General features: G+C 66.3%; 41 protein-coding genes and 1 tRNA gene (2 of these 42 running past the window's edge). 29 read left to right on the top strand and 13 right to left on the bottom strand.

Annotation, left to right across the window (positions count from 1 at the left end; all coding sequences use genetic code 11):
• Together KA712_23505 and KA712_23500 are read left to right on the top strand one after the other, a co-directional pair.
• Positions 1–1,318 carry the 3' portion of a valine--tRNA ligase gene (locus KA712_23505; protein MCG5055935.1) on the top strand. Its footprint begins 1,388 nt before the window's first position, so 1,318 of the gene's 2,706 nt are visible here — the last part of the coding sequence; the start codon falls outside the window, past its left edge; the stop codon is at positions 1,316–1,318.
• A gap of 96 nt (positions 1,319–1,414) precedes the next feature.
• Positions 1,415–3,805 (top strand): hypothetical protein, encoded by a 2,391-nt coding sequence (locus tag KA712_23500; protein MCG5055934.1) that lies wholly within the window; start codon positions 1,415–1,417, stop codon positions 3,803–3,805.
• A 10-nt stretch (positions 3,806–3,815) separates the two neighbouring features.
• Here the strand turns inward: KA712_23500 and mazG are convergent, their stop codons facing one another.
• A complete protein-coding gene (gene mazG, locus KA712_23495; GenBank protein MCG5055933.1) occupies positions 3,816–4,649 on the bottom strand; it encodes a nucleoside triphosphate pyrophosphohydrolase in 834 nt (277 codons plus the stop codon).
• A 146-nt stretch (positions 4,650–4,795) separates the two neighbouring features.
• Here mazG and KA712_23490 point away from each other — a divergent pair, with 146 nt between their 5' ends.
• Together KA712_23490 and ybeY are read left to right on the top strand one after the other, a co-directional pair.
• Entirely contained in the window at positions 4,796–5,920 is a 1,125-nt protein-coding gene (locus KA712_23490; protein MCG5055932.1) for a PhoH family protein, read from the top strand.
• 40 nt (positions 5,921–5,960) lie between these two features.
• On the top strand, positions 5,961–6,428 hold the full coding sequence (gene ybeY / locus KA712_23485) for an rRNA maturation RNase YbeY (protein MCG5055931.1): 468 nt from the start codon (positions 5,961–5,963) through the stop codon (positions 6,426–6,428).
• A gap of 25 nt (positions 6,429–6,453) precedes the next feature.
• Here the strand turns inward: ybeY and KA712_23480 are convergent, their stop codons facing one another.
• The 4 genes from KA712_23480 to KA712_23465 form a co-directional block, all read right to left on the bottom strand.
• The gene (locus KA712_23480; GenBank protein ID MCG5055930.1) at positions 6,454–7,611 is read right to left on the bottom strand and encodes an ArsA family ATPase; all 1,158 of its coding nucleotides are present in this window, start codon (positions 7,609–7,611) and stop codon (positions 6,454–6,456) included.
• On the bottom strand, positions 7,611–8,402 hold the full coding sequence (locus tag KA712_23475; GenBank protein MCG5055929.1) for a protein phosphatase 2C domain-containing protein: 792 nt from the start codon (positions 8,400–8,402) through the stop codon (positions 7,611–7,613). The genes KA712_23480 and KA712_23475 overlap by 1 nt, the downstream gene beginning before the upstream one ends.
• Positions 8,399–9,913: a glycerol kinase GlpK gene (gene glpK / locus KA712_23470; GenBank protein MCG5055928.1), complete on the bottom strand. Its 1,515-nt coding sequence runs from the start codon at positions 9,911–9,913 to the stop codon at positions 8,399–8,401. The genes KA712_23475 and glpK overlap by 4 nt, the downstream gene beginning before the upstream one ends.
• A gap of 72 nt (positions 9,914–9,985) precedes the next feature.
• Entirely contained in the window at positions 9,986–10,858 is an 873-nt protein-coding gene (locus KA712_23465) for an alpha/beta fold hydrolase (protein ID MCG5055927.1), read from the bottom strand.
• A 259-nt stretch (positions 10,859–11,117) separates the two neighbouring features.
• Here KA712_23465 and KA712_23460 point away from each other — a divergent pair, with 259 nt between their 5' ends.
• From KA712_23460 to KA712_23375, 18 genes are all read left to right on the top strand, one after another.
• Positions 11,118–12,605, top strand: coding sequence for a sigma-54 dependent transcriptional regulator (locus KA712_23460; protein MCG5055926.1), 1,488 nt, complete (start codon positions 11,118–11,120; stop codon positions 12,603–12,605).
• Between the two features lie 136 nt (positions 12,606–12,741).
• Positions 12,742–13,797 carry a pilus assembly protein PilM gene (locus KA712_23455; GenBank protein MCG5055925.1) on the top strand — a complete coding sequence of 352 codons (1,056 nt, stop codon included), beginning with the start codon at positions 12,742–12,744 and terminating at the stop codon, positions 13,795–13,797.
• Positions 13,794–14,432, top strand: coding sequence for a PilN domain-containing protein (locus tag KA712_23450; protein MCG5055924.1), 639 nt, complete (start codon positions 13,794–13,796; stop codon positions 14,430–14,432). The genes KA712_23455 and KA712_23450 overlap by 4 nt, the downstream gene beginning before the upstream one ends.
• A 1-nt stretch (position 14,433) precedes the next feature.
• Positions 14,434–15,027 (top strand): type 4a pilus biogenesis protein PilO, encoded by a 594-nt coding sequence (locus KA712_23445; protein ID MCG5055923.1) that lies wholly within the window; start codon positions 14,434–14,436, stop codon positions 15,025–15,027.
• A 1-nt stretch (position 15,028) separates the two neighbouring features.
• Positions 15,029–15,568 (top strand): pilus assembly protein PilP, encoded by a 540-nt coding sequence (locus KA712_23440; GenBank protein ID MCG5055922.1) that lies wholly within the window; start codon positions 15,029–15,031, stop codon positions 15,566–15,568.
• On the top strand, positions 15,565–19,926 hold the full coding sequence (gene pilQ, locus KA712_23435; protein MCG5055921.1) for a type IV pilus secretin PilQ: 4,362 nt from the start codon (positions 15,565–15,567) through the stop codon (positions 19,924–19,926). Before KA712_23440 ends, pilQ begins: the two co-directional genes overlap by 4 nt.
• Before the next feature lie 47 nt (positions 19,927–19,973).
• Positions 19,974–20,501, top strand: coding sequence for a shikimate kinase (locus tag KA712_23430; GenBank protein ID MCG5055920.1), 528 nt, complete (start codon positions 19,974–19,976; stop codon positions 20,499–20,501).
• Between the two features lie 17 nt (positions 20,502–20,518).
• Positions 20,519–21,373, top strand: coding sequence for a hypothetical protein (locus KA712_23425; GenBank protein ID MCG5055919.1), 855 nt, complete (start codon positions 20,519–20,521; stop codon positions 21,371–21,373).
• Between the two features lie 71 nt (positions 21,374–21,444).
• Positions 21,445–21,801, top strand: coding sequence for a hypothetical protein (locus KA712_23420; GenBank protein MCG5055918.1), 357 nt, complete (start codon positions 21,445–21,447; stop codon positions 21,799–21,801).
• On the top strand, positions 21,801–22,391 hold the full coding sequence (gene aroQ, locus KA712_23415; protein MCG5055917.1) for a type II 3-dehydroquinate dehydratase: 591 nt from the start codon (positions 21,801–21,803) through the stop codon (positions 22,389–22,391). The genes KA712_23420 and aroQ overlap by 1 nt, the downstream gene beginning before the upstream one ends.
• On the top strand, positions 22,388–22,969 hold the full coding sequence (accB, locus tag KA712_23410) for an acetyl-CoA carboxylase biotin carboxyl carrier protein (GenBank protein ID MCG5055916.1): 582 nt from the start codon (positions 22,388–22,390) through the stop codon (positions 22,967–22,969). Before aroQ ends, accB begins: the two co-directional genes overlap by 4 nt.
• Positions 22,970–23,004: 35 nt before the next feature.
• Positions 23,005–24,327 carry an acetyl-CoA carboxylase biotin carboxylase subunit gene (gene accC, locus KA712_23405; protein MCG5055915.1) on the top strand — a complete coding sequence of 441 codons (1,323 nt, stop codon included), beginning with the start codon at positions 23,005–23,007 and terminating at the stop codon, positions 24,325–24,327.
• Positions 24,328–24,515: 188 nt separating this feature from the next.
• Positions 24,516–26,906, top strand: a complete 2,391-nt coding sequence (locus KA712_23400; GenBank protein MCG5055914.1) for a tetratricopeptide repeat protein — start codon at positions 24,516–24,518, stop codon at positions 26,904–26,906.
• A 40-nt stretch (positions 26,907–26,946) separates the two neighbouring features.
• On the top strand, positions 26,947–27,891 hold the full coding sequence (gene hemF / locus KA712_23395) for an oxygen-dependent coproporphyrinogen oxidase (GenBank protein MCG5055913.1): 945 nt from the start codon (positions 26,947–26,949) through the stop codon (positions 27,889–27,891).
• A gap of 85 nt (positions 27,892–27,976) precedes the next feature.
• Positions 27,977–29,470: a hypothetical protein gene (locus KA712_23390; protein MCG5055912.1), complete on the top strand. Its 1,494-nt coding sequence runs from the start codon at positions 27,977–27,979 to the stop codon at positions 29,468–29,470.
• A 194-nt stretch (positions 29,471–29,664) separates the two neighbouring features.
• On the top strand, positions 29,665–37,683 hold the full coding sequence (locus KA712_23385) for a tetratricopeptide repeat protein (protein ID MCG5055911.1): 8,019 nt from the start codon (positions 29,665–29,667) through the stop codon (positions 37,681–37,683).
• Positions 37,684–38,798: 1,115 nt separating this feature from the next.
• Entirely contained in the window at positions 38,799–40,094 is a 1,296-nt protein-coding gene (locus tag KA712_23380) for a hypothetical protein (GenBank protein MCG5055910.1), read from the top strand.
• A gap of 63 nt (positions 40,095–40,157) precedes the next feature.
• Positions 40,158–41,864 carry an HAD family hydrolase gene (locus KA712_23375; GenBank protein MCG5055909.1) on the top strand — a complete coding sequence of 569 codons (1,707 nt, stop codon included), beginning with the start codon at positions 40,158–40,160 and terminating at the stop codon, positions 41,862–41,864.
• An 81-nt stretch (positions 41,865–41,945) separates the two neighbouring features.
• Here KA712_23375 and KA712_23370 read toward each other — a convergent pair.
• Positions 41,946–42,031: transfer RNA gene (locus tag KA712_23370), tRNA-Leu, on the bottom strand.
• A 219-nt stretch (positions 42,032–42,250) separates the two neighbouring features.
• Between KA712_23370 and KA712_23365 the strand changes: the two genes are divergently transcribed.
• The 5 genes from KA712_23365 (at position 42,251) to KA712_23345 (ending at position 46,469) form a co-directional block, all read left to right on the top strand.
• Entirely contained in the window at positions 42,251–42,580 is a 330-nt protein-coding gene (locus KA712_23365; protein MCG5055908.1) for a hypothetical protein, read from the top strand.
• Between the two features lie 111 nt (positions 42,581–42,691).
• The gene (locus KA712_23360) at positions 42,692–43,822 is read left to right on the top strand and encodes a DGQHR domain-containing protein (protein ID MCG5055907.1); all 1,131 of its coding nucleotides are present in this window, start codon (positions 42,692–42,694) and stop codon (positions 43,820–43,822) included.
• A gap of 495 nt (positions 43,823–44,317) precedes the next feature.
• Positions 44,318–45,190 carry a hypothetical protein gene (locus tag KA712_23355; GenBank protein ID MCG5055906.1) on the top strand — a complete coding sequence of 291 codons (873 nt, stop codon included), beginning with the start codon at positions 44,318–44,320 and terminating at the stop codon, positions 45,188–45,190.
• A 65-nt stretch (positions 45,191–45,255) separates the two neighbouring features.
• The gene (locus tag KA712_23350) at positions 45,256–45,825 is read left to right on the top strand and encodes a hypothetical protein (GenBank protein MCG5055905.1); all 570 of its coding nucleotides are present in this window, start codon (positions 45,256–45,258) and stop codon (positions 45,823–45,825) included.
• An 83-nt stretch (positions 45,826–45,908) separates the two neighbouring features.
• Positions 45,909–46,469 (top strand): CPBP family intramembrane metalloprotease, encoded by a 561-nt coding sequence (locus KA712_23345; GenBank protein MCG5055904.1) that lies wholly within the window; start codon positions 45,909–45,911, stop codon positions 46,467–46,469.
• Positions 46,470–46,471: 2 nt separating this feature from the next.
• Here the strand turns inward: KA712_23345 and KA712_23340 are convergent, their stop codons facing one another.
• A complete protein-coding gene (locus tag KA712_23340; GenBank protein ID MCG5055903.1) occupies positions 46,472–48,448 on the bottom strand; it encodes an energy transducer TonB in 1,977 nt (658 codons plus the stop codon).
• A gap of 275 nt (positions 48,449–48,723) precedes the next feature.
• Here KA712_23340 and KA712_23335 point away from each other — a divergent pair, with 275 nt between their 5' ends.
• Positions 48,724–50,079: a protein kinase gene (locus KA712_23335; protein MCG5055902.1), complete on the top strand. Its 1,356-nt coding sequence runs from the start codon at positions 48,724–48,726 to the stop codon at positions 50,077–50,079.
• A gap of 57 nt (positions 50,080–50,136) precedes the next feature.
• Here the strand turns inward: KA712_23335 and KA712_23330 are convergent, their stop codons facing one another.
• The 6 genes from KA712_23330 to KA712_23305 all read right to left on the bottom strand — a co-directional run bounded on the left by KA712_23330 (position 50,137) and on the right by KA712_23305 (position 56,780).
• Positions 50,137–50,397 (bottom strand): hypothetical protein, encoded by a 261-nt coding sequence (locus KA712_23330; protein MCG5055901.1) that lies wholly within the window; start codon positions 50,395–50,397, stop codon positions 50,137–50,139.
• Positions 50,398–50,445: 48 nt separating this feature from the next.
• Positions 50,446–51,849 (bottom strand): dihydrolipoyl dehydrogenase, encoded by a 1,404-nt coding sequence (gene lpdA, locus KA712_23325; protein MCG5055900.1) that lies wholly within the window; start codon positions 51,847–51,849, stop codon positions 50,446–50,448.
• 29 nt (positions 51,850–51,878) lie between these two features.
• Positions 51,879–53,279 carry a pyruvate dehydrogenase complex dihydrolipoamide acetyltransferase gene (locus KA712_23320; protein MCG5055899.1) on the bottom strand — a complete coding sequence of 467 codons (1,401 nt, stop codon included), beginning with the start codon at positions 53,277–53,279 and terminating at the stop codon, positions 51,879–51,881.
• Between the two features lie 134 nt (positions 53,280–53,413).
• Positions 53,414–54,394, bottom strand: coding sequence for a pyruvate dehydrogenase complex E1 component subunit beta (locus tag KA712_23315; GenBank protein MCG5055898.1), 981 nt, complete (start codon positions 54,392–54,394; stop codon positions 53,414–53,416).
• 51 nt (positions 54,395–54,445) lie between these two features.
• A complete protein-coding gene (gene pdhA / locus KA712_23310; GenBank protein ID MCG5055897.1) occupies positions 54,446–55,432 on the bottom strand; it encodes a pyruvate dehydrogenase (acetyl-transferring) E1 component subunit alpha in 987 nt (328 codons plus the stop codon).
• A 124-nt stretch (positions 55,433–55,556) separates the two neighbouring features.
• Positions 55,557–56,780: an MFS transporter gene (locus KA712_23305; protein MCG5055896.1), complete on the bottom strand. Its 1,224-nt coding sequence runs from the start codon at positions 56,778–56,780 to the stop codon at positions 55,557–55,559.
• Positions 56,781–56,914: 134 nt separating this feature from the next.
• On the opposite strand from KA712_23305, the gene KA712_23300 reads away from it, so the two are divergent.
• Positions 56,915–57,671 carry the 5' portion of a metallophosphoesterase gene (locus KA712_23300; GenBank protein ID MCG5055895.1) on the top strand. Its footprint extends 167 nt past the window's final position, so only the first 757 of its 924 coding nucleotides appear in the window; its start codon is at positions 56,915–56,917; its stop codon lies beyond the right edge, outside the window.

The raw sequence follows: 57,671 nt of genomic DNA, 5'->3' as shown, positions 1-57,671 counted from the left end.
GCCGTTCGCCACGCTGGGCTGGCCGAACGAGACGCGCGAGCTCAAGACCTTCTACCCCACCACCGTGCTCGACACGGGCTACGACATTCTCTTCTTCTGGGTGGCCCGCATGATCATGGCGGGGCTTCACTTCATGGGGAAAGTTCCTTTCCGCACGGTGTACCTGCATACGCTCGTCACCGACGAAAAGGGCGAGAAGATGTCGAAGGTCAAGGGCAACGTGATCGATCCCTTGGACGTGATCGAAAAGCACGGCGCCGACTCGCTGCGCTTCGCGCTGGCCTGGCTCACGACGAACGCGTCTCAGGGCAAGAACATCAAGTTCTCCCTGTCGAACGTCGACGATGCCCGTCGCTTCGCCAACAAGATTTGGAACGCCACCCGCTTCGCGCTTCTGAACCTGGGTGACTATGATCCGAACCGCTTCGCGGATCGCACGGCCGACGGCCCTGACGGCGCCGACTTCGAGCTTCCCGAGCGGTGGATCCTCTCGCGGGCCCAGCGGGTGGCGGACGATGTGCACAAGGCGCTCGAGGAGTACCGCATCGCCGACGCGGCTCAGATCATCTACCACTACATCTGGAACGAAGTCTGCGACTGGTACATCGAGCTGGCGAAGGCCCGTCTGGGCAAGGACGGCACGCCCGCCGCCCAGGAGAACCGCTGGAAGGTGCAAGGAGCGCTGGTCACGGCGCTCGACGTGGCGATGCGCCTTCTGCACCCCTTCATGCCCTTCATCACGGAAGAGATCTGGCAAAAGCTCCCCAAGCCCGATACGGCGCCCCAGAGCATCGTCATCACGCTTTACCCGATTCCCGACGTGCGCTTCCAGGACGAGGCGTCCGAACAATCGATGGACCTGGTGCAGCGGGTGGTCACGGCCATTCGCTCGGTTCGTGCGGAGCGCAACATCCCCTCGATCTCACGCAACGCCGTCATTTTGACCGTGGCGGACGACTACAAAAAGACGATTCTCGAGGGCTACAAGGCCATCGTGGCCGAACAGGCCAAGTGCCGCGAGGTCACCGTGCGTCGCCTGGGCGAGCCCCCGGGCCAACCCGTCGCGCTGGCCATGGCGGGAGACGTGGAGGTGATGGTTCTCCTCGAGTCGGAGGCGGATGCGGGGGCCGAAAAGGCAAAGCTCGACAAGGAGCGCGGTAAGTTGCAAAAGGACGTGGAGTTTTACAAAAAGCGCCTGTCGAACCCGACCTTCGTCGACAAAGCCCCCCCGGAGGTGATCGAGAAAGACAAAGCGCGCCTGGCCGACGCCGAGGCGGCGCTGGCAAAGCTGGAGGAGACCCTGTCGCGCCTTGGCTAGAGGCACGGGGACGCTCGGGCTGTGCGGCAGCGCAAAGCGCAGGCCTCGAGGCCCTTTCTTCCCCGGGCAGCCTTGGGGGCGCCCTGATATCGTCCCATGGTGTCCGCTCTCCCCATGTACATCTCCCGCTCTGGCTTCCCGAGACGCTGGGCCCTGCGCGTTTCCTGGTGCCTGGCGGTCGGGGCTTGGTTGTTCACCAGCGGGGCTCTTTGGGCGCAAGAGCGGATCGTGCAGCTTCCCGAAGGGGGCGTGCCGACCCGCGTGCTTGCCCGGGGCTTCATCTGCGGGCCCATCCCGCCCGGATGGGCGCTCGAGAGTGATGGCAAGACCGTAACCCCGCCCCGCCAGGTTCCAGAGGGAACGACCCGGCACTTTGGGACGCGGGTGGCCGAAAGCCCCGGAAAGTGCGCCGACAGTCAGGACACGCTCACGTTGGTGGTGACGGGCCGTTGGCCCTACATCGACCCGAGTGGCGTCCAGTTCTACCCAGGCGAAGGGCGGGTCGAGCTACAAGGGCTCGGGCTCGAGGGGGTACAGGTGGTATCCCCGGATCCCGAAGCGCGTGCCGAGGGGGGCGAAGGACGCGCCAAAGATCGGGTGGAGGCGTGCCTCGAGCCCACCGAGACGGAGAAGAACAAAAAGAAGCAGCAGCTCTGCGCGGTCCCGGTGTCGCGTCAGTTGCCCGCGGATGTGCGGCTACAGTGGCTGCCCGCCTTTGCTCACCCCGCGCCCGACGCCGTGCTCTACGACGCCGCCGGGAATCGCGCCGAGCGCGAGACCTTTTTGCTCAAGCCCGCGCGCGTGGTGTTGCCGTCTCGTTTGGTGACCCGCGACGGCATCGACGTGGCGCAGGGACCGGGAACCGTGCCGCTGGCTTACCCTGAGGCGGTGGCTTCGATTGAATGTGGTTCGTCTCGTTGTGAGATCGTCGACCGCAACGTGGTCCTGCGGGGCATCGGCGGGCCCGACGCGCACGTGACGATGCGCTTGCGTCTCGGGCCACGCATGTTCGTGCGAGGCAACAACGGCCTCGAGCAGGAGCTCACGCTCAAGCTGCCGTTGCTGTCCTGTCCCGTGGAGGTGGTCTCGGGGCCCTTGCTCCGTGATGTATCGTCTCCCCGGATCGTCGTGCGGATGGATCCAGGCTGCGGCAGCGACGCGGGGGAGCTGCACTGGTCGGTGGCGGGGGCCGATGCTGATGTCGAACAGGTGCTCAAGAAAAAAGACGGCGTGTATCTGGTTCTGCATGCCGAGCGCATCACCCGCGAGCGGGTCACCCTCACGGCAACGCGCCGGGGGCTCGATACCGTGGTGGTGGGTTCGGCGAACCACACTTCCGTGCCGGCGCCACGCCCCCGGGCGGCCGTGGAGTTGCCCGGTCATGGCCGCATCGATTTCATCCCGACCAACCGTGACGCCGCCGTGGCCGTGAACGCCATCCGGGGGCCCGCGCGCTTCGTCCTGTTGCCCATCGAGGGGGCCTATGACATCAGGCGCGTGGGCGACAAAGTGTTCGTGCGAGGCGACGACACGGCCGGAGGGTTCGCTTCGCTGCAGTTTGCTTACCGGGTTGCCGGCTTGCCACCCGAGCTGGTGGATACGAATCTGGCCATCTTGCCCGAGGCCGTGCAGCGACAGGTCCGTCAGGCCTCCGTGCCCGCGCCCTTTGCCGCCCAACGAAAGGACGCGCCGCCTCTCGTGGAGTTCGTGTGCGTGGGCAAACACGGACAAGCGGTGAAGCTCATTCCGGGCAAGCCGTTTCGGATCCCCTTCGAGGCGCGCGAGAGCTGTCGTGTGATCATTCACCGGGAAAACCTGAATCCGGAAGACGGCATGCAAGAGGTCGTCCTGGACGTCGATGTGACGAGCGCCGAGGGAGCGCCCCGCCCCCAGGCCCGCATCTCCGAGCGCATGGTGCTGCGGCCCGCGCCTGAACCCAAGGTGTTCTGGGTGCGCGGAGGTGTAGAGCAGTTCGACCGGATCGTGGTGCGCGTGGCCCACGTGGTGGACGAAGAGCGCTACGTCATCAGCCCCACGTTGCGGGCAGGTTTGCCCTCCATGCAGTGGTCCGCCATCGTGGAGGGTGGGCGCTTTCGGCTGTACGCCACGGCGGCCATCCCGGCGGGGTTGTTTCGTGTGACCGAGCCGAGCGGACAATTGCGCCTCAACTTCGGGGTGTTGTCGCGCTTGACGATGCTCGACGAGCTCGGCAGGGAGAGCTTGTTCGGTCTCGAGCTGGGCGTGATGGGCGTGGGCCTCATCTCCGACAGCCAGTCGATCTCGGGGTTTCCCCCAACGCTTGCGGCCGTCGCAGGACTGGGCGTGCGTGTCCCTCTCGGGCAGGGCGCCGCGGTGGGCGTGCACGCATGGCTATCTTACGAGTTTCGCGACGACATCATCGACGACATGGGCAACACCGTCGGCAGCCACTGGGCGTTCATCTTCGGGCCCAGCATTTCGGTGGGCAACGCAGGAAAGAACCTCTGACGGAAGGGCTTCAGCCCCCGTGAAGCGCCGCTTTGGCGGCCTCCCAGTAGCGTTCGAGCTCGTGGGTCTCGGTGCCGCGCACGTTGCGGCCCTCCGCGCCCAGCGCGCTTTCCATGTGCTCGAACCTTTGCGTGAACCGGTCGGCGGTGCCCCGCAAGGCGTTCTCGGGATCCACGCCCAGCTTGCGGGCGAGGTTCACGAGAGAAAACAACACATCGCCCAGCTCGTGCTCGATATGGGCCCGATCTCGCGCGGCGATCGCCTCGTCGAGCTCGGCGAGCTCTTCGTCGACTTTGAGGCGCGGCCCCTCGCTCGTGGGCCAATCGAAGCCCACGGCCGAGGCCTTTTCGCCCAGGCGGCTGGCGCGCAGCAGAGCCGGTGCGGACTTCGGGACCCCGTCGAGCGCGCCGTGCTTTCCCTTTTCGGCCTTCTCCGCGGCTTTGAGCTGGGACCAATTCGCCAGCACGGCTTCGCTGTTTTTGGCCTCGCTGTCCCCGAACACGTGGGGGTGCCGCCTGACGAGCTTGGTCACGATCCCTGCGGCAACGTCGTCGATCCCGAAGGCTCCCTCTGCGTGTCGCAGCTCGCTATGGAACACGATCTGCAGCAGCAAATCACCCAGCTCTTCTTGGTGGTCAGCCACGACGTTGGCATTGACCGCGTCCACCACTTCGTAGGTCTCCTCGACCAAGTAGGGCAGCAAGGTGCCGAGGGTCTGCTCTCGATCCCACGGGCAGCCGTTCGGGGCCAGTAGCCTCTGCATCAATCCCACGAGGCGGGTCACGGCGTGGCCGGTCTGTTTGCCGGGCAGCGGCGACAAGTCGATGTCCTCGGCTTCGGGCATTCGCCCTTTGGCCCGAGGCGCTTCGGGGGCGGAGCTTTCCGATTCGGGGGTGTTGGGCATGGGCAGCCAGTATAGCCAACCGGCTCTTGCTGTCCGGGCGCTTGCGATGGGCGTTGCGCACGTCGCTTGGGGGGACCATGCTTTCCATGGCCTTGAGCACTTCTCAAACGGACGCAGGAGGCGACGAGCTGGCCGTGAATGTCACGGATCGATTCGTCATAGACGACAACGGCGTTCTGCTGGCCTTGGTGGGCGAGCGCAACGGCAACCTCAAGCGCCTGGAACGCGAGACGGGCGCCCGGGTTCACAGCCGCGGCAACGAGATCACGCTCGTGGGGTCCGGCCCTCAGGTGGGCATGGCCCGGCGGGTGCTCGACGGCCTCTTCCCCTTGGCGCGTTCAGGTCGCTTTTTGACCACGGACGACGTGGGGCGGGCGGCAGGCGTGGCGCGGGGCGATGGGGGCGCGGATGTGCAGGAGGTGCTCTCCGAGGTCATCTTGGTGGCCAACCGGGCGCGCCCGATCGCGCCCAAGGGGCTCGCGCAAAAACACTACGTCGACGCCATTCGAGAGCACGACATCGTCTTTGGTGTCGGTCCGGCGGGCACCGGAAAGACCTACCTGGCCATGGCACTTGCCGTGCGTGCGCTCATGGAAAAGCGGGTCAAGCGCATCATCCTCACCCGTCCCGCCGTGGAAGCAGGTGAAAAGCTGGGGTTTTTGCCAGGAAGTCTCGAGGAGAAAGTCTCGCCTTACTTGCGTCCGCTCTACGACGCGCTCTTCGACATGATGGACGGCGAAAAGGCCGAGCAGCTCATCGCCCGTGGGCTCATCGAGATTGCCCCCATCGCCTTCATGCGCGGCCGCACGCTCAACGATGCCTTCGTGATCCTGGACGAAGCCCAGAACACCACCAGTGAACAAATGCAGATGTTCCTGACCCGCCTCGGCTTCGAGTCGCAGGCGGTCGTGACGGGCGACGTGACCCAGGTGGATCTGCCTTACGGCCGGCCGAGCGGCCTGGCGGAAGCGATTCACATTCTGAGGAACGTGCCAGGCATCGCGTTTCGGTACTTCACGGACGCCGACGTGGTCCGGCACCCTCTGGTGCAGCAGGTGATCCGCGCGTACGAACGCCACCGCATGCGGGAGAACGGCCGGGCCAACGGCCCTCGTGACCCGATGCCACGGGAAGGGACGGGGCGGGCCCCCACCGAGGATGCGCCCCCGAACGAGGGTGGGCCGGATGACAATCCTTCGGCTGCACTTTGAGCGGGCTTGGGGTATCCTGCACCCACGGTGCTCTGAACATATGCCTGTCGATTCGCTGGTTCGAGGCCGCGCGCGCGGGGTGGTGCCGCCCGCCGAGAGAGCCAGGGTGGAAAAGCGCCTGCGGGCGGCCCTTGCGGCGCTTGGCCGTCGGCGCAGCTCGTGCACGTTGGTCTTGACCGATGACGACGAGATCCGGGCGCTCAACCGGGATTTTCGCTCCATGGACAGGGCGACCGACGTGCTCAGCTTTCATCTGCAAGAGCTGGGTGGCGAAGCCGATCCGGCGGGCAACGGCGTGAACCTGGGCGATATCGTGATCTCGATCGAGACAGCGCGCCGTCGTGCCCCGGGCAAGAAGCTGGTGTCCGAGCTCGAGCGGCTGGCCATTCACGGGCTTTGCCATCTGTTTGGTCACGATCACAAACGACAGCATCAAGCCGCAGTCATGTACGCGCTCGAGCGCAAGCTGCGTCGCCTGCCGCTTCTGGCCACGCGAACGCGCGTCTGACGCCCCCCGCGGGGACGCTGCGGACTCAGCTGCTGCGGCCACCGGGCGCAAGCCCAGACTGACTGAGACTGGCCGCCGTGGCTGCGAGCAGCGACAGGGGGCTGTCCCCGGCAGCCAAGAGGGGCACCTTGACCACCCGCCGTCCTGGAAACGTGGTCGACAGTCTATGGGCCTGTCGCTCTTGATGGGCGGCCACCCGGGCCACCGTGTCTGCGGCGTCGGCAACGGCGCGCACGGCGGTGGCACGCGCGGCGGCCGTGCTCCAGGGCACGACGGGCACACGGTCGAGGGCCCGCGCGATGGCGTCCGGATCGGTCAGCTTGGGTGTGGGCATCGTTCGGTTGACCACGAACGCCTGCGGCCCCATACCGAGCCCCTCGAGCGTCTTCGAAAACCCGATCATTTCGTCCATCGCCTGGGGCTCGGCGATGCAGACGCCAACCACCACGGTGTTCGGCCCCTGAAGGACGGACAGGGCCGTTTGGGTGCGGCTCGAAAGCCCGCCCAACACCGGCTGGAAGTCCTCCAAAAAGGCGCCGAGGTCTGCCAAAAAGTGGCTTCCGACCAGACGCGAGAGCGCCCGCAGAACCACGCCTCCCCCGGAGCCGATGCGCGCCACGTGCAGGAGCTTGCGTGAGGGGTGTGGCAACAGCCAACGAATGAGCGGGCTTTCGATGGCAGCCTTCAAGCGCCCCGGTGCATCGAAAAATTCGAGGGCGTTTGCAGCGGGTGGCGTGTCCAGGATCACGAGGTCGAAGCGCGGGTCTTGGGAGAGCTTCGTGACGGAAAGCGCTGCGGCGTACTCCTGCGCGCCCGTGAGCGTGGTGGTGATCTGCTGGTAAAGGGTGTTCGCGAGAATGCGCTCCCGCCGCGCGGGATCACCTGCAAAGTCGCTTACGAGCTCGGCGAAAGCTTGGCGGGTGTCGATGCGCGAGGCAAAGAGATGGTTGGGGGGCACGTTGAGTCGTTCCGCGGTTGCGGCAGGCAGAGGCCGAAGCTCGGCATCGAGTGATGGCAGCGACAGCGCATCCACGAGGCGGGGCGCAGGATCGATCGTGGCCACCGCGGTCCGTAGCCCCGCGCGCGCAGCGGCCACGCCGAAGGCCGCCGCGGTGGTGGTCTTTCCCACACCGCCCGGCCCTGCGCAGATCACCACCCGCTTTTTATCGAGAGGGTTCGTCATCAGTTCACGCGCAAGAGCACCACGGTGATGTTGTCCCGGCCCCCGTTGCGGTTGGCGGCGTCCACGAGCGCCTGGCAGGCGGCGCCCAGATCTGTCGCGGCTTCGAGCAGGTCCTCGATGCGAACGTCCGGGACCTCGCCCCAAAGCCCGTCCGAGCACAAAAGATAAAGGTCGCCCCGCGAGAAGCTGTTCTGGTACACGGTGGGCTCGACCTCGTCTTTTGTTCCCAGGGCCCGTGTGACCACGTTCTTCGGGGCCATCGCCGCCAGCGCCTCGTCGCCGAGGTCGGCGCGCGCGGCCCGCATCTCCTCGATGAGCGAATGATCGCGGGTGAGGCGTGTCAGCTTGTGCGCGCGAAAGCGATAGGCGCGCGCGTCCCCCACGTGGGCCACACACAGCTGCGTTTGGCCGATCGCGAGCGCCACGGCCGTGGCCGCCATCCGGTGCAGCTCGATGTCCCTTGCCGCAGCCGCGCGGATCGAAGCGTTGGCCACCTTCAGACCCACGTTCAGGATGTTGGCACCGAGCGAGGCCTGTTTGGACATGGCGAAGGGCCACGGCGCCCGCGTGTTGTAGACCCGGTGCAGGAAGAAGGTCGAAAGCTCTTGTACGGTGATCCGTGCCGCCACGTCACCGGCAGCGCGTCCTCCCATGCCGTCGGCCACCACGAAGAGACCCAAGTCCGGATGGGCGCCGAAGGCGTCTTCGTTGTTCTCGCGCACGAGCCCACGATGGGTGAGCGCTGCAACGTGCAGGGAACGGGGCGGGACGGTTTCGTTGGGGCGGGTCATGGGGTTGCGCGGGGCGCCCTCTCGGTCGTGGTGCGGCTCACGGCGTCTTGCCAGCGTTCGTAAACGGAAAGGCGATCTCGCTCCGAAAGGCGAGGCGAAAACCGGGTGAGTCCGCCCGTGATCTTGTCTTCGGGGACGCCCGGCCAGGGACGGAGGCCGGCGCCCACGGCGGCCAGGCGGCCCGCCCCCAGCGCCGTGCTTTCGAGCATCGCCGGGCGCTCGATGGGCACACCCAGGAGGTCAGCTTGGATCTGCATGAGCAAGTCGTTCGAGGAGGCGCCCCCGTCGACCCGCAGCACCGTGAGCTTGCGGCCGGCGTCGGCCTCCATGGCGCGCACGATGTCCACGTTCTGCAAAGCCATGGCTTCGAGCGCGGCGCGCGCCAGGTGGCCGCGGTGGGTGCCCCGCGTGAGACCCCCGATGGTGCCCCGCGCCTCGGGCTTCCAGTGGGGCGCACCAAGACCGGTGAACGCCGGCACGATGGTGACCCCGGCGCTGTCGGGCACCGACGCCGCCAGCGCCTCGACCTCGGCGGCTCTGTCGATGAGGCCGAGCCCGTCGCGCAGCCACTGCACCAGCGCCCCGCATACGAAGGCGCCGCCCTCCATCGCGTACTGGGTGTGGCCTGCGGCCGACCACGCCACCGTGGTCAGCAGGCGCTGCTGCGACACCACGGGGCTGTCGCCCACGTTCATGAGCAGGAACGATCCGGTTCCAAAGGTGCACTTCGCATCCCCAGGGTTTACGCACCCCTGGCCGAAGAGGGCCGCCTGCTGATCGCCCGCCATGCCCGTAATGGCGATGCCATCGTCCAGGCCCTCGACGCCCTCGAGGTGCGCCAGCCAACCCGCAGAGGGGCCGCTGCGGGGCAGGAGGGTGAGCGGAACGCCGAACAGCTGGCAGAGCTCTTCGCTCCACGCGAGCCGATGGATGTCGAAAAGCTGCGTGCGGGCCGCGTTCGACATGTCGGTGACGTGTGAGCGCCCGCCCGAGAGCTTCCAGACGAGGTAGCTGTCGATCGTGCCGAACGCCAGCTCGCCGGCTTCGGCGCGGGCCCGGAGCCCGGGCGTCTCGTCGAGCAGCCACGCCACCTTGGTTGCGGAGAAGTAAGGGTCGATGAGCAGCCCCGTCAGGGCCTGCAAGCGCCCCTCGTAACCCGCATCACGGAGGCGCCCACAAGCGTCACTCGTGCGCCGATCCTGCCAGACGATCGCAGGCGCCACCGGCGCGCCGGTGTGCCGATCCCAGAGCACCACGGTTTCGCGCTGGTTCGTAAGGCCCACGGCGGCCACGGCAGCGGGGTGGGGAAGCGCGGCCAGCGCCTCCCGCAGGGTCAGGGTGACGGAGCGCCACAGGGCCTCGGGATCGTGCTCCACCCAGCCCGGGGCGGGATAGCTCTGCGCAAGTTCCCGGTACGCACGGGCCACCACGTTTTCCTGCGGGTCGAGCAGCAACACGGTCGTGCCTGTGGTGCCTTGATCGATTGCGGCCACGAGCGCGGGGGCAGACATGAAAGCGAGTCTACGTCAGGGCACAGCAGACGTGAGGAGAGATCGTCACGCTTCCCCGCGTGGCCGGGTCGCTCAACCGCCTCCGGGGTTCGGCACTGCGGCGCCACCCATGGGCGCGAGATGGCGGTCGAAGAACTTGACCAGAGCTTGTGCCAGCACGTGCTTTTCGACGTCGATGCCCACCAAGTGACCCGAGCGGGGAAGCCAGAGGCGTTCGATGTCGATAGACCCGAGGCTACCTGCGATCTCGAGGGAGTCCTCGATGGGAATGGTCTGGTCTTTTTTTCCGTGCGCCACCAGCGTGGGTTGTGAGATCGACGCCAAATCCAAACGCACCACCTGCATGAGATCGAGCAGGCTGTCGAGGGCTGGCAAGGGCATGACGGGAAGCCCCGGATTGCGACCCTTCATCGCAGCATCTTGCACGTCGGGCCCTCCCCATTTGGGAACGTACCCCAGAGGGCTTTCGCAGACGCGCTTTGGCAAGCGGTTGAGCCAGCGGATCGCCCGCACCTGCGAGGCCTTCATGCGCAAGGGTGTGGAGATCACGGACAGCGCGCCGACCGCGGAGGGACGTAGCCTGGCCAGGCGCAGCGCGAGCAGTCCGCCTGTCGAAAACCCGACCAGGGCCACGGGCGCCCCGCCGGTCTCCTCCAGCACGTGGTCGAGCGAAGCCTCTGCGGACGCCAGCCAGTCAGGCCACTTCGTGCGCACCAGGTCCTGGGGGGTGCGGGCGTGGCCGGCGAGCAAGGGCCCCGCCACCGCGTGACCTTCGCGGGCAAGCGCCTCTGCCAAAGGCCGCACCTCGAAGGGCGTGCCCGTCAAGCCGTGCAGGCACACGATGCCTGCGCGCCCCGGCCGGCCCGGAATGTAAAAGGGGCGGGCGTCGCCGTCGCCCTGCGGGGGCACCCGCGTCACCTTCGCCCAGGCGTCCGCGAAGCTCATGGCTGCTGCCCTCGGTTGGGGCGGAGGCGTCGAAACCTGATGTGCTGTACGTGATTGTGTGGTTCCACGGATTTCCACATTTTAGAGCGTAAGCGGAGTGACAGGAAGGCCACGCGGCGGGAAAAAGTTGCCGAGTTCAGCAAAGTTAGGATGAAAACGGATTAAACCGCAGCGTCTCGCCGGCCGAAGAGAGAGAGCTGAGGCGGTGGGTGACTTGCACCTGCCGTTCAGTTTGAACGAACGGAGGGCCAGTTCCATGATGCTTTCGGCGGTCTCGGAGAAAGCCGTGCACGAGGTGGGGGCGACACGCGTCGCCGGCCTCGAGCGCCGCCTCCGGACGGCCGGCCCAGGGCGCAAGGTTCTGGTCGTCGACGACGAGGAGAGCGTGCGGCACATGCTGCAGCTCATGTTGCGCAAGGAGGGTTACGATACCACGTGCGCGGCGGACGTGGACGCGGCCTTGGTGGCGCTCGCGGATCAGTCGTTCGACGTCGTGATTACCGATCTCCGCATGCCTCGCCGCAGCGGGATGGAGTTGGTCGACGAAGTGCGGGCCCGGGGTCTGGACACCACCTTGGTGGTGATGACTGCCTACGGGAGCCGCGACGTGGCGATCGAGGCCATGAAGCGAGGCGCGTACGATTATCTGTCGAAACCTTTCGAGGGTGACGAGCTCGTGCTGTTGCTGAGAAAGGCCGAGGAACGAGAGCGCCTGGCCCGAGAAAACCGTGACCTGCGGCAGCGTCTCGCCGAAGCGCCGGGGTCCGATGCGCTGCCGGGTATGGTGGGCACGAGCCCCGCCATGAAGACGCTCGCCCGAACCGTTCGCAAGATCGCGACCTTCAAGACCACCGTGCTGGTCCAGGGGGAATCCGGTACCGGCAAGGAACTGGTGGCGCGCGCGCTGCATGCACTATCGCCCCGGGCCTCGGCGCCCTTCGTCGCGCTCAACTGTGGGGCCATTCCTCCCTCGCTCCTGGAGTCGGAACTCTTTGGCCATCGCAAGGGCGCCTTCACGGATGCGGCGAGGGATCATCGCGGGCTCTTCGAGGAGGCTCATGGCGGCACGATCTTCCTCGACGAAATCGCCGATCTACCTCTCGGTGTGCAGGTCAAACTCCTGCGGGTTCTTCAAGAAGGTGAGGTCCGGCGCCTGGGCGACGAGAAGGCCGTGCCGGTGGACGTGCGCGTGGTCGCCGCGTCCGCGCGCGAACTCGCCGAGGCCGTGGGGGCTGGCCAGTTTCGCGAGGACCTCTTCTACCGGCTCAACGTGGTGTCGGTAAAGGTGCCCGCTCTGCGCGAGCGTCCGCAGGACATCCCTGCCCTGGTGGCTTACTTGGTCCGGCGCTTGAACGAGCGGCTCGGGCTTGCGATCCAGGGCGTGACACCGTCTGCCCTTGCGGGACTGGCCGCGGCCCCGTGGGCGGGCAACGTGCGCGAACTCGAGAACGCTCTCGAAAGAGCGATGGTGCTGGCTGAGGGGGACTGCCTGGGACCTGAAGCCTTCGAGGCGTTGCCCCCCCCCGTCGAACAGGACGCGACGTCATGGGCCCTCAAGGACGCGGTGCGGGGGGCTGAGGTCGCGGCGATCCGGCGTGCGCTGGCCGAGGCGGGCGGAAACCGCACCCGGGCGGCCGGCCTCCTGGGGGTGTCCCACCGCGCTTTGCTCTACAAAATCAAGGACTACGGGCTGGCCGACGAAGCCAAGGGGGGCTCACGTCCGAGCGCGGAGGAGCCAGATGCCTGAAGGTCACCGATACGCGCCCACCAGCGTCGATGGATCCGAACGCGTACCTCGTGTTTCCGGGTCGAATGATTTGCTTCTTCGCGAAGCGAACGTGCAGCGCCTCGCGCAGGGGCGCCTACGAGGGGAGGACTGACGCATGGCTCGCAATTGCGTGGGTCTCGACATCGGCTCGAGCTCGATAAAGATGGTTCAGCTCAAGGAGGCCTCCGACGGCATCCACCTGGTGAACTTTGGGATAGAGCTCTTGCCGTCCGAGACGATCGTCGATGGCGCGATCATGAACCAAGCCGCCGTCGTGGAGGCCATCCGTCGCCTCCGAGACAACCTTCGCATCCGGCAGAAGGACGTGGCCACCGCCATCTCAGGGCACTCGGTGATCATCAAGAAGATCCAGGTGCCCGAGATGACCCCCGACGAGCTGGAAGAGCAGATTCCCTGGGAGGCCGAGCACCACATCCCGTTCTCGAAAGACGACGTGCACCTGGATCACGAGATCCTGAACAAGAGCAACGGCCAGGGCCAGATGGACCTGATGCTGGTGGCCGCCAAAAAGGAAGTGGTGGAGGACTACTCCCTGGTGGTGCGTGAGGCGAAGCTTCAGCCCTCCGTGATGGAGGTGGCGGCATTCTCGGTACAGAACGCCTTCGAGGTGGCCTACTCTTTGCCGCAAGACGAGGCGGTGGTGCTGGTCAACGTCGGGGCGGCCCTGTCGAACATCAACATCGTGGCGGGAGGAACGAGCGCCTTCACGCGCGACGTGACCATGGGCGGTGACGCCTTCACCGAAGAGATTCAAAAGCGCCTCAACGTGAGCCGCGAAGAGGCGGAGGCGTGGAAAATCGGTTCCATAGGCGATGCGGCCCACGAGGTCATTCCCCACGAGGTGGAAGCCGTACTGGCCGAAGTGGCGGAAAGCATGGCCGGGAAGTTCCAGCGCTCCTTGGACTTCTTCCTGGCGACTGCCGGTGACGTCTCCGTGACGAAGATCTACCTCTGTGGAGGGGCCTGTAAGGTGCCGTCGCTACAGAGGGCGCTCGAGTCCCGAGCCAAGGTGCCTGTCGAGGTGATGGATCCCTTTCGACGGTTCATCGTCGACGAGAAGAAGTTCGACATGGGCTTCCTTCACGAGCACGCCCCCGAGGCCACGGTGGCGGTGGGCTTGGGCCTGCGTCGGGTGGGAGATCGGGCATGATCCGCATAAACCTCCTTCCCCAAAAAAAGCAAAGGAAGGCCGACGCCGGGCAGAAGCAGCTCGTCTACATGGCCTTCTCCGTCTTGGTGGCGGTGGGGGGCATCGTCGTGTTTCACATGACGGTGCAGGGAGAGCTCGACGCCGTCAACCGCGACAATCAGGTGATTCAGGCCGAGATCGATCGGTACAAGGCGGAACTGGGCGATTACGACAAGGTGAGGGCCCAGCGCGAGGAGCTGCTTCGCCAGCAGGAGACGATCAAGAAGCTCGAAGAGAGGCGCACAGGTCCCGTGTTCCTGCTGCGCGAGATCTCCGAGATCCTGACGCCTGGCAAGGGGCCCTCATTTGATCGTCTCACCTACGAAGAGACCATCCGTAGAGACCCGAACTCAGGCTTCAATGCGGCGTGGGATACCCGTCGGGTCTGGCTGACGAGTTTCGAAGAGCAGGAGCGTATGGTCAAGATCACGGGCGCGGCCAAGTCGAACGAAGACGTGGCCGAGTTCCTCAAGCGCCTGCAGGCCTCTGTGTTCTTTCAGAACGTCGTTCTCGAATCCACCTCGCAGGTCACCACGAACCGGGAGGGAGACGTCAAGCACATGACCTTCAACCTCAGCACGGGAGTGATCTACTGACATGGACGAGCTGGTATCGAAGATCCTGAAGCTGAAGACCAGCGGCAAGGTTGGCTTGACCTTGGGCGTGGCCGTCGTGTTCGGCCTGCTCTACTACACGATGTTCTATTCGGACATGGGGGACGAAATCGCGCGGGCCCAGGGGGCGCAAGACGCTCTCAAGCAAGAACGTGAATCCTATGAGCGGCGCAAGACCGAGTACCTCGCATACCGCAACGAACTGACGGTCCTGCAAGAGAAGCAACGCGAGATCCTGCGCGCTCTGCCGAGGGAGCAGGAGATCCCATCTTTCATCAGCAGCATCCAGGAGCAAGCCGAGCTTGCGGGGCTCGAGGTGCTCAACCTCAACATCGACGAGGAGCTCCCCGAGCAACTCTACGTGAAGATTCCCGTCAAAATGGAAGTGCGCGGCAACTACCATGCCGTCACGCGCTTCTTCAAGAGTGTTTCGGAGCTGCGTCGTATCGTGAACGTCGAAGAGCTGTCTTTGGCCCCCGAGCGCACCGTTCAGGACAAGCAGACGGAAGGGCCCGTCAAGTTGAGGGCTAGGTTCATCGCGGCGACCTTCCGTTATCGGGAACAGGGAAAGGGCTGACATGGACAAGACATCGAGACTGCCGGTTCGGCCGGTGCTTCTGCTGGTGCTCTTGTCGAGCGATCTGTTCGCGGCCGGCGGCGCCCCGCCCCCCGCGCCCGCACCCGTGGCGCCGGCCGATCCCGCGGCTCACTCCGCGGAGCAGCGCTTGGCCGTGCTGAGGCGCAAGGTGCTTCGCGACGAAGACTTCGTCGAATCGGACGGCAACCGAGATCCCTTCCGGTCGTACCTGTCGCTCTTCATCGAGAAGACGCCCGTGGCCCGTCGTACCGTCCCCGCCATCTTCGACAAGTTCGCCCTGGAGGAGATCTCCCTCATCGCGGTGGTCTCGGGCACGGACAAGCCGCTCGCCATGTTCCGCGACCCCGGGGGGCTCGGCCAGGTGGTCAAGCGTGGCGATTACCTATCCAAGTCGGGGGCCCGGGTCACGAAGATCCTGGGGGACCGCGTGATACTCGAGCTCAACGAGGTCGTGGGAACGGGCGAGGCCCGCGCGATCGAGAAAGCCATTCTCGTCAATCCGGAGGCAGCTCAACAATGAGCCGATCGAAGCCGAACAAGCGAAGGGTGACCATGCGGGCGCGTCTGGCATTGATGGTGGTCCTGGGCCTTTCCGGGCCCATGGCAGGGACGGCTGCCGGGGCCGATCGCGTGGGGCACCTCCGCGGCATCAAGGCCGAGGAGCAAGACGGCGGACGCACACGCGTGGTCATCGCGGCCTCCGTACGCCCCAGCTTCACGACCTGGAAGTTGGAGCATCCTTCCCGCGTGGTGGTCGATGTCTCCGGGGTGGCGTTGTCGGGTTCCGAGGTTCCCTTCGACGCGGGGACCTTCGCGGTGGGCAACGTCAGCGCCAGCGCGAGCGGTCCCCACAAGGCGCGGGTGATCCTGACGCTGAGGCAGGGGGCCGACTACGATGTCAAAGCGCAGGGCAATGACATCGTGGTCGAGGTGACGCCGTGGGAGGCGCCGCCCAAGTCCACGCCCGAGGCCACGCCTTCCGCGTTGGCGGCGGCCCGCAAGGCGGCGGACGAGGCGGTGAGGGCTCGTGCAGAGGCCGAGGCACGCGCCAAGCAAGCGGAGGCCCAGGCGCTCACGCTCTCGTCCGACCGCAATGAAGCTCACCAAAGAGCACGTCAGCTCGCCGAAGAGGCGGCGAGGGCGCGCGCGGAGGCCCACGCGCGCGCCGCAGACGCCGAGGCCCACCTTGCGAAACTCGTGGCTGAACGCCAGGCCACGGCGGTGGCGCGGCAGGAGGCAGACGAGGCTGCACGGGCCCGCGCGGAAGCGGAGACGCGGGCGGCGAAGGCTGCCGCGCAAGCCGACAAATCCCGAGCGGACGCCGAGCTGCAGACGGCACGGGCGAGGGCGGCCGTGGAAAAGGCCCGAGCGGAGGCCGAGGCGCGGGCAGAGCGGGCTGAACGAGACGCGCGGCTCGCGCAGGCAGAGGCGGAGGCTCGGGCCGCGCGCGCCGAGGCTGAGGCGCGCCGTCTGGCCGAGGAGAAGCAGCAGATGGAGCGTGCCCGCCGTGAGGCGGCCGAGCACGCACGGCAGGCGGCCGAGCGCGCCACACAGAGCCTGGCTGAACAGCAAGTCGCGCTCGAGGACAGCCGTGCCCGCGCCGAGAGCGTCCAGCGGGAGGCCGCGCGTCTGGCCAAGGCGTTGGCCGACGAGCGGGCCGCGCTCGAGCGGGCGCGCCAGGGCGCGGAGGCGGCGCAGCAAGCGGCTGACTCTGCCCGGCGTCAAGCGACCGAAGGCAAGCGCCGCGACGAGCAGCGGGCGGCCGAGCTGGCCGCTGCGCGTGCCGCCCGGGAGCAGACGGTGCTCGAGCAAAAGCGCCAGCAGGCCGAGGCGGCAGAGAAGGCGGCGTCGCTTGCGCTCGCAGAACTCGCTACGCAGAAGCAGGACGTGGAAGCGCGGCAACAACGGGCCGAGCTGGCCCGCCTGGGTGCCGTGGACGCCGCCAAGCGCCTCGAGGCCGATCGCCAAAGGGCGGCCGAAGCCCGCGCGGAGGCCGAGCGGCTGAGAACCACGGCGGAGGCCACATCGCGCCAGGCGCGTGCGTTGTTGGCGGCGGCCGAAGCGGCGCAAAAATCCGCCGAAGCTCGGCAACGCGAGGCCGAACGTCGGGGACAGTCACATGACGCGGAAGCTGCGCGCCTCGTGCGCGAGGCCCGCACGCACACGGAAGAGGCCCGCGCGGCCGCTGAGCGCGCCCGGCAGGAGTTGGCGCGTCTCGACGACGAGCGCAAGCAGCTCGCCGAAGAAAGGGAGAGCCTGTCTCGCCAGCAGACGGCTCTCGCGGAAGCCGAGCGCCTGGCGCGCGTCACCGATCAACGGGCCGCCGCCGTCACCGCCAAGGCCGCGGAGGTCGCATCGGCCATGGCGCGTCTACAGGAGGAAACGCTGGCGCTCGCCTCGCAAAAACAGCGTCTGGCCGCCCGCGAAGCCGCCCTGGCGGAGGCCGCCCGCGAAGCCGCGGTCCAGCAGGCCGCGCTGGCGGCCAAGGCCGCCGCTCAAAAAGCCGAAGAACGCCGCCTCGGCGCCTTCGAGAGCGCGGTGAAGCAGCAGCAGGACGCCCTCACCAAGGCGCGTGACGAGCAGGCTGCGCAGCAGGCCCGCCTACGCCAGGCCGAGGAGGCGCTGGCTGCCGCGCAGCGGGAGATCGAGCGCCGCCAAGCGGCCCTGGTCGCTGCGCGCAAGGCACGGGAAGCGGAAGTGCAGAGCGCCCGCGCCGGTGACGAACGGGCCCGCCACGCGCGCGAGCAGGCCGAGCGAGACAAGCTGGCGCAGGCACAAGCGGACTTGGAGAGGGCACGGGCAGCGCATGCCGAAGCAGAGGCCCATCGGGGCGTGCAGGAGCAGAAACTCGGCCGCCTGGTGGCCGAAAGGGAAGCGCTCGAGGCGAGCCGCAACAAGCTCGAGGCGGAACTTGCCAGCCTCAAGGGAGAGCTGGCCTCGGCGCGGGCCGAAGTGGCCCGTCTCAAGGCCATGCCCGCCAAGGCGGCGCCTGTCCCCACCCCGACGCCCGATAAACGAAGCGCCTCCGACGTGCCGGCGCAAGACAACCGGGTGGTGGCCGCCGCGAGCCCCCGCCCCCGCAGCGTGACCCTTCGCGTTCCGAGCCGCGTCAGCCGCATCGATTTTGTCGACGAGCCGGCGCGCTCCTCGGTCATCATCGACCTCGAGGAGCCGATCGACTTCTCGATTGAGCGCAGCACGGGGCGTCGGGTGACGCTGCGGCTTCATCACGCCGACCTGCCGCACGGTCTCGAGCGCAGCTTGGACGCCACGCAGTACTTCGGCCCCGTGCGGCTCATCAACTCGTTCCGCGCACCCGGGCATCACGCCACGGTGCTCGTCGAGGTGGAGCTGGCCGAGATGGTTCCGAACCGCATCCGCACCGATGGAGCCCGCCTGTACTGGGACTTCGACAAGCACCGGCCTGGCAGCGCGGCGCACCCCCGTCTTCACGTGCTGACGCCCACGCGGGTGGCGGGCTTCTCCACTCTCGTTTTGCCGCTGCTCGTGGCCCAGGATGCCCCCCTGTCTTCGTCTCGCCGCCCGCAAACAAGCAAAAAGCGCTTCACCGGTCGCCGCATCGACCTGGACTTCAAGGGGGCCGACATCCACAACATCCTCCGCTTGTTGGCCGAGGTCGGGGGCGTCAACATCGTGACCTCGGACGACGTCAAGGGCGAGGTTACGATCAAAATGCGGGACGTGCCCTGGGACCAGGCGCTCGACGTGGTGCTGCGGGCCAAGTCCTTGGGGCAGGTGAGGGAGGGTAACCTGATCCGGGTCGCCCCCATCCAGGTCCTGGAGAAGGAGCTCGAGCAGGAGATCGCCAAGCAGAAGCAGATGACCGAAGTGATGCCCACCGAGACCCGCCTCATCGGCGTCTCGTACGCCGACGCAAAAGACCTCGAGGCCCGCGCCAAAGACCTGCTCTCTGGCCGCGGCAAGGTGTCCGTGGATGACCGCACGAACAACCTCATCGTGTCCGACGTCGCCAAGAACCTCTCCTTGGTCGAGGAGCTGGTTCGCAACCTGGACACGCAGACATCGCAGGTGGTCATCGAGGCCCGCATCGTGGAGGCGCGCTCGACCTTCGTACGTCAGCTGGGTGTGCAGTGGGGTGGCGCGGGCTACATGGATCCCGAACACGGCAACCCCACGGGCCTCGTGTTTCCGAACGCCATCGGCGTCGGAGGCGGAGCGACGGACCGGCTGGCCTCCGCCGAAGGCCTCGTCCCCACACCTCGCACGGGCGTGGCGGGCCTGCAAAGCCCGAACTACGCGGTGAATCTGCCTGCGGCGGTGGGCACGGGAAGCGGTGGCGCACTCGGCCTGACCTTGGGCTCGGTCGCCGGGGCGCTGAACCTGAACGTACGGCTGTCGGCTCTCGAGCAGTCGGGGCAGGTACGCATCCTGTCGTCCCCGCGCATCTCGACCATGGACAACGTGGAGGCGTCCATCGAGCAAGGTGTGGCGATCCCCATCTCGGTCGTGAGCGCCCAGGGCGTTCAGACCGTGTTCGTGGACGCCAAGCTGAACCTGACGGTCAAGCCGCACGTGACCAACGAGGGCACCGTCATCATGAACGTACACGTCACCCGGAACGAGCCCGACTTCGTCAACACCGGCGCGCGCGGCGACCCCACCATCCTGAAGAAGGAAGCCAAAACCGTGATGCTGGTGCGCGACGGCGACACGGCGGTCATCGGCGGCATTTACCAACGCAACTCGGGCCTGAACTACAGCAAGGTCCCCTTCTTCGCCGACATTCCCATCGTGGGCTTCTTCTTTCGGAGCCGCCGAGAAAACGACGATCGCACGGAGTTCTTGGTATTCATCACGCCGCGGATCTCCAACCGATCGCGCGCCCTGGCTAAATGACCCAAGACTCGAACACCTTCACTCAAACTGGAACGAGACCCCCCATCGTGCTGATTGGATTCATGGCGACGGGAAAGAGCACCGTGGGAAGGCTGCTGGCCGCCCGTACGGGACGCACCTTCGTGGACCTCGACGCGGCCGTAGAGGCCGCGGCCGGGACCACCGTCGCCGAGATCTTTCGGGAGCGAGGCGAAGCCGGCTTTCGCGAGCTGGAGTCGGCGGCGCTCACCCGGGCGTTGGCCCAGCCGAACACCGTCATTGCCACGGGGGGGGGCGCGGCGTGCCGAGACGACAACCTGAAAGCCATGCTGGCCGCCGGGTTCGTCGTGGCGCTGTCGGCCAGCCCCGAGGAGGTGCTCAAGCGGGTGGGGCCTGTCTCGGGGCGGCCCCTGCTCGATGGGGCGGCCGACCCTGCTGCCGTGGCCTTGCGCCTGCTGGCGGCCCGCGAGCCCTTCTACGCCCGGGCGCACGCCCGCCTCGACACGGTGGGCCGGTCCCCCGAGTCTGTCGCCGAGGCCGTGCTTGGGGCCCTGGCGGCCCACGACCGAGACCTTCCTGAGCCGACGAGACCGTGAACAAGGAGAGCTGAGCGATGATCCGCACAGAGCGAAAACGAGGCGCTGCAACGAGGGGCCGGGCGACCGGCGTCCTGGCCCGAGTCCTGGCCTTGGCCGCCGGGGGGCTGCCAGCGCTCGCGAGCTGCTCCGCCGACGTGAACAGCTCGCTGGTGATCGTGCAGAACCAGGTACCGGAGACCGAAGACGGCGCTTGCATCATCCCCAGCAAGAGGGACAACCTGCGCCGCTTCAGCGGGGTCTACGACGTCGATCTGGATCAGGACTACCCATTTTTCATGTTCCCGCTGGTCAGGAACAACCTGCCCGCGATCAGCGAGGACAACGCCGTCGAGCTCAACCGCATCGAGTACACGGGCGTGGAAGTGCAGATCGAGCCGCCCCCCGGCATCACGTTTCCGTCGACCGAAGCGTGTCCGAGCGCGTTCGCCGAGAGCGAGCGGGTGAGCTTGGCCCCCGACGAGGAAAGGAGCTCCATGGTGCGGGTGTTCCAGCCCTGCCACTCCGCCACGCTTCGCGCGATGTTCAACCAGGGCACCTTGCCAGATGACCCCGCAGCCCTCGTGCAGTTTCGGGCCGTGGTGAGGGCCATTGGGCGCCACGCGGGCAAGACCGTCGAGTCGGACCCCTTCGAGTACGCGGTGCGCGTGTGCAAGGGCTGTCTGCAACGCGGCTACCAAGAGGCTTTCGCCGTGTTCGACTATCCGAAAGTCCCAAAATGCACGGCGCTGAGCGCAAATCCTTACAGCGGCAACGCCTGCAACCCCGCGCAGGATTCGCTGATCTTGTGTTGCGAACGTCAACTGGCGGACAACTCCACCAAGCTCGAATGCCCCGGCCGCCCCCAGCCGCCGCCCGCCACCTCCCCGTAATTCGGGCGCGGCCTCGACGAGGGGCCGCTTGACACCGGGTGAAGCGGGGGATTAGAAGGCCACGAGCGGCCATGTTTCGCGAAACAATTCAAAAGGTTGTGGATCGGGTGGACGGGGGCCTCGCAGGCATCCTGATGGGCTTCGACGGGATCTCCGTCGAAGCGTACACGCGTCCGCCGGCGACCACCGACATCAACACGGTGGGCATGGAGTTCGCGCACGTGCTCACCCAGGTGCGCAGGGCGGCTGAGTTGCTCGAGGTCGGAGGCCTGCAGGAGGTCACCCTGAAGACCGACGAGCTCGCTGTGTTGGTCCGCGTGCTGGACGACGAATATTTTCTCGCGTGCGCCATGAAACCGGAAGGAAACCTGGGAAAAGCGCGCTATTTGCTCAGAATCTCGGCCCCCGTCATCCAGGCGGAGCTCTAATGGCCGGCTCTAAAGCGGGCAAAACAAGCGCGACGGGCAAAGCGGGCAAGCGAGGGGCGTCAGCCAGCCCGGAACGCTCGCGCCAGGGGCCGGCGCTGGCCTCTCTGGATGTTCCGCGCCACCGGGTGGTCGTGCTCCACGGCCCGAACCTGAACCTTCTCGGGACCCGCGAGCCGCACATCTACGGGCACGCCACCCTCGACGACATCAATGCGGAGCTGGTAGCCCTGGGGGAAGAGGCGGGTGTCGAGGTGGTTCCGTTCCAGTCGAACCACGAGGGGGTCCTCATCGACCTCGTCCAGCAGGCGCGCCAGACCGCGTCGGCCATCGTCATCAATGCCGGTGGCTACACCCATACCTCGGTGGCGCTCCGGGATGCGCTGGCCGCCTCCGAGCTGCCGGTGGTGGAAGTTCATCTTTCGAATCTGGCCAAGCGCGAAGATTTCAGGCATCGTTCGCTGCTCGGCGCGGTCGTGGTGGGGCAAATCGCGGGGTTCGGGGCCCTTGGCTACCGATTGGGCGTGCAGGCCGCCATCGAGCTCTCGAAGCAGCTCTCCATGATGTCTCAGAAAGGATCCGAATCGCGATGACGAAGCGCAAAGGGACCGCCAGCAAGCGGTCCGTTTCCACCGCCACCGCCCGTGCGGCCACGGCGCCCCAGGCTCAGAAAGGCTCAGCCGGGGCAAGTGGGCCTCCCCATGGTTTCGACTTGAAGCTCTTGCGGGATCTCGCCCGCATCGCGAACGAGTACGACCTCGAATCGATCGAGCTCAACCCCGACGGTGGCGTGTGCATCACCCGCGTGCCGGCGAGCAGCGCTCGGGTGGCCTCCGCCCCCGTGGTGGCCGCCGCCCCTCTCAGCCTGGTTGCCGCTCCGAGCCCGAGCGCCCAAGACCTTGCCAAGGCGACGGAAAAGGCCGTCGAAGACGGGGTGCTCATCGCATCACCCTTCGTGGGCACGTTCTACCGTGCTGCAAACCCGGAGTCGGCGCCTTTCGTCGAGGTAGGCCAGACCGTCCGCAAGGGCCAGGTGGTGTGCATCGTCGAGGCCATGAAGCTCATGAACGAGATCGAAGCCGAGGCTGACGGCAAGCTCATCGAGGTTCTGGTCAAGAACGGCGAGCACGTCGAATACGGCCAGCCGCTCTTCCGGCTGGAAAAGATTTAACCCCTCAAGGCCGCAACGGTTCCTGGACGTTCTCCGTGTTCAAGAAGGTTCTGATCGCGAACCGAGGGGAAATTGCCCTTCGAGTCATTCGTGCATGCAAAGAAATGGGTATTCGCACCGTGGCGGTTCACTCCACGGCGGATGCCGATGCGTTGCACGTGCGGCGCGCTGACGAAAAGGTGTGTATCGGGCCTCCTCCCGCCCGGCAAAGTTACAACTCGATTCCGGCGCTCATCAGCGCTGCCGAGGTGACCCACGCCGATGCGATTCACCCGGGCTACGGGTTCATGTCGGAGAACGCCGAGTTTGCCGAGGTCGTACAGAAATGCGGCCTCGCGTGGATCGGGCCGCAGCCTTCGGTCATCCGCATGATGGGCGACAAGGTCCAAGCCCGGAACACCATGACGGCAGCAGGTGTTCCCGTGCTTCCAGGAACCGGCGTGGTGCAATCCGACGACGAAGCCGAAGACGCCGTGGACCGGATCGGTCTCCCGGTGATCATCAAGGCCGTCGGCGGCGGCGGTGGGCGGGGGATGAAGATCGTGAACGACCGCAAGCAGCTGCCGTCGCAGCTCGCCGCGGCTCGTTCGGAAGCCCAAGCGGGGTTCTCCAACCCGGCGGTGTACATCGAGCGTTACGTGGGGCGGCCGCGGCACATCGAGGTCCAAGTGCTCGGCGACGGCGAGAACGCCGTGGCGCTAGGAGAGCGCGAGTGTTCGATTCAGCGCCGGCACCAGAAGCTGGTGGAAGAGGCTCCCTCGGTGGCGCTCGACGACAAAACGCGCGCCGAGCTCATGAAGGTGGCCAAGCAGGCCACGCAGGCCCTGAAGTACAAGACTGTCGGTACCCTCGAGTTCCTCCTCGATGAGAAGGGCCGCTTCTACTTCATGGAAATGAACACCCGCATCCAGGTTGAACACACGGTGACCGAAGAGGTCTTCGGCGTTGATCTGGTGCGCACCCAGATCGAACTGGCAGCGGGGCAACCGCTGCGCCTCAAGGACGATCTTCGCCCGAAGGGCCACTCGATCGAGCTGCGGATCAACGCCGAGGATCCGAACACCTTTGCGCCCTCGCCAGGCCTCATCACGGGGCTCCGCATGCCGGGTGGCTTGGGCGTGCGGATCGACACGCACATCTATCAAGGCTATCGCGTGCCTCCGTTCTACGACTCGCTTTTGGCGAAGCTGATCGTGCGCGCCGATACACGGCCCTTGGCGATCGATCGCCTGCGCCGCTGCCTCGACGAGTTCGAGGTGGAGGGCTGCAAGACGAACGTGGACTTCTACAAGCGCTTGCTGGCACACCCCGAGTTTCGCGCGGGTCGCATCGACACACACTTCCTCGAACGCATGTAGGCCCGGGCTCTAACCAAGGCGCACAGTGTAAGAATCGACACTGCGGCGCGCATGGGATGGTCAAGTGGCGTGGCTTATCGGACGAAAGGGAGAGGGGGGATGGGTGCGTCCCGGATTCGTGTTTGCTTTACAGCGCCTAAGTTCCCGGTAAGACTGTCAAACTCGTCCCGCGCAGGCCGGTTTTCGTCGTGAGCAAAAAGGACAAATTCCTTGCTTCGGCCCAGAAGCACCTCGAACGAGGAAGCCTTGAAAAGGCTTTGTCCGATTACCAAAAGGCGGCGGAGGAAGATCCGAAGGACACCCGCGTTTGGCTAAAAATCGCCGAGATCCAGATCAAGCGGAATCGCAAGGAGGAGGCGCGAGACGTCTACCTCAAAACCGCTGAAATCTACACGGACCAAGGCTTCTTTCAGCGCGCCGTGGCCGTCTACAAGAACTTGCTGAAGCTGACGCCCGGCTTCGTCGATGCGCACTTCAAGTTGGCCGATCTGTTCCGGCAGCTGGGGTTGCTATCAGACGCAATGCAGCAGTACGAGCTGGCCGCAGGCGTCTACCAAAAGCTGGGCAAGGTATCCGAGGCGATGGGCGCGATGCGTCGCATCGTTGATCTCAACCCCGAGCACGTGCTGGCACGCATCAAGCTCGCCGAGGCGGCGTCCCAAGCGGGCCTCAAGGACGAGGCGGTGAAGTCGTTTCGGCTGGCGGCCGAGCAACTGAAAGCGCAGGGGCGCACAGACGAGTTCTTGCGCGTGGCCGAACGCCTCTTAACGCACGCGCCCACGGACCTGGCGTTCGCGAAAGAGGCTGCGGCAGCCTACATCGAACGCGGCAACGCACGGTTTGCGCTGTCCAAGCTCCAGCCTTGCTTCAACGCCAATCCCAAGGACCTGGACACGTTGCAGCTCCTGGCGCGTGCCTTCGAGCAATTGGGTCAGGTCGCAAAGACTCTCTCGGTCACCAAAGAGCTGGGGCGTCTACACAAAGAGGCCGGGCGCCACGCCGAGAGCTTGGCCGCGTTCAAGCGTGTGCTGGCGTTGGATCCCTCCGACGACGAGGCCCGCCTCGAGACCTCGCGGGCCCAGCCTGCGCTCTCTGTTCGGCAGGTTGCCGAGTCTGCCGTGAGCCCCGCGATCACCTTCAGTGAGATGGCCGTCCCGCAGTTTCTGATCCCGCGAGAGTCGAGCTCGACCGTGGCGGCCGTGGGCGCGTCCTCGTCGGAGATCTCCACGGGCCAGGGGCGTTCGCCGTTGGCCCCGAACTCCACGGACGAGGTGGAGCGCCTGCTTTCAGAGGCGGATCTTTTCATCAAGTACAACCTGCTCGATCGCGCCGTCGATCACGTGCGCAAGGTGTTCGACCTCATGCCTGATCACGTGGGCGCGCGCGAACGCCTGGCCTACACGCTCGTTCAGCTCGGGAGGAACAACGAGGCGGCAACCCAGTACGCGCTCCTCGGCGAGCAATTCCGCTACGCGGATCCCGCACGGGCCGAGCTCTACACGAAGCAGGCCGCTGCCACGAGGTTAGGCGCCGAGGACGCGACCGACGCCACGGCCGAGTCGGGTGCGTCTCCCGAATTCGGCATGCCCGTGACCGACACCTCGAGTGAGATCCTCGAGGTCGACGCGCTCGACGCCGAGATCCTTGAAGACGAAACGTCGGCGTACGCGGTGGACGCGCCCAGGAGCTATGTGCCGCTGACGGACTTGGCGACGCAATCCGGGTTGCGTGCGGAAAAGCCACCCGCCTCCGCAGGGTGGCCGCCCCCCTCCGAACCCGATCCCGACGACTGGTCGCCTCCCACCACGGAGGTGACTTTACCCACCTTCGAGGAGTTCGATCGTGTCGAACATACGTCGGCCGAAGGCTTTTCGGAGGCGGCTTTGACGGCAGACCTCGAGCAGGTGGACTTCTTCCTGGCCGAAGGCCTGAGCGAAGAGGCGCAGAGTCTGCTTCAGGACCTCGTGGCGCGTTATCCCCGGCATCCCGCGCTGGCGGAGCGGCTCGCGAGGCTGCGGGGGCTCGAAGCGGGTGCGGTGCCTCAGCCGGTGCCTTCGGTCGCCTCTGAGCCACTCTTCTACGCACCACGGGCCGTGGTGGCGAGCGGCGGGCAACCCGACGCCGGGACACACGGCGACCTGGGCATCGCCTACAAAGAAATGGGTCTTTACGATGCAGCCATCAAGGAATTCCGATTGCTGGCCCACGATCCCGAGCGAGAGATCTACGCCCTCGCCATGATTGGGGAATGCTTCGAGGCCAAGGGCGCACTGCCCGAAGCGGTGATTCACTACAAGAAGGCTCTGAACCGAGGTGGCATTTCCGAAAAGGAGTCCACGCAGATCTATTTTCAACTTGGACGTGTGTTCGAGGCCCTCGGGGACGGCAAGGAAGCCCTTTATTTTTTCGAGAAGGTGGCCCGCCGCGATCCGGGTTACGCGGACGTCTCGGCCCGGGTGGTTCGGCTTCGCGGTGGGGCGCCCCCGCCGCCGCAGAATCCACTGGCAGGAGCCGACACTGACAGTGTAAACGTGGCGTTGGACGCCATTTCCGGTGGCAGCAACCGCTCACGCTCGTGAAAACCGTGGGAGGCGATCGCCGCCCGGGGGAGAAGACACGATGAGCAGCTTGATGAATTCCGCCATTTCGTATTTCCAGTCGCTCCAGGACCGCATTTGTGAAGGCCTCGCGACGCTCGACGGGGGAACCTTTCGTGAGGATACGTGGCAGCGGGACGGAGGAGGGGGGGGGCGCAGCCGTGTTTTGAGTGGTGGCACCGTGTTCGAGAAAGCGGGCGTCAACTTCTCCGATGTGCACGGAACCCTGCGCCCCGACTTCGGGGGCAGCCTTCCTGGGGAGGGCTCGTCGTTTCGCGCCAGCGGCATTTCGCTCGTCGTTCATCCCCGCAATCCCTACGTTCCGACGGTGCACGCAAACTTTCGTCGCATCGAACGAGGTCGAGTGGGCTGGTTCGGTGGGGGCGCCGATCTCACGCCGTATTATGTCTTTCCAGAAGACGCGGCTCACTTTCATCGAACGCTGAAAGGCGCCTGCGACGCCGGGGGAGCTGCGACGTACGACCGGTTCAAACGATGGTGTGATCGCTACTTCTTCATTGCCCACCGCAATGAGCCGCGCGGCATCGGAGGCGTGTTCTTCGACTATCTGGGGGCTGGGGCGGAATCCACAGCGCGGGAACCGGAGGCCGGGCGTGCCGCGTTCGAGGATGACCCTGAGGCGACCTTTGCGTTCGTGCGTGGGGTGGGTGATGCCTTTTTGTCGGCCTATGCCCCCATCGTGCAAGCACGAAAGGAGATGGCTTACGGAGACCGCGAGCGCCGGTGGCAACTTCACCGCCGTGGCCGCTACGTCGAGTTCAACCTGGTGTACGATCGGGGAACTGTGTTCGGATTGCGGACCGACGGACGTGTGGAATCCATTCTCATGTCGCTTCCGCCTGAGGTCACCTGGGAGTACAACTATGCTCCGCCGCAAGGCAGCCCCGAGGCACAGAGCCTCGAGCGAATCCTTTCTCGTCGGGATTGGGCAACGGAAGGCGCGTAGGCCGCCGCGCGGGGGGCGCGAGATCCCCTCAAAGTCCGAACGATTCAGGGTGGAGCCCGGTCTTCCCTTTGGCTAAGGTTCCCGGATGCGGTCTCCCCTTGGTGTGTCATCGATCTTGTTCGTGCCCTTGTTCGTGACGTTGGCGGCGGGGGCCGAGACCTCGCCTTTGCTGGGAAGCGCGCGCATGGCGAACGCACGAGAGCAGAACAAAGAGAGCGTTCGTCCCCCCGCGCGCCCGAGCGTCGGTCCGGTACGCTTCATCACCTTGGCCCCCGGGCACTTCCACGCAGCCCTCGTGCAAAAGCAAGCACTGCAAAACGTGGACCCTGTCGTGCACGTATACGCGCCGCTCGGCTTCGATCTTACCGAGCATCTCAAGCGTATCGTGGGCTTCAACGCTCGCGCCGAGGCGCCCACCAACTGGCAGCTCGAGGTGCACGCCACTGGCGACTTCCTCGAACGCTTTCAGAAAGAGAAGCCGGGCAACGTGGTGGTCATCTCTGGCCGCAACGCCGCCAAGATCGATCTCATCGAAGCGGCCATCGATGCCGGGCTACACGTGCTCGTTGACAAGCCGTGGATCATCGAGGCGGGAGCGTTTGGACAACTCCAACGGGTTTTGGGCAAGGCGCAGGCAAAGGGCCTCGTGGCGTATGACATCATGACCGAGCGCTTCGAGCCCACGAACGCCCTGCAGCGCGCGCTCGTGAACGACGAATCGGTGTTCGGCCGAATCGATCCCGGCACCGCGGAAGATCCCGGTGTCTACATCGAGAACGTTCATCACTTCATGAAGGTGGTGGCGGGGCGTCCCAACATTCGACCCACGTGGTTCTTCGACAGCCGCGAGCAGGGCGAGGGGATGGCAGACACGGGCACGCATCTGGTGGATTTGGTGCAGTGGACCTTGGCTCCCGAACAAGCCCTCGATCACGAGCGTGACGTCGAAATGGTGTCAGCGGTGCGCTGGCCCACCCAAATCTCTTTGCGTGACTTCCAGGCCGTGACCGGGACGGACGGGCCTTTCCCCGGATCGCTCAACGGATCCGTTCGCGACGGCAAGCTCGAGGTGTACGCAAATACCCAGGCCACCTACAGGCTGCGGGGCACCCACGTGAAGATGGCCTCCATGTGGAACTGGAAGGCGCGCCCCGGTGCGGGAGATTGGCACTACGCCGTTTATCGGGGCACGCGCGCCAGCGTGGAGGTGAGGCAGGGAATTCATCAAAAATTCTTGCCGGAGCTCTACGTCGTTCCCAGGAAAGCTGCAGAGCGGGGGGCTGTGGGCGAGGCCCTGGCGGTCTTGGTCACCAAGCTGGCAAACAGCTTTCCGGGCATCACGATGAAGCCCGAAGGCCCAGCGTTTCGTGTGCTGATCCCTGCGGCCCTGCGCACCGGCCACGAAGCGCACTTTTCGGAAGTTACGGCGGATTTCCTTGGTTTTCTCGCGAACCGCGGAACGATGCCCCCCTGGGAAACATCCAACATGCTCGCGAAGTATTGGGTTACGACGCGCGCCACGGACCTGTCGCGGAATGTGCCCGCCGTCGGGGGAATTCGCCTCAAAGCTCCACGCTGAGCGGTCGCGCGCGCGGGCACGATGCGCGTGTGTTCGGGCTTCCCACACATACGGACGCCAACCCTGAAGGTGCGCGGCTTGGTCGTTAAGGCCTTTGCCTCCTTCGGCCGTGGTGTTAACCTGGCCTACACCTTGCGGCTCCTCCTCAAAAACGAGGAAAGGAAAAGCCAGGGTTTTTGGGGAAAAGCACCGACATGCCGACGGTCCGCGAGTTCGAGCAGGCATTCCAGGACGACCCATCGCTGCAGCCAGCCTTCCTGGCGCTGCGTAAGGCCTACCGGGAAAAACAACGTTTCGATAAACTCGTCAGTCTCTACGAGTCGCGCGCGCAGGTGCTCGCCGACGAGGACGAGGCCGCCGAGCTTTACTATCTGGCGGCCGAGGCGCGCCTCGAACACCTTGCCGACGCACAGGGTGCCGAGACCGTTCTGCAGTACGCGCTCGAACGCAAGCGCAGTCACGTCAAGGCCGCTGAACGGCTCAAGCTGCTCTATCGGGACCAGGGGCGTACCAGCGAATACCTCACCATGCTGGAGATGACCGCGGCCGCGGTCGTGGAAACGGGTGACGCTCAACGCCGGGCCACTCTGGACGCGGAGATGAGTCAACTCTTCGCTCGGCACATCGAGCGTCTCGAGCGGGCCTTGCAGGGGCCTCAGCGGGCTCAGGAATTCACGCCCGAAGCGATGCGCGTGGTCGTGTCCGCGCGCAAGATCCACAAGGCACTCGGCGACTGGGCGCGCGTCATGCGGCTTTACGACTTGGAGGCGGCTGCGACGACCGACCCCAAGCGCAAGTCGGACCTCCTCACGGCTTGTGCGAAGCTTCTCTTCGAGAAAGCAAATGACCTGCCGAACGCGGACGCGCGGTTGGCCGAAGCCCTGCGCTTGCGCCCGGGCGACGAACGGGCCATGGAGCTGCAGGCCACCCTCCTGGCTCATCCGGCTTATGCGGGACAAGGCGACGCGAGCGAGCGCGCCGCGGGTTCGTTCTTTCAGCTGGCGCGTCGGCGGCACGAGGGGGGGGACCTCGAGGGTGCCATCGCCTTGCTGAGACGCGCGTTGACCGCGCAGCCGGGGCACGACGACAGCTCGGCGTTCCTCGAGAAGATCCTGCGCCAGTCAGGACGATACAAAGACCTGGACAGGTACTATCGCGAACGCACCGCCGAGCTTTCAACCAAGCCGACGGATGGCGAAGCGGAGAAGAAGGCGAAGGTCGAGGAGAAAGTCGCCTGGCTGTACAAGCGCGCCAAGCTGGCCACCGCCGACCTGAGGGACGAGGGCGAAGCGCTGCGGATTTACGAGGAGCTGGTGGGTCTCGAGCCCACGGGCGGGCCGGCCTCCCAGCACCTCGCGCAGATCTACAGCAGTCGCCAAAACTACGCCAAGCTCGCCGACCTGCGCGAACGGCAGCTCGCCGTGCTCTCGGATCCGGCAAGCCGCTTGCCGTTGCTACGCGAGCTGGCCGCGCTTTATCGCGATCGTCTGGGGGATGCGGATCAAGCAGCGGTGTACCTGCACGCGATCTTGCAACTCGAGCCGGGTGACGAAGCGGCCCTGCGCGCGTACGGCGATCACTTCCGGCGCCGAGGTGATTTCCGCGCGCTGGTCGACCTGCTCGAGTTTGCCGCAGAAAGCGCGCTTTCGGGGGAGGGTCCGACGAACCTCGCCCGGGTAGGAACGTGGCTCGAGGAAGTTGCCGGCGTGGCCGAGCGGCACTTGAACGACACGACCCGCGCGCTCACGGCGTGGCGAAAGCTGGAAGACTTGGGCGTCGAGCCCGAACAAGCCCGCGAGACGCAAAAGCGGTTGTTGCTCAAGGACAAACGCTGGGATGGCCTGGCGGACGTGCTGGCCCGAGAGGCAGAGCAGGCCAGCGACGAAGCCCGGCGGATCGAGGCGTGGCGTCGCTTGGCCAAGCTTTACCTGGAGAAGCTGAACGCACCCGAGCGCGCCGTCGAGACGTACCGGCGCATCTTGGCCGAGGCTCCGGCAGATGCGGGCGCTTTCCGCGCGATCGTCGAGGTGTACGAGACGGGGGGCCGCTGGGACGCGTTGGCAGACGCTCTGCGCGCTCAGCTCGCGCAAGCTCCGAAGCCGGAGCAGGTTCAGCTCTTGCGAAGACTGGGCGTGCTTTACGCAGAAAAGCTCGAACGCCCTGCGGACGCTGCCTGGGCGGCCCGCGAGGTCTTGAACCGCCTGCCGGGCGATCGGGAGTCTTTCTTCCGTTTGGAGGACATGCTCGAGGCCATGGGCGACCTGCCAGCGGTGGCCGCGACGCTCATCGAGCACGCGAGCTTTTTGCCCGACTCCGACAAAGCCGTGCTCTTGGCGCGGGCGGCGCGCATCACGCATGCCGACCTCGAGCGCCCCGACGCCGCCGCGCATTTGTGGGAGCAGGTGTTGGCGCTCGTGCCGGGAGATGCCGGAGCCCTCGACGCCCTCACCGCGCTTTACGAGGAACTCGAGCGTCCCTCCGAGCTGGCGCGGCTTCTCGAGCTGCAGATCGAGCGGGCTGCGGACGACGCGGCCGTACAGGTCGTGGCCTTGCGTCGCCTCGCCACGCTGGCGGCAGGACCCTTGGTCGAGCCCGACCGAGCGCTAAAGGCGTGGGAGTCCGTCCTTCGCCTTCTGCCCGACGATGCCGAGGCGCTCGCGCAGGTTTGCGGTCTTTACCGCGCCCGCGGCGCATACGCGCCGTTGGCCGAGGCCCTCGGCCGGCGGGTGGCGATCTCTGCAAAGCCCGCGGACGCCGTGCCCCTGGCCCTCGAACGCGCCAAGATTCTCGAGCTTCGCCTCGAAAGTCCTGTCGATGCCATCGAAGTCCTCGACCAGATCGTGGACGGCCTCGACCCCCGCAACGTCGAGGCCTTCGCGTCCTTGCGGCGCCTGGCCGAGGCCCGCGGCGATTGGCAAAAAGTAGCCCGGGTGGCCGAGCGGCAGATGCTGCTCGAGGAGGGGGCCGAGGCGCGGGTGGCACTCGCCATGGAGATCGGCCTCATTCATCGGGATCGCCTGGGCGATCCCGAGCGGGCGATCACCTCTTTCGAGCGCGTCGTCAGCCTCGCGCCCGAGCATCGCGAGGCGCTCGAGGCCCTGGCTCAGCTTTACGCCACCGCCGGCGAAGCCGAGCGACTCGTGGCGGTCAACGAGCGCCTGCTGGCGCTGGCCGAGGCGCCCGAGGCGCGACGCAGGCTGATGTTCGACATCGCCGACACCTTCGAGGGCAGCCTGTCGTCGCCCAAAAAGGCGTTTGCGTGGGTGGCGCGGGCGCATGGCGAGGCCAGCGACGCCGAGACCTGGAAGCGTCTCGAGGCTCTGGCAGAGGCCCATGGCCTGTGGCTCGAGTTCGTGGGCGTGTACGAGGCTGCACGGGCCCGCGCGACCTCCACGGACGAACAGGTTCGCATCACCGGCAGGATTGCCGAGATCTTCGAGACCAACATGGAAAGCCCGGCCAGGGCCTTCGAGGTGTTGCGCCAGGGACTGGCAGTGGAGCCGGACGGGGCCACGTTCCTGCCGAGGCTCGAGCGTCTCGCAGGTCTCACGGGTGACTACCCCGCTTTGCTCGACGTGTACATGCGCGTCGCCCGGGGCCGTCCAGGAGGCGAGGAGCGCGCGGAACTTCTCCGCAGGCGGGCCGAGGTCTTCGAGCAACGCCTCGATGACCCTGGGGCCGCGATGGACGAGTGGCTCCGCCGCTTCGGGCTGGATCCGGCGGACGAGCTCGCGCGGGACGAGATCCTGCGGCTGGCGGCCCGCACGGGGCGCTGGGAAGATGCCATCAAGGTCTACGGACAGCTCTTTGCGCGTGCCACGGACTCCGAAGAGAAGGTGCGCTTTGCGAAGCTCGCGGCAGCGGTCGTGGAAGAACGGGTGAAGGATCGGGTTCGTGCGTTCCGCGCCTATCTGAATGCCTTCCGCCTCGATTCGACGGACGAAGAGATCGTGGGCCACCTCTGGCGCCTGTGTGGGCTCATCGGTCGCTTCGATCGGACGCCAGCGCCTGACCTCGCCAGTGTTCCCGAACTGGTCGTCGACGTGGACCTCGGGGCGAATCCCGACGCCACGATGCACCTGTCCCTTCCGGCTCTGGGGGCTGCCGCGGCGGTCCTGATCGAGGACAGAACCGACACGATCAACCTTGACGATGCCGAGGAGGTGGATGCCGATGAGGACGAAGGATCGCTTCCTTTGCCGGTCCCCAAAGCGCCGCCGCCGCCGCCCCCGCGGGCCGCGGCGGGGCCCGGTGCGGCGCCGCGCTTCGAGTCGGCCTGGGCCGAGTTCGCGAACGCCTACGCGCTCCTGCCGGCCGTGGACCCCGAGACGCGCCGAAAGCATTTGCTCGAGGTGGCGAACATCTGGGAGCGAGGCGCGAAGGAGACCGACAAAGCCTTCGAGGCTCTCGAACGCGCCTTCCGGCTCGATCCCTTCCACCCAGACGCGCGGCGGCAGCTCGAGCGTTTGGCTGAAGAGCAGAACGCGTGGGATCGCGTCTGTGACATGTTCCTCGGCGCGGTGGACTCGTCCATGGACACCGAGGAGGCGGTTTCGATTCACCACGACGTGGCGGCCTTCCGCGAGCGGTTGGGACAGCGTGACCTCGCCGAGGCTCGTTACCTGGCGATCGTCAACCTGCGCAGCCAAGACCGCAAGGCCTTGGACCAGCTCGAAGATATCTACCGAGGCGCCGAGCGGTGGGCGGATCTTGCCAGCTTGTTGGAACGGCGACGCGGCGAGCTCGAACTTGGGCCACCCCTGCGCCGGCAAAAGGCCGTCGAATTGGCCACACTTTACGATCGGCGCCTCGATCGACCGTACGAGGCCATCGATACCCTCGAGCGCTATCTCACGGAGTTCGATGACGACCCCGCCGGTCCCGAGGATCCCGAGCGGCTGGCCGAGCTCCGCAAGGTGCTCGATGATCTCACGCGTCTTTACGGCAAGGTGGACCTGTGGACGAAGGCAGCGTCCTCGACACATCGGAGCCTCGAGCTCGAATCGTCTCCCGAAGCCCGCAAACGCCTGGCGGTCGGACTTGCTTATATCTTCGAAAGGGAACTGGGCCAGCCCTCGAAGGCAGCGGAGGCTTACGAATCGTTGTTGGGCGACCACCCCGATGACGCCGAGACGCTTGCCGCCTTGGACCGGCTCTACGAAGCGCTCGGCCGATGGGAGTCTTTGGCCGAGATCTTGGAGACCCGCATCGCGCTTGCCACGACCGAGGAGCGCCTGATTCTCATCAAGCGCCGGGCCCGCGTGCTCGAGGAGCGACTCGGAAACCCGGACGCCGCCGCCGCGAACCTGCGCAACCTCGGTCCCGAAATGTTGGACGACGACGAGATCGCGGGCGCGTTGCTCCGGAACCTCCGTCGCGCAGGGCTTGGGCACGAGGCCGTGCGTCTCGTGTCCCAACGCATCGAGCGGCTCGCCGAGACGAACGAGCCCGCCGAACGGCTCGTCGGCCTCCACCTCGAGCTTGCCCGCATGCGGCTCGATGACATGGGCGACGCCGAAGGGGCGCGCGAGTCCCTGGAAGCCGCCCGGCAGCTGCTTCCCCGACATCCCGAGGTGCTCGCGACTTTGGCGCGTCTACATCTCAAGCACCACGACTTCGAGGCCTTCGCCCGCGCCCGCGCGGACGAGGCCGAGTCGTTGGGTGACACGCTCGAGGCGGCTTTAGCGTTCGTCGAGGTTGGGCGGGTCAGGCGCGATCAGCTCGAGGATTCCTTGGGCGCAAAGCAGGCCTTCGAACGTGCCTTGAAGGTGGACCCTTGCAACGCGGAAGCCGCTCGAGCGCTCGCCTCCGTTCAGATGTCCGCGGGTGATTCCGAGGGTGCCGAAGCCACGCTGCGCGCGTACCTCGAAAGGGTCGGAGACGATGGGGCGCGGGCCGAGGTGCTGACCGACCTGGCGCGCGTCGCCTGGGACACGCGTCGTGACGCGACCGAGACGGTGGGTCTGCTCGAACAGGCCCTGGATGGCGCCCCTGACCATCACCCCGCGCTCGTTGCCTTGGCCAACGTTCATTATGAGGAGCAGCAGTGGACCGAAGCCGAGCGCCGCTTGATGCAGGCCCTTCGCCGCCTCAAGCCGCTGGCCGAAGGCGGTGAGCCGCTGCTGCAGCGTCTGGCGCAGGTCTACGAAAAACTTGGACGTCCGGAGGACGGGTACCGGCAGCTGCAGGAAGCGGACAAGCGAGAGCCAGGCCGTCTCTTGGTCAAGATCGCCATGGGGCGCAATCGCTTCGAGGTGCGCAAGTGGCGCGAGGCCATTTCTCATCTCGAGAACGTCGACGCGCACCCCGATGCGTCGCTACACCCCGACGAGGTCGGAGAGGCGCTCGGTTTGGCGGGTGAGAGTTGCCTCAAGCTCAAGCAGAACGACAAGGCACGAAACCTCTTTGAACGGGCGCTGGCCGTTGCGCCGCGCGAGGCGCGCGCCCTGCGTTGTGTGGCCGCCCTGGAGATGGACGCCGGGGCCCTGGATGCGGCCTTCGAGCACCTCGAAGCGCTGACCAACGAGAGCCTCGAGAGCCGAGAGAAGCTCACCTTGCTCGAGCGCCTGGGCGACCTCTACGCGCTCGAAAAGAACCCCGAAAGAGCGCGGCGTGCGTACGAGCGCGCGGCGGCGCTCATTACGGTACCCACCCCGGCCGACGTGCCCCTCTTCGACAAGACGCTGGCTCTCCAAAAAGCGGCGTTTGCGCTCGCGGAAGCGGCCGAGACCTCGGCGCGGCTCATCGGGCTCGAGGCCGATCCACGTCAGAGAGCCAAGCGTCGCCGCGAGGCGGCCGCCACCTTGGTGGCGCACGAGCAATTCGCGCGCGCGGCCGAGCTTCTGTCCGATTGCCTCGACGAGGACGACGGTGACGAAGCCGCCTTGGCGGCGCTGGTCGAGGTCCACGACAAGCTCGGGACCCCCGACGCGTGTGTGTTTAGACTCGAAGGGGTGTTGCCGTCCTTGCCGCCCCCAGTGGCCAAGCCGGCGGCACGCGCCCGCCGGGTGGACCTGTGGCATCGCCTTGGCCGCTTCCGCCTCTCCCTGGCACCGGAGGCGGCCCGACGCGCTTTCGAGCGCGCCCTCCAGATCGACCCCGAGCACGTCCCCTCTCGAGACGCCCTTGCGGGCTTGCTGCCGCGAGAGGGCGTCGAGGCGATCTCGAACCACCGCGCCCTGGCGTATGCCGAGCCCACACGCGCGGATTCGATGAGGGTCGTTGCGCAGTCCTTTGCCCGGGATGGCAAGCGGGACTGGGCGCGCTGCACGCTCGAGGTTCTGGACGTGCTGGGCTTGGCCACGGCCGATGATCAAGCCTTCCTGGCGGCGCACCCCGCCCGCACGCTCAAGCCGGACGAACCCTACGCAGGCGTGATCGACGCTGACGCACGCTTCGCCTACCTGCTGGCTCCCGAGGCGACGCAACTCGGGGAAGTCTTCGCCACGATCTGGGAGGGCGGCCTGGACCTTGATGGGCCTTCCTTGGAATCCCTGGGCGTGACTTCGGAAGACAAGATCTCGCCGCTGTCGGAACAGGAGGTCGCCAAGATCTTCGCGGAGATCAGCAAGGCGCTCGACAACCAGCGCCCAAGCTTCTACGTGGCCTGGAGCCCCGAGGTGGAAGAGATGTCGATCGCGCTGACCCGCCCGGCCGCGGTGGTCATGCCCTCGGTGCTCGCCACGCAAGGAAGCTCGGCCGAGAAGCGCTTTGCCATCGGAAGGACGCTCGAATTGACCCGACCCGAAGGCCTGCTGGCGGCGGCGATTCCGCCGCGCGCCTTCACGCACCTGTTCGGCAGCGTGCTCAAGGCCTTCCATCCGCGGCACGCCCGTCGTCGGGGCAACGACAGCGCCTCGGACGCCGCCGCGCGGCTCAAAAAGGCCTTGCCCTACCGCGTGGCCAAACGTCTCGGTGAGCTCTTCGCAGAGATGGGCAACGACCCCTTCTCGTCGGCGAAGTGGCGCGAGCTCGTCCACCACACCGCCGATCGCGCAGGGCTCGTGGCCTGCGGTGATCTCGCCACGGCGGCGCGGATGGTGCTCGGCCGAACGTTGTTCAGGCCCCCGCAGAGTCTCTCGGAGGAGGAACTTCGGACCCACGTGGACGAGCCCGGACCCTTGCGGGATCTCGTCCGCTTTGCGCTGAGCGAAGAGTACTTCGCCCTGCGGGCTCGGTTGGGGCTGGCGGTGGACGCCGCCGCGGCGGCCTGAAGCCGCGGCGGACCGCGGACGCGCCCCGAAAACGAAGGCCGAGGGCGAGAACGCTCACGGCCAGGAGGAGGACCGGGCAAGCGGGTCCTGGGGGACGGGAGGTCACCTGGCATCCTCCCTCTGGCACATTCCCCCCGGGAACGACGAGGAGGTCGGCAAAGACGGGCGCGTGGTCCGAGGCGATCGAAAACGCGGACACCTGCGCGAGGCCGGCAGGTTCAAGACCGGGTGACACCCACAAATGGTCGAACGTGGCCCCGCTGCGATGGGTGGGGCGAGGCTCCTGAGGAACGGGCCTGAGCCCAACGTGTCGAAGCGGGGCTAGCTCGGCCGCGAGGGGAGTCGCATTGAAGTCTCCGAGCACGACGAGCGGGGTGAGGGCCCCTGTGTCTCTGGATCCGACGAAGCGCGCCAGGGCCGAGGCCTGCGCGGCTCTGCGGTCGGCAGCCGCCGGACCGGCCGACAGGTGGACCCCGAGCACATCGAGGCGCCCTCCGGCGAACGAGAGCCGCACGAAGAGGGGGGTGCGGCTGTCCATGAAGGCTTCGTGAGGGGCTTCTTCCGCCGCCGACAGGGCCGGGCGCGCCGCGAGGACCGGCAGGGTTGTGAGCAGCGCCAGCCGAATGTTGGCGCCTGGCGGTCCGCCCTGGGTACCGTCGGCCGGCTCCCAGGCGACGACATCGTACGCCGGGCCGCCGGCCGCTGCGAGCGCTCCCAGCAGCCGTGTGCTCGTCGCGCTGGCGCTCGTGGTGCCCCCGTCGTGTCCCCCGTCGTCGTCCGCGAGCTCTTGAAGCGCCACGACCTCTGGGAAGGCGAGGCTCTTCAAGGCCAGCGCCACCTCGAAGAACCGCGCCTCGCCGTCGCGGTTCGAGAGCGCCTGCACGTTGAAGGTTGCCACGCGGAGCCCGGGCGCAGCTATGCTGTTCCGCGCTTGCCCAGGAGCCCACGTGCCCCCCACGAGCCACAGTGCCAACGCCAGCCGGATCCTGCGCCATCGTCTGTCGAACCGCTGCATGCCGGATCTTCGGCCGTGGGGCGCCGATGTTGCTCGTGAAGAATGCTTTTGGGGGCGCGTCCGTCGAAACTGCAACCCTCGCTTCCAGGCCCAAACGCCCATGTCCACCACATCACGTTCCCACCGTTTTTCTCCCTGGTTTACGCCTTTGCCCGGCGCAGACCGCACCCTCCGGTTCACCACGAAAGCCGTCGCGCTCGTCGCCTTGGTGGCCTTCGGGGGTACAGGGTGCCTTTCGGATCGTTACCGCATCCCCGACGATGAGCTCGCGCGGCAGGCTGAGCTGCCGCCGTCCGCGCGTGGCCAGCGCCTCCGGGTGGTGCAGAGCATTGGCGAGCGCGCCGCCCCCCCGCTGAACTACGGCGCACCTCCGGCCACGGCCTACGGGGCGCCTGCGAACGCCTACGGAGGTCCCGTGGACGCCTACGGAGCGCCTGTGCACGCCTACGGGGCGCCGCCGCAGTCCAACGTGCACGTGGGCGTGATGCTGGGCGCGAACCTGGGCCCCGGCCCGCGGTACGCCGCGCCTCCGCCCCCGCCACAGACCGTCGTGGCGTCACCGCCCCGCGCGGGCGCCCCGGCCGGAGCTCCGGCGGGAGGTTCCCCGTCGCCAGCTCCTGCGGGCCCGAGCAGCGGTTTTCGCAGCGGCAGTGGCGGCTCGAAATCGAGCGGCAACAGCACCAGTGACGCCAAGGCCCTGGCGGCGCTGGTGGTGCTGGCCGCCGCAGGTGCCGCGATTGGTGCGGTGGCCACGGAGGGGGCACGCTTCGACGGCGCCGTGGTGGTGGCACCAAACCATCCCGTTTACCTCACCGAGGCCTCGGGCGCGGTGCGGGTTCAGCCTCTCGACAGCCTGACGCCCGCTGACCTCGCGGGCGTGAGCCGTGCCGAGATCTCCGACGCTGAGGCGGCGGGATTGCTTCGGCTCGAGCGGGCCCCGCTCAACCGCCGCGGGTTCAGTTTCAAACTCGAGGGGGGCTCCGTCACCACGCGGGTCCAGGACCAACATGTCTCCGGCGCCGGGGCCAACATCCAGCTCGGGTACTTCCTCACACGCAATCTGGGGCTGATGCTCACGAGCACGCTCACGGGCGGACAAGCGCCCCAGGCGGGGGGATACTTTCGGTCTCAAATCGGCGGTGAGCTTCAGGCCTTCCTGCCGCCGCTCGGCCCCGTTCACTTGGGTGGCTACGGAGGTGTGGCGGCCCTCAATACCGAAATCGACGATGCGGGGCGCCAGCGTGCCACCGCGCTGGGCGCTGGCGGCTTGCTCGAAATCGAGCTGACGACGCGTTTGGCCTTGAGCTTGCGGGTTGGCGGGACTTGGTCCCAGCCCTCGGGCGGCAGCTTCGAGGCTGAAGGCCTGGACCTGCTGGCGGGCGTGGCGATTTACTGAAGAGCGCCCCGCCACCCGGCGGGGAGGTTGCGCCTTGGCGCGCCTCCTGCAGTTCGTTGGGCCATGCGCTTTCACGTGCTGGCCAGTGACTATGACGGAACACTTGCCGAGCAAGGGCGGGTGTCAGCCGCCACCGTCAGTTGCCTCGAGGCACTGCGCCGGACAGGCCGCCGGGTCATTCTGGTCACGGGTCGCCAGATCGAGGATCTGACCTCGGTCTGTCCCCGGCTGGATCTCTTCGATTGGGTGGTCGGCGAAAACGGGGGCGTACTCTACCAGCCCCTGCGTAAGGCCATGCGCACGCTCGGCGAGTCACCGCCCGAGGGGTTCGTACGCGCCCTACGTGGCCGGCGTGTCCCCATCTCGGTGGGCCAGGTCGTGGTGGCCACCCATGAACCGTACCAGGACGTGGTGCTCGATGTGATTCGCGAGATGGGGCTCGAGCTGCAGGTGATCTTCAATAAGGGGGCGGTGATGGTGTTGCCCACCGGTATGAACAAGGCGTCGGGTTTGGCAGCGGCGTTGGCGTCTTCAGGGTATTCGCTTCACAACACGCTCGGGGTGGGGGATGGCGAAAACGATCACGCGTTGCTGTCTGCCTGCGAGGCCGGTGTCGCCGTGGGGAACGCCGTCGAGACGCTGAAGACCCGGGCCGACCACGTGGCCCACGCACCGGCCGCCGAAGGTGTGCGGGTGGTCGTGCGGGCCCTCATGGAGGACGAAAAACGTCTGTACCCACGCGCCGACGGTCGCAATCTCCTTCACGTGGGCGCAACCGCGCAGCACGAGCCCGTAACCCTCGACGCGTTCTCGGAACCCGTGCTCATCGCGGGCCATTCTGGCTCGGGAAAATCTACCGTGGCCTTGACGCTCATCGAACAGCTCGCGGACCGAAACTACCAGTATTGCATCTTGGATCCCGAGGGAGACTACCGAGGCCTGCCGGGAGCCATCGTGCTCGGCGAGGGGCATCCACCCGACGTGCGGGAAGTGGTCGAGTCCCTCGCATCGACGCACCAGAACGTCGTCGTGAACCTGCTCGAAGTGCCGTTCGATGATCGCCCTGCGTTCTTCGAGAGCCTGTTTACGCGGGTGCAGGAATTGAGGGCGCGTCACGGTCGGCCTCATTGGATCGTGGTCGACGAAGCCCACCACGTGCTGCCGGAGTCTCGGTTGCAGACCGAACTCACGCTCCCTCTGCGCATGGAAAGTCTCATGCTCATCACGGTTCACCCCGCCCACGTGCGGCGGTCGTTGATGAAACACGTACGAACGGCGGTGGCCGTGGGCGCCCAGGCCCGCGACACCTTGATGGACTTCGCCATTGCGGCCGGGGTGTCAAAGCCCGGTCGCACCGGGGGAGAACTCATGGCGGGTGAGGCGCTGATCTGGCGTCCGGACGATGGCCTCAAGCCCCAGCGGTTTCGGCTGCGTACACCGCGCACCGAGCGACGACGCCACATTCGCAAGTATGCCTTCGGCCAGCTCGGGCCCGATAAGAGTTTTTACTTCCGGGGCCCGGACAAGCGGCTCAATCTCCGGGTTCAAAATCTGCAGCTCTTTCTTCAGGTGGCCGAGGGGGTCGACGACCTCACCTGGCTGCACCACCTCGAGCGGCACGACTATTCTCGCTGGCTCCGTGAGTGCATCAAAGACGAGGCGCTGGCGGAGGAGCTCGAGCAAGTCGAGCACGACCTGCGCCTCGACCCTGTCGGCTCTCGGGCACGGGTGCGTGCCGCGATCGAAACCCGATACACGGGTCCGGCCTGAAGCCCGTCCGAGGCACCAAGGCACCGCACAAAGGCACAAAAGAGAAAGCGGAGCTCCGTGCCCGAGGGCTAGAGCTCCGCTTGGTGCGAGGAGGGGGACTCGAACCCCCACGGCTGTTAACCACTAGCACCTCAAGCTAGCGCGTCTACCAGTTCCGCCATCCTCGCTTACCCCGGTTTGGGGCCGGGGACGATGCTTATAAGGGGCGCGGCCCTCAGTGTCAAATGGATCGTCAGAGGATCGCAGCCTCCCGAGATTCAAAGGCATTTCGAAGGCCCTCAAGGCCCTCGCCGCCAGCGCCGATAGGGAGGGGGCCTCGGGCGATCGGGGCACCGGTCGAACGAGTTAACATTCGAGAAACCCAAGAGATTTCAGGGGGAAATACGATGGGGCGTGTGTTTGGCGAACGAGAGGTCCTGGGCGGGTTGGGCGCAGTCGTGGTGCCCGCGAGCCAAATTCGGGCGCAGCTGGTGCAGCCCGGCGATCTCCGCAACGAGATAGGCTTCCAAAACGACATCAACATCCTGTTGGCAGCCCTCGAGGATGGGCACGGCGTATGGAGGCTCGAGGCCCCGCTGATGACCCCGCGCGGGGGTGACACCCGAGCCAGCCGCGATCGCTATCTTCAAGACAGCCGTCCCACCCTGGAACTCGTGGCCACGCGTCCCGACCTGTGGGCGGTGGAGGACACGGCCCTCGCCCCTCGGGCAGCCTGAAGGCCCAGGCCCCGCGGCGTGAGGGCATGCCCGGGCCGTGTCTCGCCGCCGTAGCCTGTTAGTGCCAAAATCCTTGCCCCGTGACAGGGCTCCTCGGATAACATGGGCCACGTGCTGGCGACGCAGGTAAGGCAAAAAGACGGTGTTTTTTACTTCGTTGCGTATCCGCCCGAGGATCTGCTGGCGAAGGTGAGGTTCATCAGCCGGTTTTATGCCGACGGTGAAAAGATCAACGCGGAAGAGGTGTCACCCGGTGACGACGTTGCCCAGTTCATCTCGCGCATCGAACGCAGCGACGGCGCGTTTCAGCGGGAGCTCTCGAAACAAAAGGTCTCCGCGATCAAGAATTTCTACGAAACCGCCGTCACGCAGCCACCCATCCCGGGCACGGTTTTGCTGTTCACCGCCGAAACGCTGGGCTTCGATCCGGTCGGCAAGTTCGACAACGTCGGCAATCTCGACACGCCTCGCGGAAAGTACCTCATCATCGACGGGCAACACAGACTGGCCGCGTTGCACTTCTACCTGAAGGAGCATCCAGAAGACGCCCGCACGCTCCACGTGCCTTGCATCATCTTCGATGGAAAGAGCGAAGACTTCGCTTCGGAGATGTTCGTCATCATCAACTCCACGCCGACCCGCATCAACAAAAGCCATCTGGTCGACCTGTACGAGCGCGTGTCGTGGGCGGCGCCCGACAAAAAGTTCGCAGCGCGGGTGGTCGAGCTGCTCTACGCGCAGGCCGATAGCCCCTTGCGATACCGCATCAACCGGCTGGGCGGCCGCAGCCGCCAGGAAAAATGGATCTTGCAGGCCGAGTTGTTCAACGAGGTGCTCCGATGGTCGAGCGCCGTGTGGAAGACGATCGAGAAGCGCGGCCGTCCGGGCGCCGAAGCCACGAAGGTCTACGAGCAAATTCGTGATTTCCTCAAGGCGGCGGAGAAAGTTTGGGGAGAGGCCTGGGGCCATCCTCAGTACATGGTGACGAAGCCCGTCACGCTGAAAGCCATGTTGCGCGTGTGCGCGGATTTGAGCCGCGTCGATGCAGAGCCCGCCGAAGGCCGCCTCAAGCGGTGGGAGCGCCGCCTGGCCCCCTGGGCGGGCGAGGTGCGGGCCTTCAGGGCTGAGGGCTTCTACGAGCGGTTCCCCGCCAAGGGGCAGGTCGAGCGGGTGGGGCGTCTCCATCGTGAGCTCGTGCGACTCGTGGGCCTCGAGGCCAAACGCGAGCGGATCGCGAGCTGAAGAGCGGCCCGAGATCCGTGTCGGTAACCGGCCAGGGAACGGAGGTCACGGGGGAGCCGCGAGGCGGTCTCCCAGCACCGTTTCCTTCTTGGGGTATCAGGGCCAGAGGCCTTGGCATCCGCCTTGAATAGTTCCCGTTCGAGGGTTGGGCGAGGGCGACGGGGCGGACAAGGTGTTGGGGGATGGGGCGGCCGGTTTTCGTCGAGGAACAAGGGCTTGGGCGGGGCGCGTGAGGTGGGTGGAGCCTGGAGCGTGAGGTGAGGGGCGTCGTGGCGGTGGTGGGATGGGGAGCGGGTCGAGGTGGGGCGTCGAGGGGACGAAACGGCCACCAGGTGTAGGGGGGCGACGGAAGCGGCAGGCCAAGACGAAGTGCGGTGGCCTGTCGAGGGGGGCATCGGGGAAGCTGAGAGGCCTTGGGTCTTCCTGGCTTCCCCGATGCCAGCACCTGGCACTGCGGACGATCGTCGGGTTGCACGGCCCTCGCGAAGGGAGGCGATGGTGGCACAGCTCGGACGAATTCAACCGCTTTACGAAGCGCGAGGGGATCTCCTGCAGGCGGGACATATGCGCGTGCTCGAGCGGTTCGCAACCAGCCTTCGTTTGCTGTGCGTTGCCAGCGCGTTTACCGGGGGGAGCTTGGTGCTCGGTGTGCTTTCGGGTGTTCAGCCTCCGATGCCAGCCCCCTCGTGGATCTGGCTCATGCTGTCCACCGTGAGCATGTTGGGCTTTTTGTTGGGCGGGCGTCGGGCGCTGCCCTGGGCCTTGGGGATGATGCGACGCCGCTCGGTGAGGCGCCGTCTGGCCGAAGCCCGCCCCCGTCGGGTCTCGGTGTCCGATCTGGTCTCGGTGCCTGATGGTGAACCCGTGATCGTCACGGGATGGGTCCGGGGACCTACCCAGCCCGCCCGGGCGGCTGGTGACACCGATGGCTCCGTCTTCCGTCGCATGGAGTTCTCCGGACTGCACGCCGAGAGCGATCCGATGCTGCAGACGTGCTCGCTCGTGTGCGAGACGGGCATCGATTTCGTGCTGGCCGATCCGCGGGGTGGCAGGGTCATCGTGGAGGTGGCGTACGCGACCTTGTTGCCCGATGGGACTGGGGGGGGCGCCATCGAAGGCGGGGCGCCTCAGTCGCTGCGCGGCCGCCTTGCCAAGCTCGCACCCGTGCTGGCGATTCGTCGCCATGGCTGTGTGGGCGGCATGTGGGCCGTGTTTCCCGGCGATGAGGTCAGCGTCTTTGCCTACAAGGACTCTCGTTGTGATTGGGAAAACGAGAGCCTGCCGCGGCAAACGCCGCTCCGTCCCGTGCTCCGGGGGACAGACCATCTACCCCTCATCGTGCTGGAGGTACGTCCGGCGCCTCGCTAAGGGGAGCGGGTTTGCCTGACCATCAGCGCGGCGGCTGTGGCATTCTCGATGGAGAGAGTGCTGTCATGCCCCCACGCAAGCCTTCCCCCGAAGACAGAGCCGTCCTCCCGCTCCACCCCTCCGGTGAGCCGCCTTCACGGGCCTCGGGGTTGTCTGACTCGTCCGTGCGTCAAGCCGAAGCTGCCGACGCCACGGCGGCCGCGTTCGATGTGCTTCTCGACGCTCAGTCACGGATGCGCGGCATCGTCGAGTGCGCCGCTGCGCTGAACAGACTGATGGCAGAGGCGTCCGGCAAAAACGATCTGCCCATCCCGTTTTTATCGTTGCCTCCCGGCTTTTCGGCGCCCTTCAACTCGAATGACAGGTCAGGGAGGCTGCACGAGCGCGAGCCTGAGGGACGCGCGCGCAGGGGCCGCTCTTCCGCGATCCCCGCTCACGGTCAGGAACGTCTCGAGGCCCTCGTCAGTTCCCGCGGATTCATCACCAACGAAGATGTCCGCGAGGCGTTTGGCCTCACCCCCTTGCAGGCCACGTTGCGGCTCAAAGACCTCGTCGGCGAACGCGCACTCGTTCGGCGGGGTCAGCGCCGGGGTGCCCGCTACGTGGCGGGGCCACGATGGCCCCCGGGCCGCTAGCAAGGCATGGAAGCCTCCGCTGCCGCTGGTCTTTTCGACCTCATGCGGCGCGGGCCGCCGTACTCGGGTACGCTTGAACGTGCATGCCGGCTCCTGCCTCGAAGTGGTCTCGCGCCGCTCTGGTTCTGACGCTCTACGCGGGGCTCGGGGCCGCGGGGTTCGTGTGGGCGGCGCTGGCAGGGCATCCCAACGTATGGCGGTTCCCGGGACGACAGGACCCGCAACTGCTCCTGGGCACTTTGACCGGTCTGGTGGTGGGGCTGGGATTCGTCTTCCTCTCTCGCCTGGCGGTTCATCGCTTCGAATGGGCGCGTTCCCTGCACCGTGACCTCCGTGCGCGCTTGGGCCCGCTGCCCCAGTCCGAGGTGGTGGTACTTGCGGGGGCCTCATCGTTCGGTGAGGAGATCTTCTTTCGAGGTGCCTTGCTCCCCGCGACGGGCATCGTGGTGTCCAGTCTGGTCTTTGCGTTGTTGCACATCGGACCCCGCCTGCGCTACTTGCCCTGGACGCTCTCGTCCTTCGTGGCGGGGCTCGTGTTCGGCCAGCTCTTCGTGTGGTCGGGGGACCTTACCGGTCCGGTGGTGGCTCACTTCACCGTGAACTACCTCAACCTCGGACACCTGCGCGACTACGAACTGCGCTGAGCTCAGCGGAAAAGCCCCGCCACCTTCCAGGCGCCTGCGTCCGGCGTGAGTGCGGCAATCAAGGTCTCTCCGCTCACGACGCCTACGGCGAAGAGTGTGCTGGGGTTGGTCGCAAAGGCCTCCGGGGGGCGAACCCCCGCACTGCGCAGGCCCCCTCCCGTGTGCAGGCTGACGCCCCGGAGTTTTCGCGGCGTGGGGATCTCGTCGACGAGGGTTCCGAGCTGGTTCTGCAGCACGCTGGCGGAAGGGGTGGCGGCCCCTGAAAGATTCTGGAACGGGAAACGGGCTTGTTTGACCATCTGCCGCACGTCTCCGCGCACCAGCGCCTGAAAGAACGCTTCCGCCGTTTGGCGGGCGAGAGGATCGGCGGCGCGCCCTGAATCGGCCCCGCCCCGCGGGGGTTCTTCGTGGGCGAAAGAGTGGGTGTGCGCGGCAGAAGAGCCCTCTTCTTGCCTGGCCCGGGCGCGAGGCACGGGGTCTCGCGAAAGCCTCTCGAGCGAGGCGCGCGTCGCAGCGGCACGGGGTTGCACGTTCGCGAGCCCCACCTGGTCGCTGCCCGCAGGCGGATTATCGATGATGTAAGGCTCGGCCCCGAACGTCGCGCATTGCCGCTCGTCCCGGTGAAAGGTCCAGTGCAAATACACCTTGCCGTTCTTCGAGTGGATCTCGCGGGGGGGCTCCGGGTAGGGCCCCGCGCTGTGAACCACGTCGACCGCCGCGACGTCGAACATCGAAAGCCCCGAGGTCCGAATCACTTTGACGTTGTCGATGGTGCCATCGGGTCCGAGCACGATCTCCAGCTTCGTCAGGAGGTTTGGGTTGTTGAGGGGATCCGTGTGAGGGCGGCCTGCAAGATCATCGAGAAAACCCCAGCCCCACAGCTGGTGGATGGTTCTGTGCATGGCCGCGATGAACGCGGCGAAAGGCGCGGCGCGTGCGTTCAGCGCCGTCTGGTTGCCAGGTTGAACTTCGGGAATGAAGTTCTCGAGTGCCGCTCGCCCTTGCTCGAGCCGCTGCGTGAAGCGACCCTTGTGGGTGGAACGCTGCTTGTCGGCAAGGGCCCGGGCGGCGTCGTCATGCTCGCCAAAGAGGTATTCGTAGTCCTGCGCCGACAGTCTGAGGCGCGGATCCACGCGGGGACCCAGTGAACCCTCCAGGTCGTCCAGGCTTTTCAACGACTTGTTCGGCATCGGCAGGTCGCCCTCTGCCGTGAGCGGTAGGTTTGGGTTGACCGTCTCGGGCGTGATCATGTGGGTGCGCGGTGTGTTGCTGCGCATCGAGAGCACAGAGGGCTTGTTGCCATGGGCTGAGGCCGCCGCCTGGGGCTCGGCTCTGGGCGTGACCGCAGGCGCGCGACGTCCCGTTTTCGAGGGTGTCTCTTCGAGCTGCGCGATTTCGTCCTTGTCATCGCCGGGGCGGTCCGCCTTTTGTGTGGAGGGTGATGACGTCTGCTCTCCCCGTCGCTCTTTTTCGAGGTTCGTGTCTTGCGCCCGGGTCTCCTTGTCCGTGCGGCTGTTTTTGTTGGCGAGGTAGTCCGCCTGGTCGGGCGGGGGCGCTTCGTTGTCGGGATCGAGCTCGACCACCTTTTGGTGGTACCGCTCCTGGGGAGGCCGCGGGGCTTCTGGCTCGGGGGGCGGAGGCGGCTCGGGTTGCGGGGGCGTCTCGGGCTCCGGGGGCTTTGGGGGGGCCTCGGGTTCCACCTTGGCCACTTCGTCGCGCGGGACCTTGCGGAGCTCACGGGGCGCGGGCGGCGGGGGTTCGGGAGCCAAAGGTGGCAGATCCTGGGGCAGCGTTGCCGGGTCGATCGTCTCCCACGACACGTCGACCTGCGCCTCACGTTCTGCGGCTTCTCGTGCCCCCCACACCAGCGCCAACGCCACCAGAGGGCCGACGCTGCTCAGGTGAAGCAGCAACGCATAAAAGAGGCCCTTCCCCAGATGGGACGACGATCGGGGCTGCGGTATGAACTTACGCGTCACGCTTGAGGGTGCCGAGCGAAAGCCTATCCAAAAAACCAGCAATTGCTTGGCCTTGCTCGTCGAGTGTTGTTTTCGCTCTCAAACATGCCCCCGTACCATTCGAAGGCTTGCTCACGAATAAAAAGCGACGAGGGCGAAGGTGCGAGGACGCCTTCATGTTGCAAAGACATGAAATCATTGATGAAATCATGACAGTTCGTCGGGGGCCGTGGGCTGCTTCGGCCTTCAAGGCGGGTCGCATTCTGCCGATTGCAGGCTAGGGTGGGTTCACTTCCTTGGCAGTTGCCCTGAGTGACAGTGCCGCCGTCGCGGCCTTGAAACCGGGAGATCGGTTGGGAGGGCGCTACAAGCTGGAGCGCCTGCTCGGTCACGGTGCAGCTGGCCAGGTCTGGTTGGGGGTGCACGAGACGATTGGGCGCCCCGTGGCGATCAAGGTGCTGCGCAACGAGAGCAAAGGGCGTGCTGCCGTTCGCTTTTTGCAGGAAGCTCGGATCGCCGCGCAGGTGCAAAGCCGCTACGTCGTGAGCATTTTTGATTTTGGCAATACGCCCACGGGGCTGCTCTACATGGTGATGGAGCACCTGCACGGGGAGACGCTCGGTGCCCGGCTGGCGCGTGCGCCTGCGCTGCGGGTCAGAGACCTCATCCGTTACGTCTGCCAGGCCCTCGTTGGGCTTCACGAGGTGCACCGCGCGGGCATCGTTCACCGCGACCTCAAGCCCGAAAACATCTTTTTGGTGGAGGAAGGCGGCGAGATCTTCCCGAAGATCCTCGATTTCGGCGTCTCGCGGGCCGACGAGGGAGGTCTCTTGGGCCCCGAGATCAGCAAGCTGACCGCGACGGGCATGACCGTGGGGACGCCGCTATACATGGCACCCGAGCAGGCGCGCGGCAAACGTGACCAGCTCGACGCCCGGACGGACCTCTATGCGATCGGTGTGATCTTGTACAAGGCCATCGCAGGTGAGCCGCCCTTCTCGGATCAAAACGTGGTGGACTTGCTCATGGCGGTGGTGGGCGCCCAAGTGGCACCTGCGCTCGTCGATGTGCGCGACGACGTGCCCACATCGCTTTCGGAGGTCGTGCAAAAGGCCATGGCACCTCAGCAGTCGCAGCGTCCCGCGGACGCCGAGGAGCTGCGGCTCGCGCTGGCGCTGCTGGAGCCGCAGATCCCGGCGACCCTCAATTGTGCGACGGGCGGTCAACCCCTGTCGTCCACTGACGAAAACATCCCCTTCGCCACGTTGATCCCTCCCACGGACATGGACCCCACCATGCCCCAGAGCCTCATTGCGCCCGCGACGCCGCTCCCCCGACGACCCCCGCGGCTCTGGTGGGTCTTCGGGGCGGGGGTCACATTGTTGGGGGCTGTCGCCCTGGCTTGGGCGCTGACGAGGCCTCCCCCGCGCGGGGCCCCAGCCACGTTGCTACCCGCCCCGACGCCCAGCCTTCCTGTTTCGGCCTCGCCCGCGCGAGCCACTTCGGCCCCGGTCGAGGTGACGCCGGAGGAGAAGAGCCCTCTTCCCTCCGATGCGCGGCGCTCGTCACGCCCCGCCCGCACCCCCGTTCGTCCCCGCGCGACCAGACCTGCAGAGCGGGCCCCCGCGGTGTTCACCGATCCCGGCTTTTAGCGACAGAGAGGGCCGAAGCCTCTCTTGAAAATGCCTTGGTCCGGCGAGCCGTGTTGCCTACGTGGTCACGAGCTCGGGCTCGGTGCCGAGCACGTCTTGCAGTGCGGGCAGCGACGGATCCGCTGCACGCCGCCGTTGATAGGCCGCTACGAATTCCCTGAACGCGCCCTGCATCTCATCGAACGAGTCTTCCTCGGCTTCCTGCTCGTCCTCGTCGAGTTCGCGCTCGTCGAGCATGTCGCGCTCGCGGCTGATCTCACCGTCGAGCGCGATGATGGCGTTCAGAATGGCCGAGTTCGAGAACCGTTCAGATGACATGAGTGCTTCCCCGCATGCCGCGCTCTTCCGCGGCGCCGACACCGTGGCTCAAATGTGAACCGACTCGCCCAGCGCGCTGGCAACCGCTTCCATCACCACCTCAGAGAGGGTGGGGTGGGGGTGTACCGTGGCGAGGATATCGTGGGCCGTGGCCTCTGTATTGATCGCGAGGGACATCTCCGCCACGAGATCCGTCACACCCGCTCCGATGGCGTGCATGCCCACGATGCGGTTGTGGTCGCCCTTGTCGACGATGACCTTGATGAAGCCGTCCGTGTGTCCCGCACCGAGCGCCTTGCCGTTGACCGAAAAGGGAAAGCGGCCCACGGCGATGTCGAGCCCTGCGTCTTGGGCCTGCTTTTCCGTCTTGCCAATCGAGGCAATCTCGGGTTCGCAGTAGGTGCAACCGGGGATCGCCCCGTAGTTCACACCTGGGTGATGCGCTCCAGCCATTTTCTCCACGCATGCGATCGCCTCGGAAGAGGCCTTGTGGGCGAGCATGGGCGGGCCCGCGCAGTCCCCAATGGCATAGATGCCGGGGCTGGTGGTTTGGTAGGTGCTCCGGTCGGCCTTGATGAACCCCCGGTCGAGCTGCACGCCCATGCCTTCGAGCCCCATGCCTTCCGTATTGGCCTGAACACCGGCCGCGAGCAAAAGCCGATCGCTCACGACGGTTTGGCTCTTACCGTTGGCACCCTCGAAGGTGGTGGTGACCTTTTGGCCTTCCACCTTCACCGAAGTGACCTTGCAGCCCGCGTTGACCTTGATGCCCTTCTTCTTGAAGGCGCGGGTGAGGGCTTCCGACACCTCCTCGTCTTCCACGGGCACGATGCGAGGTGCGGCTTCCACGATGGTCACCTCGGCCCCGAAGGCATTCCAGAAGTCGGCGAATTCGCAACCAATCGCGCCGGCCCCGATGACGACCACGGAATCGGGCCGTTCAGGCAGCACCATGGCTTCCCGGTAGGTGATGATGCGCTCGCCATCCGGCGTGATGCCAGGCAGAGCGCGGGCGCGTGCCCCCGTGGCCACGATGATCCGCGGTGCCTCCAGGGTGCGAAGGCCGCCGGCCGTCTTCACGTCCATGCGGCCCCGGCCCGTCAACGTGGCGGATCCCGTGATGTGCTCGACACCATACTTGCGGAAGAGGTGCTCGACACCCCCCGCAAGCTTGTCGGAGACCCCACGGCTGCGCTTGATGACCTGCGTCCAGTCGAAGGTAATCTCGCCTCCGATCTTGATGCCGAAGTCACCTGCGTGTTTCACCGTCCGCATGGCCGCGGCTGACTTGAGCAGAGCCTTGGTGGGGATGCAGCCCCAGTTCAAGCAGATGCCGCCGGCGCGCTCCCGCTCGACGCAGGCGGTCTTGAGACCGAGCTGCGCCGCGCGGAGGGCGGCCACGTAGCCGCCAGGGCCGGCACCGATGACGACGAGATCGAATTTTTCAGCCATGGACGTTGTGCGAGGGTGAGCGGGTGGCTTCAGAAGGCAAGGGTCATCGGGCGCTCGAGGATGCCCACGATGGTCTGGAGCAGCTTCGCGCCAAGGGCCCCGTCGATCACGCGGTGGTCACACGAGAGGGTCAATGCCATGCGCTGGCCGATCACGATCTTGTCGTCCTTGACCACGGGCTCCTTGCGAACCGTGCCCACGGCCAAGATGGCCGACTCGGGTGGGTTGATGATCGCACTGAAGTCGCGAATGCCCATCATGCCCAGGTTCGACACGGAGAACGTTCCCCCCGTCATCTCCTCGGGGCGCAATTTGCGGTCGCGGGCCTTCGTCGCGAGCGCTCGGGCTTCTTCCGCGATCTGTCCCAACGTCTTCTTGTCAACGTTGCGCAGCACCGGGGTCAGCAGACCTTCGTCGATGGCCACGGCCATGCTGATGTCGATCCGCGCGTAACGTACGATGCCCTCGTCGGTCCACGAGGCGTTGCACTCGGGGTTGCGCTTGAGGCCGAGCGCCACGGCCTTGAGGATGAGATCGTTGACCGAGAGCTTCGCGCCGTGCACCTCGCTCACCTGCTGCCGGAAGCCCATCGCGGCATCCATGTCCACGTCGGCGGTGAGGTAAAAATGCGGGATCTGCGTTTTGGATTCCAGCAGACGCCGCGCGATGGTCTTGCGCATGAGCGTGAGCGGAATGACGGTGTCTTCCGACGGGGCCACGGCCGCTTCAGGCCGAGGCGCCGTGCGGCGCTCGGGCACGAGGGGGTTCGGCAGGTTGGCGTCGGCAGGACCTGAGGGAGCAGGGGCTGCGGCGGGAGCAGGGGCTGCGGCAGGAGCAGGGGCTGCGGCGGCGGCCCGCACGTCGCGCTCCACGACGCGCCCACCAGGACCGGTACCCGAGACGGCGCGGATGTCCACGCCGAGCTCGTCGGCCAGACGGCGGGCGAGGGGAGAGGCCAGGACGCGTCCCTGCGTAGGTGCGGCTTTGGGTGCAGGTGCGGCCTCGGATGCGCGCGGCGCAGTTGCGGCGGGGGCGGGCTTCGGCTGAACGGCAGGCGCGGCGGGCGCCGGTGCGGCCGTGGGGGCCTGGGCGGAGGCGGGAGGGGCCTTGCTGGCGCCGTTCCCGGCGGGCTTTGCGGCGGCGCCACCCTTGCGGCCTTGGGCCTCGGCTTCGAGGGCCGAGGTGTCCTCACCGGCCTCGCCGAAGATGGCAATGGGCGCGCCCACGGGCACTGTGGCGCCGTCGGCCACGAGCCGCTTGAGCAGCACGCCCGAATCGAAAGCCTCGAAGTCCATGGTGGCCTTGTCGGTCTCCACCTCGGCGATGACGTCGCCAGGTTCGATGCTGTCTCCCTCCTGCTTGGTCCACTTGCGCAGGACACCTTCCTTCATGGTGTCGGAGAGCTTGGGCATGTCGACGAGCTGAGCCATCTTGTCTTTCGTTCCTCGAATCGGGTTGATCTGGCGGGGCGAACAACGGACGTGGGGGCGCGCGCCCCGAAGCGCCGCCCCCTCTGGTGCGTTCTACAAAAAATCGAAGCGGGTTTCACCTCGGAGCGTCACGGCTACTCGAGGTAGAGAACCTTCTTGACGAGCTTGGCAGCCTTCTCGGCATTCGGCCGGATCGACATCTCGATCTGGCGGTGGTAAGGCGCCGGCACGTCCAGGCTGTTCAAGCGCTCGACGGGATGGTCGAGATCGTCGAAGCAACGACTCTGAATCCTGTACGCTATCTCGGAGCCCACGCCGTTGAACGGCCAGGCTTCTTCGATGATCACGCAGCGACCGGTCTTCTTGACGGACTGAACGATCAAGTCTTCGTCGAGGGGGCGCAGCGTGCGTGGGTCCAACACCTCGGCCTCGATCCCTTCGGCGGCGAGGGCCTCGGCGGTTTGGAGAGCCACCTTCACCATCTTCGACCAAGCGATGATCGTGCAGTCGCTGCCTTCGCGCTTGATGTCACCCACGCCGATTGGGATGGTGTATTCGCCATCGGGAATCTCGCCGGTGTCACCGTACATGACCTCGGATTCCATGAAGCAGATGGGGTTGTTGTCGCGGATGGCGCTCTTGAGGAGGCCCTTGGCGTCCTTCGGGGTTCCGGGGGCGATCACCTTGAGGCCCGGCACGTGGGTGAAGAGCGACTCCGTGGCCTGGCTATGCTGCGCGCCAAGCTGGTTCGCAGGGCCGTTCGGGCCGCGGAAGACGATGGGCACGTTGATCTGACCGCCCGACATCTGGAAGGTTTTGGCGGCGTGGTTGATCAGCTGATCGTAGGCCACCATGGAGAAGTTCCACGTCATGAACTCGATGATGGGGCGTAGGCCCACCATCGCCGCGCCAATGCCGAGACCGGCGAAGCCGCACTCGGTGATAGGCGAGTCGATCACGCGGCGCTCGCCGAACTTCTCGAGCATGCCTTGGGACACCTTGTAGGCGCCGTTGTAGAAGCCAACTTCCTCGCCCATGAGGAAGATCGACTCATCGCGTTCCATCTCTTCCGACATGGCTTCGCGAACTGCTTCTCGGAACTGAACCGTACGCATAGTTGAGGGGGCGCTCCTGTGGGAATTCTTTGAGGGAAAGGGAGGTCAGCGTCAGTCCACGGTGACGAACTCTTCCAGGCGTTCTGCGGGAAGAACCGGGCTTTCGTCGGCGAACTTCACGGCATCGTCCACCTCGGCCTTCACTTCAGCCTCGATCGCCTTGAACTTGTCTTCACCCACGCCCAACTTCTCGAGATAGGTGCGCGCAATGAGCAGACAGTCCTGCTTCTTCATCTCCTCGACCTCTTCCTTGGTGCGGTAGAGGCCTGGGTCCGACATCGAGTGACCACGGTAGCGGTAGCAGCGAATCTCGATGAGGGTGGGCAAGGATTCTTCGCGGGCGCGCCGTACGGCCTCGCCGATGCGGTCGCGCACCAAGAGCACGTCGTTGCCATCGAAGCGATCACGGGCCATGCCGTAAGCAAGCGCTTTTTGAGACGTGTCCTCTACCGAGAGCGAGCGCGAAAGCGGGGTGCCCATCGAGTACATGTTGTTCTCGCAGATGAACACCACGGGCAGCTTCCACAGGGCCGCGAGCGACATGGCCTCGTGGGCGGCGCCTTGGCTGGCGGCTCCGTCGCCGTAAAAGCACAGGCAAACGCGGCCGTCGCCTCGGTACTTCGAGGCGAATGCCACACCGGTCGCCAGGGGCAAGTGAGCTCCGACGATGCCCCAGCCGCCCAGGAAGCCGTTTTCCTTGTCGAAAAAGTGCATCGAGCCGCCGAGACCCTTCGAGCAGCCCGTCTCCTTGGCAAAGAGTTCAGCCATGATGGCCCGGGCCGACATGCCCTTGGCGTAGGCCAGGCCGTGGTCCCGGTAAGAGGTCATGACGTAGTCGGTGGGCTGAAGAGCCGCCACCGCGCCTACGCCCACGGCCTCCTGGCCGATATAAAGATGAAGGAAGCCGCCAATCTTCTGCTGCGAATACGCCTTGGCCGAAGCCTCCTCCACGCGACGGATGCCCAGCATGTCGCGGTAGTATTTGAGGAGTTTCGCCTTCTCTTCTTCTTGCAGTACCTCGCGCTCGATTCGGCTCATTGCGGGGGGCTTCTCCAATGATGGGGGGTCCTGTTTTGAGGCGCGCATGATACATCACGCCTGGGGCGCAAAAGCTAGTCCGTTGTTGGGATAATTCGGCATGCGAATGTCCCCGGCGGGCCTGTTAAATGCGTGTTTCGGGGGCCGGGGAGGCCGCTTGGGAGCCCGTACGATAGCAGATGGCGGCGAGGACGCCGAAGAGGGCCAATGCAAACCAGGCAGTCCTCGGCGGAACGCTGTCGAGGACGAAGGCGCCGAGCAGCGGACCCGCCGATTGTCCGGTGATTTGGGCCAAGCCGAAGATGCCGCTGTAGGCGCCGATCCGGCCCGCAGGCGCCAAAGAGGGAACGGTGGCCTGTTGGCTGGGAGCCAAAACCACCTCGGACAGGGTCACGGCGGCCACGCAGAGGAGCAGCGACGCGTGCCCCAGGGCCAAGCCCACGGCCGCATAGGAGACGGCGTAGCCCAAGCAGCCCAAAAGCAGGGCGCGCTGCCGCCCGATCCGCCGAATGAAGGCCACTGCGGGCAGCTGGAGCGCCACCACCAGGAGCCCGTTCAGAGTGTACAGATGGGTGACCTGGACCTGGGTGAGGTGCAGGGTGCGCGCTGCGTAATAGGAGAGGGTCACGAACATCTGCGCCTGGAGAACGAAGAAAGCGAAGGTGCCCGCGAGGAACCACAGCAGGCGGTGGTCGTGACGGTAGGCGAGCAGGTTGGCCAGCCGTCCGTTCCCCTCCCCCGGCTCGCGGGGGCGCCCCCGCCGCTGTGAGGGGATCAACAGCAAGCCGCCCGCCGCCAGCAAGGTCACGGGCGCGCTCCAATAGAAGAGGCGGCTATAGGCGATCCCCCCCGTCAGAGCCAAGCCGGCCACCACGGGACCCGCGGACCAGCCGACGTTGGTGCCGAGCCGCTGCAAGGAGAAGGCAGCCACCCTCTGGGTGTCGGGCACGAGGTCGGCCACGAGCGCGTTGGCCACGGGGTCGAAGAAGGCCCTCAGGATGCCGTTGGCTACACAGAGGCTGCCGATGACCGGAATCGGGGCCTGTTCGGCGATCGCGTAACCCAGCGCCAGGAGGTTCAGCACGCGGAGCAAACTGGCCACGAACATCAGGGGCTTGCGCCCGAGGCGATCCGAGAGCTCTCCGGCCAGCCACTGCATCACGGCCCCGAAGGCATTCGCAACGGTCCAAATGAGACCCGCGGTCACGGCCGAGACCCCGCGCTGGGTGGCGAGGTGCCACGTGAGCAAGGGCAGCACCATCGAAAAGCCCCAGGTCACGACCAGGCGGATGCCCGAAAGTACCCATACGCCCCGATGGAGGCCGCGAAATTCAGCGTGGAGCGACACGGGAGCGGTCCGTGTATAGCAGGCGAGCGCGGAGGCAACGGCCTCGGGTGCCGAATCGAAGGGTGCTGGAGCTTTCTCCGTCGCGCATGGCCGCACGGGAGCTTTCCAGGAGGGCTGCTAGGGTTCGCCTCGCGATGTTTCGATTGGCCCATGTCACCGACCCCCACTTCCGCGCTTTTGGCCTCGCGGGCCTGTCACTGCGAGGGCTTCTGGGAAAGCGTCTTCTCGGGGCGGCGAACATCGTCGTCAACCGTTGGCGCAAGCACCGGATGGACCTGCTCGAGAGCCTCGGGCAGCACCTGGCGGCGCAGCGCCCGGACCACGTGGCGCTCACGGGTGACGTGGGCAACGTGGCGTGGGTGTCCGAGTGGCAGGCGGGGCGCCGGTGGCTCGAACGGTACGCGGGCCCGCCGGCAGACGTCACGGTCATTCCGGGCAACCACGATGCGTACGTAAACGACGTCACCCGTACGGGTGCCTTCGAGTCTCTCTTTGCCGCCTACCAGCACGCCGAGCGCGGGGGTGGAGGTGCGGCGGGGACCGACAGCCGCGAGGCGTACCCCTTCGTTCGTGTACGAGGACCTCTCGCCCTGGTGGCGGTGAACACCTGCGTGCCCACGGGAGACTTCGGGGCTTGGGGTGAGATCGGTCCTGCCCAACTGCGCCGCCTAGAGGCCATTTTGGGGGACGATGACGTGCGTCGTCGCGTCCGCGTGGTGTTGATGCATCACCCCCCGGTGGTTCACCGCAAAGGGGAGGACCGGAACCTCAGGGACCGGGGGGCGCTGGCCGAGGTCCTCGCCCGGGTGGGCGCGGACCTCGTCTTGCACGGCCACGACCACCGGGACGAGGCGGCCGTTCTCGAAGGGCCTCGGGGCAGCCGCATCATGG

Source organism: Myxococcales bacterium, from assembly GCA_022184915.1.
In the GTDB taxonomy this organism is placed as follows: domain Bacteria; phylum Myxococcota_A; class Polyangia; order Fen-1088; family Fen-1088; genus JAGTJU01.
Note: the sequence above shows the minus strand (reverse complement) of the source record. Positions and strands in the feature narration are given on the sequence as shown.

Bases quoted from the DNA above. Each gene is read 5' to 3' on its own strand.
- hemF (MCG5055913.1), top strand. From the start codon at position 26,947: ATGAGCAGCTTGATGAATTCCGCCATTTCGTATTTCCAGTCGCTCCAG.
- KA712_23315 (MCG5055898.1), bottom strand. From the start codon at position 54,394: ATGCGTACGGTTCAGTTCCGAGAAGCAGTTCGCGAAGCCATGTCGGAA.
- KA712_23445 (MCG5055923.1), top strand. From the start codon at position 14,434: ATGGACGAGCTGGTATCGAAGATCCTGAAGCTGAAGACCAGCGGCAAG.
- KA712_23460 (MCG5055926.1), top strand. From the start codon at position 11,118: ATGCTTTCGGCGGTCTCGGAGAAAGCCGTGCACGAGGTGGGGGCGACA.
- KA712_23480 (MCG5055930.1), bottom strand. From the start codon at position 7,611: ATGACGAACCCTCTCGATAAAAAGCGGGTGGTGATCTGCGCAGGGCCG.
- KA712_23390 (MCG5055912.1), top strand. From the start codon at position 27,977: ATGCGGTCTCCCCTTGGTGTGTCATCGATCTTGTTCGTGCCCTTGTTC.
- KA712_23450 (MCG5055924.1), top strand. From the start codon at position 13,794: ATGATCCGCATAAACCTCCTTCCCCAAAAAAAGCAAAGGAAGGCCGAC.
- KA712_23455 (MCG5055925.1), top strand. From the start codon at position 12,742: ATGGCTCGCAATTGCGTGGGTCTCGACATCGGCTCGAGCTCGATAAAG.
- glpK (MCG5055928.1), bottom strand. From the start codon at position 9,913: ATGTCTGCCCCCGCGCTCGTGGCCGCAATCGATCAAGGCACCACAGGC.
- mazG (MCG5055933.1), bottom strand. From the start codon at position 4,649: ATGCCCGAAGCCGAGGACATCGACTTGTCGCCGCTGCCCGGCAAACAG.
- KA712_23345 (MCG5055904.1), top strand. From the start codon at position 45,909: ATGCCGGCTCCTGCCTCGAAGTGGTCTCGCGCCGCTCTGGTTCTGACG.
- pdhA (MCG5055897.1), bottom strand. From the start codon at position 55,432: ATGAGCCGAATCGAGCGCGAGGTACTGCAAGAAGAAGAGAAGGCGAAA.
- KA712_23490 (MCG5055932.1), top strand. From the start codon at position 4,796: ATGGCCTTGAGCACTTCTCAAACGGACGCAGGAGGCGACGAGCTGGCC.
- KA712_23420 (MCG5055918.1), top strand. From the start codon at position 21,445: ATGTTTCGCGAAACAATTCAAAAGGTTGTGGATCGGGTGGACGGGGGC.
- pilQ (MCG5055921.1), top strand. From the start codon at position 15,565: ATGAGCCGATCGAAGCCGAACAAGCGAAGGGTGACCATGCGGGCGCGT.
- KA712_23425 (MCG5055919.1), top strand. From the start codon at position 20,519: ATGATCCGCACAGAGCGAAAACGAGGCGCTGCAACGAGGGGCCGGGCG.
- KA712_23320 (MCG5055899.1), bottom strand. From the start codon at position 53,279: ATGGCTCAGCTCGTCGACATGCCCAAGCTCTCCGACACCATGAAGGAA.
- KA712_23350 (MCG5055905.1), top strand. From the start codon at position 45,256: ATGCCCCCACGCAAGCCTTCCCCCGAAGACAGAGCCGTCCTCCCGCTC.
- KA712_23440 (MCG5055922.1), top strand. From the start codon at position 15,029: ATGGACAAGACATCGAGACTGCCGGTTCGGCCGGTGCTTCTGCTGGTG.
- aroQ (MCG5055917.1), top strand. From the start codon at position 21,801: ATGGCCGGCTCTAAAGCGGGCAAAACAAGCGCGACGGGCAAAGCGGGC.
- KA712_23355 (MCG5055906.1), top strand. From the start codon at position 44,318: ATGGTGGCACAGCTCGGACGAATTCAACCGCTTTACGAAGCGCGAGGG.
- accB (MCG5055916.1), top strand. From the start codon at position 22,388: ATGACGAAGCGCAAAGGGACCGCCAGCAAGCGGTCCGTTTCCACCGCC.
- KA712_23465 (MCG5055927.1), bottom strand. From the start codon at position 10,858: ATGAGCTTCGCGGACGCCTGGGCGAAGGTGACGCGGGTGCCCCCGCAG.
- ybeY (MCG5055931.1), top strand. From the start codon at position 5,961: ATGCCTGTCGATTCGCTGGTTCGAGGCCGCGCGCGCGGGGTGGTGCCG.
- KA712_23365 (MCG5055908.1), top strand. From the start codon at position 42,251: ATGGGGCGTGTGTTTGGCGAACGAGAGGTCCTGGGCGGGTTGGGCGCA.
- KA712_23380 (MCG5055910.1), top strand. From the start codon at position 38,799: ATGTCCACCACATCACGTTCCCACCGTTTTTCTCCCTGGTTTACGCCT.
- lpdA (MCG5055900.1), bottom strand. From the start codon at position 51,849: ATGGCTGAAAAATTCGATCTCGTCGTCATCGGTGCCGGCCCTGGCGGC.
- KA712_23385 (MCG5055911.1), top strand. From the start codon at position 29,665: ATGCCGACGGTCCGCGAGTTCGAGCAGGCATTCCAGGACGACCCATCG.
- KA712_23375 (MCG5055909.1), top strand. From the start codon at position 40,158: ATGCGCTTTCACGTGCTGGCCAGTGACTATGACGGAACACTTGCCGAG.
- KA712_23475 (MCG5055929.1), bottom strand. From the start codon at position 8,402: ATGACCCGCCCCAACGAAACCGTCCCGCCCCGTTCCCTGCACGTTGCA.
- KA712_23500 (MCG5055934.1), top strand. From the start codon at position 1,415: ATGGTGTCCGCTCTCCCCATGTACATCTCCCGCTCTGGCTTCCCGAGA.
- KA712_23330 (MCG5055901.1), bottom strand. From the start codon at position 50,397: ATGTCATCTGAACGGTTCTCGAACTCGGCCATTCTGAACGCCATCATC.